Origin of the sequence: Selenomonas sp. FC4001 (assembly GCF_000701565.1) — a bacterium.
Classification (GTDB): domain Bacteria; phylum Bacillota; class Negativicutes; order Selenomonadales; family Selenomonadaceae; genus Selenomonas_A; species Selenomonas_A ruminantium_B.
This window is the reverse complement of sequence record NZ_JNJF01000013.1, coordinates 1-57,671: the sequence shown is the minus strand read 5'-3', so window position 1 is coordinate 57,671 and position 57,671 is coordinate 1. Positions and strand designations below refer to the sequence as shown.

Sequence of the window (57,671 nt, the reverse complement as noted above, 5' to 3'; positions counted from 1 at the left end):
CAGAGAATTTCGGATTCCTTGTACAATAATCTTAAGACGATGAAGTCTTATGCTGGAACGTCTACGGAAGCGTCCGATGGCAGTACACTCGGTGATTTGATTCGCGAACTGCAAACTAAGATGTCCAACTTCAAGACGATGATGAAGTCGTATGAAAATCTATTATATAAGAAATATGATGCTATGGAGACGGCTATTCAACGGCTTAGTGTATCTATGGGCTATATCACGGGAGGCCAGTAAGGCCTTGATAGGGAGGCACATATATGGTAAACAACGCAGCAGAAGCCTATAAAAGACAACAGATTATGACAGCTACCCCGGAGGCATTGACATTGATGCTCTATAATGGGTGCCTGAAATTCATGAATGAGGGCAAAGAGGCAGTAGAGGCAAAACAATATGAGAATGCCAATAATCTGTTGCAGCGTGCCCAGCAAATTATTTCTGAATTTCGCATTACCCTCAATATGGACTATGAGATATCTCATCAGCTGTTGCCGCTTTATAATTATTGCTATGACCGTTTGGTCGAGGGTAATATGAAAAGCGATACGGCGATGATTCAGGAGGCCATTGACATCATCAAAGAATTGCGGGATGCCTGGGCACAGGCGATGAAGAAGGCTCGTCAAGATGGTGGCACTAAGAATGTCCAAGGTGATAGCTATGTCGGATAAAGCTATGACTCAGGCCAAGGCTAATTTTGAAATGTATTATACACTGACGCAGGAGCTCTTGAAGTTTATCAATAAGGAAAATATTGATGAATTTCTCGAGCTGGAGCGTCAGCGCAGCGATTTGGTTGCTCGAATGAAGGCTTTGCCGGAAACGGAGGATTACCGCAAGACTGCTGAATGTCAGGAATTAGTCGGGAAAATAAAGCCGCTGGATATGCAGGTAGTCTACAAGGCTAAGGCATGGCTTAATAAATCGCGTCAGCAGAATGCCACAGTGCATGCCTATGATATACAAGGGATGAACAGTCTGGGAAATATTTTTAACAAAAAATATTAAATTTCTATCAAAAAACACTTAAGTAATCGGAAAAAGTATCGATATATTAAGTGTAAGGCAGAGGTAATAAGCAAATCAATACAAGGATGCTTATGGTCAGCTAGCAGCCATTGGCAAAAGTAGCGATTTGCTCATTATAAAGCTAACGACAGTCAGGGATGGCTGTTACTAAATATTATTTTTTCTACATTCAAGGAGGAAAAACATCATGGCAATGGTAGTAAAGAACAACATGTCGGCAATTTCTACGCTGAACACTCTGAACAAGAACTCTAGCGCACTGTCCAAGAGTCTGCAGAAAGTATCTTCTGGTATGAAGATTAACAGTGCTGCTGATGACGCTTCTGGTTATGCGATTTCCGAACGTATGCGCGTTCAGATCCGTGGCCTCGATCAGGCTAACAGCAATACCCAGAACGGCAGCAGCATGATGAAAGTTGCTGAAGGTGCTGTAAGCTCCACCGTTGATATCCTGAAGACTCTGAAAGAGAAAGTTATCAATGCAGCTAACGATACCAACACCGATAGCGACCGTCTGACTATCCAGAAAGAACTCGACCAGAGCATCGACCAGATTAACGACAATGCGAATGTAACGTTCAATGGTAAGTACCTCGTTGATGGTTCCCACAATAAGTCCGTTAAACAGACTTTTACGCACATGACGAATGAAAGTCTTGGTGCTACTACTACGGAAACTACTAAACTCACGGAGTTAACAAATCGTAATGGTGAGAGTCTGAATATCCATGACACGGATAAGGTTACGGTTTCCTACGTTATGCAGGGGAAAACCTATACAACTACTATGAGTTGTAAGGATCTGGAGTTGAAAACTCTTGTTGAAGATGGCACGGATAATAAGTTAGCGATTGCAAATACGGACTCTAACATTGGCCTAGACGCATCTTCAACGCAGCAGTTCACTCCTGATGGAGGAAGTGCAATAACGTTGAAGGCAGCAGCAAGTGGTGTGGCAGGTCAGGTTAGTGGCTTTACCATCAGCATCACGGACGCTAATGGCAACATCAACAAGTCGGCTAATGCAGTTCTCGATAATTTCTCCGAGACTATTCGTGCACAGAATGCATCTGCAGATAACAGCATTGTTCTGCAGGTTGGTACGAAGGCTAATCAGGCGATTAAAGTTGGTTTGACGGATATGCGTTCGGAAGCATTGGGCCTTTCTGGTGCAGATGGTACCACGTTGAATATTTCTACGCAGGCAAAGGCTAATGCAGCGATTAACGTGCTTGACAATGCTGTACAGAAAGCTCTCGACCAGCAGACGACTATTGGTTCTGTTCAGTCTCGTCTCGAGTACACCAGCTCCAACTTGACGACTGCATCCGAGAACGTTCAGAGTGCAGAATCCACTATCCGCGATGCCGATATGGCCAAGGAAATGACGAACTACACGAAGAACAACGTTCTTCTGCAGGCCGCTCAGTCCATGCTGGCACAGGCAAACCAGAGCAGCAGCTCTGTTCTCAGCTTGCTCCAGTAATTGGAATCTCGGTAGCGGATTTGACTACCAAGTTATGGAAAACCCTCTCCTTTGGGAGAGGGTTTTTTTATACTTTGACGAATATAATATATATAAATGTTTTTCAGAGGAATGACCTTGTTAGGAGACGCCTATGAAAATTTCTGTGTGCTATATAACAAAAAATGAAGAAAAAAATTTGCCCTCATCCTTGGAGGGCATCAAAGCAATTGCTGATGAGATTATTATAGTCGATACGGGGTCAACGGACAAAACTTTAGCCATAGCTAGAGCATATGGGGCAAAAGCATATTCCTATGCGTGGCAGGATGATTTTTCTGGACCGCGGAATTATGCCATAGAGCAAGCTGCAGGGGATTGGATTATCTTTTTGGATGCAGATGAGATTTTGAAGCATAGTAACAGACAGCGATTGATGGATTGGTTAAGAGATAATGGTAAACAGCTGGTTCTTATGATGTGGATGAAGCATATAGACATGGATACCGGGCAAATTCTGATGGAAAATATGGCACCTAGGATAATGCGAAATCATAAGGAACTTCGTTATGTGGGGAAAATTCACGAACAGTTGTTTTTTCAAGGTAAAACCGTTAGTAAGGTGGGGTATTGTCCAATTAGTGCAGGATGGTTGCTTCATACAGGTTATACACAGAGTAGAATGAAGAAAAAAGCTGAACGAAATTTACGTATGTTGCTTCCGGAACTAGAGCTGGATAAGCCATCACAGGATGTTTATATGTATTTGGCTGAGGCTTATGATGGTTTGGAGGATTGGGAACATGCGGTATATTATGCTAGGAAAGATATAGAACAAGGTCGTCGTTCGATTATCTATGCCAGTCGCTCATGGATGTTATTGCTTCGTTTATATGCGAAGTATCCTGAGTATATACAGGAACGTTTGCAGGTGGTCTTGTCAGCCGTAAAAAATTTTCCAGAACTGCCCGTATTTCATGCAGAACTGGCAGAATGTTATGTATCATATGCGAATTTTGCTGGTGCATACCGTTCCTTTGAGCGAGCTTTACACCTGTGTGAAAACTATCGGCATGGTCTCGAGCCACAGCTTTTGACGCTAGAACAGATGAAACAGATAGAACAGAGGATGCGGGCAGTGAAAAAACAAATTCATTATCCTGAACAATGGGATTTAGCACGACAGCAAGAGATTCTGGAACTGCATAAGCAAAATAGAATAGCTATAAGTAAAGTTTTACCGGAGTTGATTGAGCTTATAATACGTTTGCAGCAAGAAAGACCTACTGCGAAACGCGATGAAACATTGATTCGTTTGATATCGTATTTACCCGTTGATTATGAGGCTTTTTGGCAATATCAGTTGGGATTGTTAGATGTGATGCCGATTAATATGACAGACACATATTTGACTATGTTGGTGTATGTTTTGCGATATGGTGATGCAGAACAATGGCATTACTACACGGAACAGTCTCTACGAATGACAGCAGATTGTTTTTATAAGACAATAAACTTGCTACTAGAACAAGAACGGTGGCAAATAGCCTGGTCGCTATTGGAACAGATACCTGCAGATTCCGATTGGATACAGGCAGAGTATTGGTATGCTGCTGGTGTATGTTTGTTTTATCGGCATGAAAACCTACTGGCATTGGAGTGCTTTTCACGAGCTAAGAATGCAGGCATGCAGAATAATGAAATGGACTCCTATATAAAATGGGCTGGGGATGAGACATAAATGGTGAGAATATCTGCTTGTGTAATTACGAAAAATGAAGAAGAAAATCTTCCCCGTTGGCTTGAATGTGTACGGCATATTGCAGACGAGTTTATTGTTGTGGATACTGGGTCGACAGACAATACAGTTTCCCTCGCAAAACGTGGCGGTGCTAAGGTATATCATTATACATGGCATAATGATTTTGCTAGTGCTAAAAATTATGCGATTAAGCAAGCCGTAGGGGATTGGATTATTTTTATGGATGCAGATGAATATTTTCGGGAAGGGGATTATACGGCTGTTCGTAATCTTATCAGAAAGTATCATAAAGATCCATGGGCGATGGGGGTGTTCTGTCAGTTAGTTAACATTGATACAGATCATAATAACCGGGTAATTAGCATCATTTACCAACTCCGTATTTTTCGTCGAAAGCCATTTATTTGCTTTGAAGGTAAAATACATGAGTATTTGCGAAATTTTGGAGATTCGCGGAACAAACTGTTATACGACGATAAGATAGTAATAGTTCATACAGGATATTCGTATCATATTATAAAGAAAAAATTAAAACGAAATCTGGAGATTTTGCTAAAAGAAAAAAAAGAAAAGGCGGATGATGCAGAATTACAGAGTTATTTGGCAGATTGTTATTATGGACTGGAAGAATACGATAAAGCTTTGGAGTATGCGATGTGGGCGATGGAGGGCGGAATAAAGCGTCTAGGCATGGAGGGGAAACTTGAACTAATAGCAATACAGTCAATGATTAAATTAAATCGGAGCCATGATGAGCAAATTAATTTCTTAAAGTCATGCCAAGAGCGCAATCCTAACGAGGGAGCTTATTATTTATTGCAAGGGATTTTGCATGCACGCTGGCATGAATATTTAGCCGCAGAAAAGCATCTTAGCAAAGGTTTTCAATTATTGGCAGCCAAAGAAAAAGAAAACAGTATAGAAAAGGCCAATCAGTTTTTGCAAGTGAATGCTCAGGCGTGCATGCAATATGGGATAATCTGTAGAAGGCGAAATCGTGTGGATGAAGCATTGGATTATTTTGTAAAGGGGCTAGGATATGATCGTTATGAGCCAGGCCTTTTGGTTCAACTGTTGAGTACAATGCGAACACTATCTAAGACAGATGTTATGCAACTCTTACAGCGATATTATAATTTACCTTTTGATGATGAATTTATTCAGAATGCAGCACGTCAGGCAGGTTTAACAGAATGGACGAAGAGAGAGGATATTTACGAAGATGTGTATAAGGTGGAAGCTAAACTGAAGGAACTATATGGTTTGCGCAGTTGGCTGTTATCAAGGATGAATATGTCAGATGATTTGTATCGTAAACAGCTGCCAACACAATGGCTACAAGCATATGAAAGGATAAAAAACGGAAAGACGATATCAAAAAGAACAGATTATTCACAAGAAAAAGAAAATATAATATATGCATATCTAATGGATTTAGCGTAAAGAAAGCAGGGAGAATAATGGGGAAAAGAAGTAGACAAATTAAAAAGAAACAGGGCACACAGCAAAATGCTCAGTTGAAAAGTAATTTGCAAGAGTTATTTGCTAAGCGACAGTATAGTGAAGTAATTAATGAATTAGCTGAACTGATTAGTAAAAAATGCTACGATGCTGACGCTATGTATGCCGGTGCGTATAGTTACTATATGTTAGGTGATAATGAGCGGGCTGTTGTATGGGCAGAGAATACGTTGAAGTTTGCACCGACGCATTTGCCAGTGCGTATCTTATTAGCGCGCCTATGCTTTCATACAGACAAACTTGATAGTGGTTTTGCGTTGCTGGAATATGTTTTACAGCATGGTAAGGAGAACTTGTCTGATGATGAAACAGAAATGATTAGACAATTAGTATTAGAAAATTCCTTTGGCAATGAAGCGGAGATTGCGCGGGATTATCCAGTTTTGTCGCAGTATCTGCCGTCAAAATTCGTACCCAAGCAACAGGAACTGGCTGAATCCGAGCAGGACAGTTTAGCAGAAATATGTGCAAGCCATGCATCTGTAAAAGAAAAGATTGGCTTGTTGAATCGTTTTGCTGGCGGATTTTATGTAAGCAATGAGTTGCTCCAGGCGGAACGTTATCTGGAGAAGGCTTTGGCTTATGATGAACAGGACGAAATGACTATTCGCAATATGGTTGTGCTGCAAAAAGCTCTGGGGAACCTAGAGAAAGCGCAGGCCATTGCAGCAAAGCTACCGATAACAGATTTTGTATTATTGAGCCATTTAAAAATGGGATGACGTGTCATGGTAATTCCTGATTGTTATATTGTGGACAATGAGGTAGATGATTTTCCCGTAGCACATAACTTTGCCTTACGGCATATTCCTGGCGAGTGGATTATTTTTCTTAATGCTGATATAGTATTTTAACATTCTGCGGAATATAGTGACAAAGAAACCAGAGATAGATGCAATTTATGTAGAGCAGTATAAATGTATTTCACTTGATAATTATGCAACATAGTATATAGATACATTAAAAAAGAAAATGGGAAACTGTAATGTGATAGTGGGGACATGATTATGAAAAAAATACAAGTTGTTTTACTGGTATTAAATCAGCGGCAATTGGAATCTATATTATCGACAATTAGACTGGAACGCGTTGAATTATGCGCAGTGTTGGTAGATTATCCACAAATGCTTCCGCTGGAAAAACTAAACATAAGCAGGGAATTATTTTGTCCATTTTCGGATTTTCTAGGTATTAAAACCCGCTATTCGCAAGCATATTGGCTTTTGGCAGGTTTTAAGCATCGGTTGAGAGAGCTTGGACAGATGGCGAAATGGCTTGAGCGAAGTGGCATAAAGCGAGATAGAATCGTTAATTATAGTGTGTTGTATGGTTTTTCGCGTTTATGGATGGAAAATTTACGTCTGACAGAACAGAAATCATTTGACTATTTTGCCACAGGTATTTCATATACAGAGGTCGGTTTGGACACATTATGTCTGCCAGGATGTGAAGGGATAAATTTATCGCTTAGTTCGCAAGATTTACAAACTGGTTATCAGACAGCTCAATATGTGTTTGCGCATCAGCCAGAAGGTAGCATAAAATTTGTTTTGATTGGCTTAGCACCATATTCGTTGCATTATTATCGGAAATATACCTTTTCAAGTAAAAATGTTGATTTAATGTATCAGCTTACATTGGGGACTCCGACAGGTGAATCGAATAAGGCACGGCTGGTACATTATTTATTGCCTGACTGGATGCGTAATATATATTTTAATATCACAGGAAGTCAGGCTGATGCTAATTATAACCAAACTAAATCAGGGATTAACCAGAATTTTACGATAGAAGATTTCTTGAATATTGAGACGGATTATCCAGAACATGATAAAAAAGATAATGGGAATATGGTTGCAAGTAATGTCGAATTTTTAAAGGCTTATATTGCACTTTGTCATAAACATCATGCTGTACCTGTTTTGTTAATGTGGCCATTTGCTAGGATTTTACAGGAGCAATATCCAACGCATGTTTTAGAAACTTTATATACAAATCTGAAAAAGATACGTCAGGAGTATGCCTTTGAATTTGTTGATTTGTTTGACATGAAGCTTGACTATAGCTGCTTTTATAATGTTGCACATTTGAATCGTAAAGGCGCTCGCTTGGCTTCAAACGAATTAGCTGATCAATTGCGTAATCGTAATGTATTACCTAGAGCTGATCAAATAGAGCCAGCTAAGGTAACTTATGCATATCTGTTTGAAAAAATACAATCATTATCCAAAGAAGACTATCAACAATATAAAAAGGATATGTTACAAAAGACGATTAAGTTATTACAGAAAAAAAGAAAAATTCGAGTGGCTTTTTTCTTGTATGATTATTCTATGTGGTGTGGGGACGATTTATATCAATATCTTGTACATGATAAGTGTTTTGAGCCAGTGATATATCTTTGCTTACGTGCAGATGTACCATGTAATAAAAAAATCAAGGAAGATTTTGAAAATGGAATAAAGGTATTTCGAGAAAAAGGTATGCAGGTTGTTCCTGTGACACATAATACGGCAAATATAGATCACAATGATCTTATCTTTTACATGACACCATATACGAATGTGTTTCCGACATTAATGCAACCACAAAATATTTCGATGAATACGCTGTTAGCGTATATTCCGTATGGCTTCTATGTATGGGAAGGAAATGGGTATAAATCGTATAACTTACCTTTATTTTCTCTGTGTTGGAAAATTTTCTTTAGTACGAATTATGTAAAATCATTATTTGAACAATACGCCAGTGGTGGAATTACATATGGTTGCGTAACAGGAAATCCACGTACAGATTATTTCTATAATAAAAATAATCACAACGGTTTTGTGTGGAAAAAAACTAATTCCAATGCTGTAAAAATAATCTATGCTCCACATTGGGGAATTTCAGCAGGTGCAAAATTCTCTACCTTTCATTGGAACTATGCATTTATGCTGGAATATGCTAGACAGCATCCAGAAACTTCTTGGGTAGTAAAGCCACATCCTAATCTTTCAATATCAGCAGTTAGTAATGGTGTGTTTGCATCCAATGATGATTACAACGCATATTTAGCAAAATGGGATGCTTTACCAAATGCTCAGGTGTTTACGGGGGGATATTATCAGGAGATTTTTTCTAGCTCTGATGCAATGATTCTCGATAGCAGTTCCTTTTTGGTCGAGTATCAGTATACACATAAACCGATACTATTTTTACGACGGGAAGAGCAGAAGTTTAATGGATTTGGTGAAGCACTACTAGAAAGACTATATCAGGTAAATGGTCACGATTTTAACGGTATTGCTAAGTTTATCGAAGAAGTTTTATTTAGTGAAAAAGATGATGAAAAGGTACACCGACTTGAGTTCTTTTATAAAAACCTCGATTATCTGTCTGATAATGGCTGTTTAGCAAGTGAGAAAATTTATCATGAATTAGAAGACTTAAAGGAATGAAAAAATGAAACCACAATTTTTGTTTGACTTGGATGGAACTATAACTAAGATTGAGACGTTACCATTGATAGCTGAATATTTTTCGGTATCTGAAGAAATCTCAGGACTAACAAAAAAGACAATAGAAGGGAAAATCCCATTTATTGAATCGTTTATAAAAAGAGTGTTTATTCTGAGAAATTTACCAATATCACAAGTTAGAAACTTGTTGTATAATGTTGAATTGTATAGTGAAGTGGTTGATTTTATAAAGAAAAATAGTAATTGCTGTTCTATAGTGACAGGAAATATATTTGATTGGGTTGAGCCGTTAGCTGGTAGAGTCGGATGTAAATTATACGCATCTGAAGCTAATGTTGATTCTGATAAGATAATAAAATTGGAAAAAATAATTAAAAAGGAAGATATAGTAGAATATTACCAAAAACAAGGATGTCGTGTGGTGTTTGTGGGAGATGGAAATAATGACGCTGAGGCTATGCGTATGGCCGATATAGCAATAGCTTCTGGGTTGACTCATCAACCTGCTATGTCAGCAATAGCAGCAGCAGACTATCTGGTTTATGAAGAAAAAACATTATGTAGACAACTTAGACAAATACTCGAAATTGAATCAAAGATTAGCGAGGAATAAATAATATGATAACTGATAAATCGGTAGTAATAAGCTGTGCGGGGATTGGTTCAAGGTTAGGGATCGGTTCAACAAAGGCATTGATTGATATTGGCGGTAAGACGTTGATTCAATGGCAATTGGAACAGTTTGCTGAAGTTGAAGATGTGCGAGTGGTGGTGGGGTTTCAAGCAAATGAAGTAATAGAAGTGGTAAGAAAAATTAGACCAGATACAGTTTTTGTATTTAATCATAATTATTTTGAGACGAAAACCGGTATGAGTTATTATTTAGGTGGTAAAGATGCAAAAGAATATGTTATGGAGTATGATGGAGACCTGTTGGTTCATCCGGATGATATAAAAAAGTTATTACATACACATGGAGAATGGATAGCGTATGCAGATAATCATTCGGAGGATGCTGTATATTTAAATCTAAATTCTGCTGGAGAAGTTGCGTCTTTTTCTCGGGAATGTGGTGGCTTTGAATGGACAGGACCATGTGTTTTGAGACGTGAAAATATCAAAAATATCACAGGGAACGTTTATGAACAATTAGAACCTTTTTTGCCAATGAAAGGGATTAAAATTAGAGCTAGAGATATTGATACTTATGAGGATTATAGACAGGTTATGAGATTTGTTAAAGAATTTTAAGGAGCAAATTAATGGATAGAATTAAAGGCGATGCTATAGACATAGATGATCAAAATGTAAAAGAGTTTTTTTCTAATAGGGTAAAAAAAGAATTACCGTATAGATATAATTATACCAATTATCAAGATGCAAATCCAGAATTGGTTTTAATGAGAGATAAATGTGAAAAAGAAAAAATCATTCCATTATTACAATTGAATGGAAAAGAGAATGTTCTAGATATAGGGTGTGGGGTCGGCAGATGGGGGGATTATTTTTCAGGAAAAGAAGGATATAGTTATATAGGTGCAGATTATTGTAAAGAAATTCTGGATATCGCTGAAAAGCATTTCCAAGGAAATGAAAATGTCTCATTTATACACACATCTTTTCAAGATTTAGCTTATATGCTGTCAGCTGCTAAGGTTAATATGTATTTCGACCTAGTCTTAATAAATGGCGTGCTGATGTATATAAATGATGATGATATAACTACATGCTTGCAGGGGATAAAAGAATTAGTTAAGCCAAGTGGAAGGGTGTATGTAAAGGAAACAGTTGGGAAAGAATCACGATTGACTCTTTTAAATATATACTCAGAGGAATTATTAAGTAATTATAGTGCTATCTATCGAAGTAAAGAAGAATATAATGAATTGTGGAATGTATGTTGGCCATGCTGGAATATCTATGATCAAGGAGCGTTATGGGGAGAAGGAATACAGAAACGAAGTGAAACGGAAACTTATTATTGGTTGTTTCAAAAATAGTAAGGGGTGATACAATGAAATTGGGAATATTGGGAGGGTTTGGCGGTTATGCCACCATTGATTTTTTTCGAAGGTTGTTAGAGAGATTCTCTTTAGATACAGAACGTTCTTATCCACATGTAATAATGGATAATAATTTTTCGATGCCAAGTCGTACGAAGGCATTGTTGACCGGAGAAGGCTGGGATGAAATAGTCGACGCAATAGCTCATTCCATAAGAATGATGTTGTCAGAAAATGTTGATGCTATTGTTTTAGTGTGTGGAACAGCACATGCATTCTTGCCAGATGTATATAGAAAAGTTCCTAAAGCAAAAGAAAAAGTTGTTAGTATTATCGATGCTTTGGGAGAAAAATTAAAAAATGATAAAATTAATCAGGTGCTGGTTATCGCAGCTGAGGGGGCATTGCACAGAAAAATTTATACAAAAAAATTAAAAAAAATGGGGATTGAAGCTGTAGAGCCAGCTGAATCTGAATGGAAGGAAATAAGAAAATATATTGAGGCTGTTAAGAAGAATAATTATAGTGATGAGATGGCAGAGGAATATTTGAGATTTATTCGAAGATATGGAGAAAAAAATATAGTGTTAGGATGCACTGAATTTCCAGCATTAGTGAATGAATATAAAAAAAGAGATCCTTTCTATGGAGATGAATTTATTTTTTATGATCCGTTAGAAACTGTGCTGGCCAATTTGGAGGAAATAAGCAATATGAAGAAGCAATCATGATGTATGATTTCGTATCGATGTATTTGAGGGATGATTATAATGAATTTAAGCGAAAGATATTCTAATAAATTGGCTGTGGTGAAAAATACGCGGTTTAATTCTTTTGATAATGTTTTAGTGCAATTGGAAGTCACAAATGCTTGTAATCATAGATGCGTTTTCTGCCCTAATAAGCATCACAATAGAACTGCAAAAATGATTGATTACAAGTTGGCTGAAAAAGTTATTACAGAATGTGCGGATTTCTTAGGTAGTAATAAAAATATATGTTTTCATATGAATGGAGAACCACTACTTTACAATAGGATTGTTGAACTTATAGATCTAAGCAAACGAAAGGGGTATGATTACATATTCTTGACAACCAATGGTTCTTTAGCTACGCCAAACTTGCTTTCGAAAATATTCGAAGCTGGTTTGGATAGCATAAAATTTTCCATCAATGCAGGGACGGAAAAAACCTATAAAAAAGTACATGGAGCAGATGATTTTGAAAAAGCTTTCGCAGCATTAAAATTTGCGGCTGAATGGAAAAAAAAATGGAACAAAAAATTGAAAATTTTTGTCTCATGTGTCGGAATCAAGGATAATTATGACGAACTGGAATTGTTAAAAGAAAGCGTGTCAAGATATTGCGATGAAGTTGTTTTTTACTACCCTTGTACATACGCTGGACAAGAGTCAGTAGAAAATATCTACTGTGATTTATCAGATTTAGACATCAATACGTTTACTATAAAGCATACGGTACCTTGTTCGGTGCTTTGGAATTCTATAAATGTTACTGCAGAAGGCTATTTAGCGATTTGCTGTTCTGAAGCAGATAATCGTTTGATTGTTGAGAACCTTAATGAAATGAGTGTTAAAGAAGCTTGGTTGGGTAAAAAGATGCAAAAACTTAGAGAAAAACATATCTTGGCACAAGTTGATGATACTCCGTGTTCATCGTGCGTATATGGTAAGCCATATAATATTAATAAGATAAATATGGAAATATTTGAACTTAGTCTTAGCTGTATAAATGGCAAAAAGAATAAACGATAAATCGTCCAGCCTATGAATTCATCCATAAGGACCTGTTGAAAAGTAGTATATGCATTACGCTTGAAATTAAAGTGTGTTGTGATGGCTATAAGGTTCTGTATATATACATGCAGGGTGATTGAAGAAATTTCTGAACTATAAATACATAGAAGATACTTATAGTTAGAAAAATCAGAAAGGTAAACGAATATGATTGACAGAATTCAACGAGATGTGTTGATAGTAAAAACTAATGAAATAAAAAAAATATTTATGCAGTTTAAATCCTTTCGATATATACCGGATTATCTTGCTAGCCAAAATAAAGTGGAAGAATTAATCTATCAGATTCAAAAACAATTTTCCGTTAAAAGAGCTGGAGAGTATATGGAGATTCTTCAAGGGATACAGCTTGGTTTGTCTCAAATTAATAACCTACACAATGAAAAAAATCTCGAAAATGATGTGATTGCCTCATTATGTATCGAATTAACAGACTTTTTAATAAAGAAACTACAAACAGAAAAAGAAGTGAAAAAGGAGGTCTATTTCTTACCATACAAGTTAGATATGTGGGACAGCCTGGAAAGCATTTGGCAGGTATTAAATGAAGATGAACATTTTAATGCGTATGTAATGCCGATTCCTTGGGCAGAGAGAAACATAGATACCAGTGCTAAAGAATGGCACTTTGAGTTGCAGGATTTTTCGAAATGTGTTCCGGTAGTGGATTATCGAAATGTCGATTTAGCTGCAGTCAGACCGGATGTTATTTTCATACACAACCCCTATGATGGCGAGAACATAGCAACGTCTGTGGATATGCATTTTTATTCCGATAAGTTAAAAGAATGTACAGATACATTGATTTATGTACCATATTTTGTTGTAGGAGATAGCATAAACCCGGATAAATGTCAGGCTCCGGCGATTCGTTATGCAGATTATGTAATCGTTCAAGATGAAAACATAAAAAAACAATATGAAGAGAATTATCTTTGGGGAGATCCTAAGGGAAAATTTTTGCCATTTGGTTCCCCAAAATTTGATAAAGTCTTAAGTACCAGTCGTCAGGATTATACCCTCCCTGCAGACTGGGAACAAAAAATAAAAGGCAAAAAAGTCATTCTCTATAATACATCCATAAATGATATGATGCAATTTGATGAATATTATATCGATAAATTAAAATCTGTTTTTGTCTATTTTAAGGATAGGGACAATGTGGTGTTGTGGTGGAGACCACATCCATTGTTAAAAATATCAATCAATACAGTAAGACCGGAACTTTATACGAAATTTTGTGATTTAGAAAAACAGTATAAGGAGCAAAGTTGGGGAATTTTCGATGATACTTCTGATATGAATCGCGCGATAGCATATTCAGATGCTTATTATGGTGATAGAAGTAGCTTGGTATGGCTGTATAAAATGACAAAAAAGCCAGTAATGCTCCAAAATTATAGGAAAGTAGATATCAGTTTTGATTTGTTTTTAGATTCATATTTTTTAACAACAGATGGCAAAAGTAATTCCTGGTTTACTCAGCGAATAAATGGGTGGCAAGTGTTGTGCCAAATGGATAATCATAGCGGGAAAACGAGCATAATAGATATTATACCTAACAGTTATTCGGAAAGATATGCTTACGGTGCATTAGCATTTTTTGATGGTAAAATCATTATTGTGCCAAGACAGGAAAATGTTCCAGTATTAATTTTTAACTTGCATACAAGAGAGTTTTTAGCTGATCCTACTATTTTAGTAGGGCTAAAGAAAACGGATATTTGTTTTTTCCTTGAATATGCGTTGGAAAATGAAAATAGTATATTTTTCATTTCTCCACGATTAGATATGATTTTACAATTTGAAAAAAATAAAAATAAATTTAAAGTGATTTACTTAGAAATAAGAGGATATATTGTAGAATGGGGATGTATTAAGAGTAATATTATTGCATTGGCTTGTGGTAATGACTTAGGGATAATAGATATAAATACATGGTCTATTAGATGGGATAAATTACCTGGTGATAGAAGAATATACACAATGGATTTTGTTGACCAAATGATATGGATTGTTTGTTCTAAAGGGAATCAAATATTATGCTATGATATTCATAGACGTGTGTATTCACATTTTTTATTAGAAAATATTAGTATGAAAGAAAGAATGTTTTATGGAATTATGCAGTGTAGAAATAGTATAATTTTTTTACCGGGACAAGTTAATGTTCTAGGAATATGTTCGAAAAAACAAGCTAGAAAAAGAATGTTATATCATAAAATTGGAATGTTGGATAGAGAAGATAAGCTAAGTGATGAATGGGTAACTGCAATAGATAAGAAGAATAATGTATATATTGTTTTATTATCTAATGGGAAATATTTTTTTTATAAAAACGACAATTTTATAGGAAAAATAATGAATTACGATATGAAGGAATTAAAAAAAATATTTTTAAAGATTGCCTATAAAGAGGTTGTGAGGGAAAGAGTTTTACAAGATAATATAGAAATGTTGGAGTATTGTATAAGGGCGGATATAGTAAGTGCTAAAAAAAATGAAAAAAAGTGTGCTAGTAATATGCTGCATATGCTAAAAGAGGGCACTAATTAATTTTAGTATATATAATGAGGGGTTAAAATGGGTTATTTAAAAAAAGCAAAAAGATTATTAATGCCTCCAATAATATCAAATGTAAAGTATTATTTAAAAAGAAAAGATCACTTGTATTATTATGGAAATTATTCAACATTTGAAGAGGCCGAGGCTAGTATAAATGTACAACAAGGATATGCTGCAGAGAATATCATCGATCAAGTTGACGAAGCAACTCAGAAAGTAAGAAAGGGCAAAGCCCTATACGAGCAGGATGGTGTTTGTTTTTATAAACCGAATTATAATTTTGAGCTATTAGCGTCATTGTTTTATGTTAAAGATAAATTAAAGAAAATAAATATACTAGATTTTGGAGGTTCTTTAGGAAGTAATTATTTTCGTTATCGTGATATTATTGATAGTAATGATATGGGGTGGTGTATTGTAGAACAAGAGCATTATGTGAAACGAGGTAAAAAAAAAGTACCAGAGTTGAATTTTTTTTATAATGTAGATGAAGCTTTGTCATCAGATTTGTCACCTAATGTATTGCTGTTATCAGGTGTATTGCAATATTTAAATAATCCATATAAATGGTTCGGCAATTTACTCTCAAAAAAGTTTGATTATGTTATTATAGATGAAACCGCATTTTTAAAGAAAAGAAAAGGAACTAGTCAGATAATGTTACAGCATGTTCCAGCTAGTATTTATAAAGCAACTTATCCAGTTACTGTTTTAGGAGAGATAGAATTTAAAAAGTTTATCAATGAATGCAAATATGAAATTGTTTGGGAATGGATATACCGTGGGGGGCAAATCCCTATAAAAAGAGGAATTATGTTTGAAGATACTATTGATAAAGGTTTTTTATTAAAGAAAAAAATTTAATTCTCATAAAAAGAGCCTTATATTATATAGAAATCCTGCTTTAGGAGGGATAGCGAATGAATCTCAAAGAAAAATGTCCTATCATAGAATTTTGTGATTTTGGAGATGAGCGTGGAAAACTGGTCGTGGTTGAAGGGGCTAAAGATATACCTTTTGAGATTAGGAGAATTTTTTATATGTATGACTCAAGTAATGGTATTACTCGCGGACAACATGCCAATAGAAAATCAGAATTTGTGTTAATTAATGTTGCTGGTCGCAGTAAAATACGTATTACCGATGGCAAGGAAGAAATAATCGTTAATTTAGATAAACCGATGTCAGGTGTTTATATTCCTAAAATGATTTGGAAAGAGATGTATGACTTTTCGTCAGATTCTGTAATGCTTGTGTTAGCAAGTACGCATTATGATGCTAGTGAATATATTAGAGATTTTAATCTATATTTGTCTGAAATGAACATATATAAATATGTATAATAGTTTGTATAAAGAGGGGATGTATATGTCATGTTTGGTTTCGCTTTGTATACCAACAAATGGTGTCATAGAATGGATATTTCCTGTATTAGATAGTATATATGAGCAAAATATAGATGATGGTTTATTTGAAGTTAATATTTGTGATAATGGAAATAACGAGCTATTTCAAATGAAGATGATTGAATATTGTTCCAAACATGACAATATTCATTATAAGCGTACCGATAAGTTGCTTTTTTTGAGTGAACCAGAGGCTTACAAGATGGCCTCTGGAAAATTTATAAAATTCATTAATCATCGTACAAAATTGCGCTTTGGTACTCTTCAATACTTTATTGACTATGCGGAAAAATATGAAAATGAAATTCAGCCGCCGATTATATATTTTTCAAATAATACTTTGCATATGGAAGATAGCATAGTTCGATACGAAACTTTTTCAGAGTTTGTTCATGGACTTCAGATATATGGAACCTGGTCTACAGGTATGGCGATATGGAAAAAAGATTTTGAAAATATACCATCAGATGAAAAGTATAATGAGTTGTTTCCACATACAAATATTTTATTTCGGGAGCGAAATAGAATATATATAATTGATGATAAAAAGCTGATAGATGAGATTCCTAGTAGTCATACCAAAAAAGGTGAATATGATTTATTTTATGCATTTGGAGTTGAATGGCTCTTTATATTAATGAAGCTCATGCGTGAAGATGCTATCTCAATGCAAGATTTTTTTTATTTAAAGAATGAAACATTGAAATTTTGTATAAATTTAGCAATAGATTTTCTTATATATAAATATCCGTGTTCGTACGATGTATCATCTTTTGAGACAAGCATGCAGGTTTTTTACAATTTAGATGATGTAAAAGACAAAATATTTATGGAAGTTACAAGACGTGTAAAGGACAAGTACGATAAAAAGAGCGTTGATTAATACCTTTGGAGTATATAGATGACAAATGTAAAAATAATAAAAGAAGATGACAACTTTATTTTCGAAGATTCTGTAAATAAAGATTGGAAATACTATAAGTATAAAATATTAGATACATTAAAAGCAATGATAATAAAATATGAATTGGAAAATAAAAAAATTAAATATGAGAAAAAAAAATATCATGTATCGCTGTGTAGTATTTTTAAAGATGAAGGAAAATATTTAAAAGAGTGGGTGGAATTTCATCGATTAATTGGAATTGATCATTTTTATATGTATGATAATAATTCGACTGATAATAGTGTTGAAGTATTAAAACCTTATATTAATATGGGAATTATATCGCTAAAAAAATGGAAAAAAAATCATGCACAGTTAGAAGCTTATAAAAATGGAAGTGAAATAGCGAAAAATGAAACGGAATGGTTGGGGTTTATTGATATTGATGAATTCGTTATTCTCAATCGGCAAAATAATATTTATGATATATTAAAGAATTTTAAAAAACGTCCATCAGTATTGCTTTATTGGCATCTATTTGGAACGTCTGGCTTGATGAATAGAGACGAAAAAAGACTGGTCATAGAAGATTTTACAATAAGATTTCCTAAGTTATTTCGCATAGGTAAATGTTTTTGGAATACAGCATTTGATATAGATTTTTCTGCTATAAAGAATAAAGCATGGCATCATTCGCTACGTTGTAAATATGAAGATATGGAGAATATTCCACCTGTAAATACTTATGATGAAATAGCATTTTATAATCATCATATTATAAAAAAATCACCAATGGATGCACATATTAATCATTACTTTACAAAATCGTTTTGTGAGTATGAAGCAAAATCTCGAAGAGGTGATGTATATTTTAAGAAAAATCCTCATGATAATGATTACTTTTTTTTGCATGAGATGATGTGTAATACTGTAGATTATTCCGCCTATAGATTTTTGATGAAGTTGAAATTAGCAATGAGGAGTGATACGGAGAAATGAAAAATATTATTTTCGGTGCGGGGAGATTGGGAAAAAAACTATATTCGATTTTAGGTGGAGATGTGGATTACTTTGTTGATAATAATATAAAGCTACATAATACGGAAATTTTTTCGACCAATATATATCCTGTAAATGTTTTATTAGATGAAAAAGATGGTTACTTAGTATGGATTGCAGGTATGCATGTTGATGACATGGAGATACAATTATTAGAATTAGGGGTGAAAAAATATTGTGTATTTACCCCTAGAAAAAAAATGTTTAGCAATTGTAACTGTCTTCTTGAAGATTATACGACTAGTGAGAAAGTGACGAATACAGAGCAGTCATGGAATAAGAAAAATGATAATAAATCAATGATAAAATATATTAACAATAATGTTGATAAAATTTATAAAAAAGATTTACTTTTTCGATGGGTAGAAATAGAAACAATCAATAGATGCAATGGAACTTGTGATTTTTGCCCGGTTAGTGTTGGAAAAGATATAAGAGAACGAAAAATAATGGATTATGATTTATTCCAAAAGATAATTGATGAATTATATGATTTGCATTATGGAGGTAAGTTGGCGTTATTTTCCAACAATGAACCTTTTTTAGATACTAATATAATTGAGAAAGCAAAATATGCTCGTCATAAGTTACCGTTTGCTCATTTATATACTTTTACCAACGGAACAGTTTTGACAATGGATTTACTTTTAAATATTTTACCGTATTTAGATGAGTTATTTATAGATAATTATACGGAGAATTATATGCTCATACCTATTGTAAAGGAATTAGTAGAATATGAAAAAAAACATCCGGAAATTGCTCAAAAGGTAACTGTACATTTACGCGATCCTCATGAGATTCTTACGTCACGAGGAGGAATTGCACCAAATAGGAAAAGTATTATATCTTACCCAAAGGAAAAATGCTTACTGCCATTTAGGCAATTAATAATACGTCCTGATGGTAAAGTTTCTCTTTGTTGCAATGATGCTTTAGGAAAAGTTACTTTAGGGGATTTAAGAAATCAAAGCATATGCGAAATTTGGTATGGTGAGAAATATAAAAAAATAAGAGAATGTATATATAGGGGGAGAGAAAATATCTGTTTGTGTAAAAAATGTGATACGTTTTATGATTTTTAAATAGATTATTGATCGTTTTATATTAGAATTGGAAGTAATTGATATGTATAATGGTTTTGTAGAAAAAAGATATTTAGCTTGCTGTGAAAGAAAATTAAATAGAATAATTAATAATAGTCGTTCGCGTCATATATATCTTTATGGTGCTGGTGATTATGGTAAAAAAGCATATGATTTTTTTGTAGAAAATAAGATAAGAATAGTTGGATTCATTGATAAAAGAAAAAATGATGGTCTCGAAGACTATTTTGGTTTGCCGGTGTTTTTATTGGATGAAATTGATGTGCCTAATAGCTATATAATTATCGATATTTTAGATACAGATATCGAGCTAATAAATACATTATACACATATGGATATAAAGATGCTGATTTTTGCTATGTGTATGAAAATTTTAATAGGGAAGATATTGTTTATCGTGGGTGTAAGGTTGGACGATTTACATACGGATATGAATATTTATTAGAGTATTTTCCAATGGCCAATATAGGGAGATATTGTTCAATTAATGGTACTGCACGGGTTTGTAATAATCATTCGTTGGATTGCATTTCTACACATCCTATTTTAGATGTTTATGGAGTGTTTCTAAATACTAAATATAGTGAAATACAAAGAATGATAAGAACGTATGGTAAACATCATGATAATGCATCATTTTCTAATAGTGAGATAAGAGATAACAGAATGGTTAATATTGGTAATGATGTCTGGATTGGTGCTAATGTAGTTATCATGCCTGGCGTAACGGTGGGAGATGGTGCTGTGTTGGCAGCTGGTGCAGTAATTACTAAAGATGTGGAACCCTATGCTATAGTTGGTGGTGTACCAGCAAAAGTGATTCGCTATAGATTTAGTGAGGAAGATAGAAATATTTTATTAAAAATTAAATGGTGGAATTGGTCCGAAGAAAAAATAGAAAAGAATATGGAATTTTTTTATCAACCAAATGAGTTTTTGGATAAATTTAGATAAAGTAAGTTTTAGTATTGCATGATACTTACTTATATAGTCTAGTAGGAGTCTCAATGAGAATGCGAATAATTATTTTTGGATGTGGAAAAATTTACTCGAACTTTAAGCGAGATGTCGTTAAAGTTGCTGGTTATGAAGATGAAGTGCTTTGTTTTATAGATAATCGCGCTGATAATATAAAGATAATAGATAATAAACCGGTTTATTTACCGAAAAAAATCACTAAAATAACATTTGATTATGTGGTTACAATGAGTGTGAAACAATTAGAAATGAAAGAACAATTAATTTGTTTAGGTGTAGATGAGAAAAAAATTCTATCTTTCGAAAAATATCGCGGACAATACTTAAAAAAATATCGAAAAATATATATGAATTGTATGTCGAAAAAAGTAAAAAAAAGCATTTTGTTTATTACAAATGCGGTGAAATATGATGGCGCATCAATAGCTGCTGTTAATGCTGCACTGGAATTGTCTAAACGTGGATATAAGATTATGTTAGCAGCACCATATGTAAATCCGGAAATTAGAAATATTTTTTTTAAAGAAAAGGTAAATATATTAATTGTTCCGGAAATAAAACATTGCTCGATTCAAGACTTAGTTGATTTCGAAAATTTTGATGGAGTCATAGTAAATACTTTTTCTAATATACGATTAGCATGTGAATTAAGTAATCTTTTTCCTGTATTATGGTGGATTCATGAGGCTAGTGATAATTATTCGAAAGTATATAAATTATATACTATAAGATTTAAAGTATACAATACTGTGGAGAAGATGGAAAGAATAAGAATTGTTGCAGTATCTAATAGTGCAGCAAAAAATTTCAATAAGTACTATCCAAACAGAGTTAATGATATAATGGGTCTGGGGATTTCTGATTTTTACATTAAATGTGTAAAGAAAGAATCAAATACGCTTAATTTTGCTGTTATAGGTAGTATTTGCGAGATAAAAGGTCAAGATGTTATAATAAGGGCATTAGAGTTGTTACCGTTGAATGTGAGAAAAAAAATTAAAATAATGTTTATCGGAGAAATGGATATAACCAATTGTTATGGAAGAGAAATAGCCGAAAAAATTAAATTAAATCCTGAATTGGAATATGTAGGATTGCTAACTCGTGAGAAATTTAAAGATATAATGAGGAAAATCGATGTTGTGGTTTGTTCATCACGTGAAGAGACTCTTTCGATAGCTGTAATTGAAGGACTTATGAATAAAAAAATCTGTATTACAACAGATAAGACTGGGATAGCAGATTATATCTCTAATGGAGAAAGTGGATTTATTGTTCCTAGTGATAGTCCAGAAAAATTAGCTGGTGTAATAAATGATATAGCAAAAAGGTACAAGCAGTTGAGTTATATGAGAGAAAAAGGTAGAATGGTTTATGAAGCGAATTTTACATTAAAAATACTGGGGGATATATTAGAAAAAGAAATTGCTATAACATTAAAAAATGGTTAGCGAACTATTTTAGATTAGTTTGCATAGGAGAAATAACAATGGAAGAAAAAAATAAATCTAAAATCATTATTTATGGAGCTGGGAGAAAAGGGAGAAATATATATAATTTTTTATGTAGATTAGGTTATGCATATTTAGTATATGCATTTTGTGATAGAAATGCAGTTCAATTGGGGAAAATCGATAATATTCCTGTGATAGATATAGATGAAGCTAAGAAAACAAGTCTTTCCTTTTTGATTGGCGTAGGCGGGGATTATGTTGACGAAGTACGAGAATTACTTGCACAAGAAAAAGTATATCATAATCTTGAGGAGTATTGTGTTAAATGTCTTGATATGAGTAGAGTAGAATATAATAGGGAATATTGTGCATTTTTCCATATTGGACATATGGATTCTTATTATAAGGTTGCAGAAACAGATGAGGCATTAAAATTTTTTTGGGGAGATGGAATATGTAGAGATATGTTTATGAAGATGAATCATGAAAAAATCATTGAACTTGCTTGTGGAAGAGGTAGGCATGTACCACAATATATCAATTTAGCAAAAAAAGTTATATTGGTTGATATTTTGAAAAAGAATATAGAAGAATGTCGTGATAGATTCAAAAATTATAAAAACATAAGCTATTATGTAAATAATGGATATGATTTATCAGAGTTGCCAGAGAATTCATTTACAGCAATTTTTACATATGATGCAATGGTTCATTTTGAGCTTATGGATATAGCTTCGTATTTGCAGGAATGTGCTAGAGTCTTGGAAAAAGGTGGTATGGGATTGTTCCATCATTCGAATAATTGTTCTGATTATAAGGCCACATTTGCAAATGCACCGCATGGAAGAAGTTATATGAGTAAAAACTTATTTGCGTATTTAGCGCATAGAGCTGGTCTGGAAATTGTACATCAAGAAATTGTGGATTGGGGCGGGGTAGAGAATTTAGATTGTATATCCTTGGTGAGAAAATGACTGCGAATTAGTATGTTTTATTGGAGTATATAAGATGCAGACGGGAAATGTTGCTATACTTGTACCGATATATAAAAAAGAATTATCTGAATTAGAAAAAATATCATTAAAGCAATTGAAAAAGGTTTTGGTAAATTATCCCATTTTTGTAATAATCCCATATAGATTATATGATTGTTATTTGCAGCGGAACTGTTGTAGGATAGAGTGCTTTGCAGATGAATATTTCCAAAGTGTTGATTCATATAGCAATTTGCTTTTAGAACCAATGTTTTATAGTAGATTTAAAGAATATGAATATATACTAATTTATCAGCTTGATGCATTTGTGTTCTATGATAAATTAGAATATTTTTGTTCTATGGGATATGATTATATGGGCGCACCACTTTCGCGTTGGACAATAAATTGGCATGATTTAGGAGCTCGAATTGGCAATGGTGGACTATCGTTACGCAGGATAGATGCCATGCTTAGAGTTTTGAAGATGAAAAATGAGATATTAAAACATCCATTATCTAACGTATTTATGAAATATGAAGATTTATATTTTGGCTACTGCGGAAAAATTGGTTTGTTAAATGTACCGGACATAAGTACAGCCTTACAGTTTTCAATTGATTCTGATATTATGCATTGCTATAAAAAAATTCATACTATATTACCTTTTGGATGTCATGGATGGTTTAAAGGAAAGTATTCGATAGTTAAGCCACTCGTGGAGAATTACGGATATGATCTTCCTTCAAGGGAAGAGTATGCAGATCCCTACCAACCAAGAATTAATAATGTTTTTAACTATCTTTGTCAACGGTTTTTACGGAAATCTTCCTATCGAAAAGCTACATTATTAATGCGTAAGATTGTTGAAGAAAAATGCGTGATTTGGGGATATGGAGAGGATGGTAAAAGGTTAATAAACCTTTTATTAAATTTAAATATAAGAGTTGAAAAAATATTTGATAATCATATTAAAGAAACAAAAACTAATATTGGGATTCCCATACAATCAATATGTTCTTATACTGATTTATACATATATAAAGGAAGGTTTATTATCGCTAGTGGGAAATACGAAAATGAGATGAAGGATTATCTCCGCAATAATGGATTTAATGATGGTGATTGGCTTACGCTACGTAATCTAAAAAAAGCAATGATACATGGTTTTATAGAAAGTAGATGATGCTATGTCTCAAAAGTATATGTACCTATTTCCTTTTGAAAAAGTACCCAAAGGTTGTCGTATCGTTATCTACGGTGCGGGAGATGTAGGGCAGGAGTATCTTGAACAGTTGATGGCATCTGGATATTGTAAAGTATTGGCTTTTATTGATAGGTCTTACGCGAAATACGCGCCTATGATTGTTCCTGTGTATCCTGTGGAAAAAGTTTTGTCATTATCTTTTGATTTTATAGTGCTGGCTTTTAAGATGGGGACACACGTTCGTGCCGTAATCAAGCGACTGATTTCTTTTGGGGTAGCTGCAAAAAAAATTATTTATATCGAACCGCGCAAAGATGTGGAAGTGTTGACAGCAAGTAATAGGCCAGATAGAGAAATTATGTATGATTTTGCTTATTTGCATGATGGCATCTCCATAGCCTTGAGGTATGGGACGGGACTTGGAGATGCTATTGTAAAGAAAAAATTTTTTATGGAGCTAGTAGCCATGGCACCAAATTGCAGGATTGACATATACTCTCCTGGCGCAAGTGACATGATAGAAATTGTTTATCGTGACCAGCCAAACCTTAATGCCGTAATCAATGATGGTGGTGCGCTTTATGCCAAGCATAAATCACGTTATAGTCTAGCTTTTTCGATGCTCTTATTTATGCTGAATGTGGATGCATTTAATGAAGAGGAAATAGAAGACTATAATTCTGAGTTCGCAGAAAAGATGATGAATTTTCGACAGGCAGTGAATAAATATAATCTGTCCGTGATGGGCGTAACTTCGCAATACGTGCATTTCCAACGAATGAAGTTATTGGGGCTTAATTATTATAACTATTTGAATTATACAGGTGTGTTGAATATCAAAGGACATGAGGTTTCTATACCTTTAGATCCGGTCTATAAGAAACAATATGAACATCTTGCATTAATGGGAAAATATATCACCATTAATTATGGCGGGGGGGTGGAGGCTTCTAATAAAAATAATGGCATTGCGAAGGATTGGCCGTTTGAGTATGTGGAAAAATTTGTAAAACTCTTCAAGAAAAAGTATCCGAAAATAAAAATTGTGCAGCTTGGTTCAGCTGAAACCGTGCAGATAAATGAGGTCGATAAGTGTTTTCTGGGTAAAAATTTGGAACTGGTCAAATACATCTTGAAGGAAAGTTTGCTACACGTGGACAAGGAAGGTGGACTGGTGCATTTAGCAACACAGTTGGGAACTAAATGTGTGGTGTGTTTTGGCCCCACATCTGTTGATTATTTTGGCTATGATGAGAATATCAATATCCTAGTGGGCGACTGTCATGGATGTTATTGTCTTTATGATGGTTTCGATGTGTGTGCTAAAGGAATGGAGATGCCGGACTGTATGTGGAAGATAACACCGGAAATGGTGATGAAGAAAGTGGATGAATTTTTGGTAGTAAGGGGGCTGTCATGAGTGTTGATAAGGAATCTAATACGCCGTTGATTATTTTTGGCTATGCAGCTGTAGGAAAAAAAATATACGAACGAATAAAAAAAGAAGACAGTCATAAGAGGGTTTTTTTTTGTGATAATTCCAAGGATAAGCAAGGCATTCATGGTGGAGTGATGGTTTTATCCTTAGAAGATGTTGTGACTGGTTATAATGATGCTGCTTTCATAGTGGCTTCGCTGCGACATAGCAAACAAATGTATCAGCAACTAATCGATGTTGGAATTCCCACAGAAAATATTTCTTTAGATTTGCCAGATGATATTATAGGAGAGGAGCTGGCCAGAGAACAGAAGCAGAGAATGACAGCGTTGGATTCTATCCATGTTGAGGTAAATATAAATAAGGATTGTAATCTAAACTGTACGGGATGCGATCATTTTGCTCCTATAGCTGAGGCTGATACATTGGAGTTGGATATTTTTAAGAAAGATATGATTCGCCTGGCGGATGTGATGGCAGGTCATATTCATAGAATAATCCTCCTAGGTGGTGAACCGTTGTTAAATAAGGATTTGCTTGAATATGTGAGAATTGCCCGTATATGTATGCCAGATACAGAGGTTTTCATTGCTACGAATGGAATTCTCTTGGGGAAGATGGACGAAATATTTTGGTCTGTTTTAAAAGAGAATAAAACTGGTTTGCTGGTTACGAAATATCCGGTAAAGCTCGATTATGATGCATTGCGGAAGAAAGTTGAAGAAAAGGGCATTGTTTGGAAATATTTGGGGTCGTCGGAAAGTGGCAGGTCTTTATGGCATTTTCCATTGGATTTGACTGGTAAACAGAATGCTGTGGATAGTTTTCTGCATTGCGCTAACGCCAATTCTTGTCATACATTGGAGCGTGGCAGGCTATATACTTGTAGTATTGCACCGAATATCAAAGCGTTCAATCGCTTTTTTGAGAAAAATGTCCCTTTAGCAGATGATGATGGCATAGATATTTATAAAGCTAAAAGTGCTGATGAAATATTAAAATTTTTAGCTAAGCCAATACATTTCTGCCGCTACTGTAATGTGAAGAAGAGAACGTATGATCATCCTTGGCGTGTGAGTAAGAAAAAAATTGAGGAATGGACGCTTTAGGGAAGGGGGGATAACATAGTGAAACGTAAAGTCGTTTTTTGGGGGAAAGGAAGTCGGGCGGAAGAAGCTTTCGAACTTTTGACAGATTTTGAATTGTTGGCTGTAGTAGATAGTAATGAAGAATTTTATGGATCTATTTGGCATGGTGTTCCGGTTATTTCCTTTTCTACATATTTGAGTATGTGTGATAAACCGATTGTGATTGTAACACCAGATAAACCGGAAATGATTGTTGATGAATTATACGAAGCTGGAATTGAAAGATATATATTATTGAATGATTTATTGTTTCCAAGTAAAAATAAATTTGAATTGAGAAGCTTTAATGATTCTAAATGGAAACAGGAATGTATGGAAATACTTGGGCATATTTATTATAAAAATTGGCAGTTGGAAAGGCAACTTCTATATAGAGCATTTTTGACTATGTTCTTTTCAGGAAGTAAAATGTCAGTTAATAATGAAATCCTTTACAAAATAAAGAATGCCAAAATGCCTGTTATTAATACAAATCATGGTAAAGAAATAATTGAAAGTATAGTGAGAAAGCAAGTAACAATTGTGCGATATGCACAATTGCCAAAAGAAAATGATCTGCTTATATTCCTAAGACCGCGTATTGATTATTTGACTGAGAGAGCGGCTATGGAAGCAAAGGAACGGGGAATAGATATTGTTTTTGCAGAGGAAGGATTTATCAATAGTATAGAACCTTTTATGGGGACCGGTGGGAGAGAGTTTACATTTAGGCATTCTATTATTTTTGATGAAGGTAGCCTTTATATGAATGCGCATGTGCCTTCGCGCATTGAAAATATTCTAAATTCAAATTGGTCATTAAATGAAAAAGAATTTATTCGTGCCAGAACTTTGATGGAGATTATTACAAGGGAAAAAATCAGCAAATATAACTGTCAGCCTATGGGATTAAAGATTTCTGCTGCTCGTGCAATTAAGGTTTTGGTAGTTGATCAAGTTTATGGTGATAAATCTATTGAATTTGGTATGGCAAATGATGAAAATACGTTCAAAGATATTATTAAAGCCGCTGTAGAGGAAAATCCTGATGCAGAGATATACATAAAGGCACATCCTGTAATCAGTAAAGGACATTTTGCAGATGTGCAAGAAATGGATAATATTCATATTTTGACTGAAGCAATCAATCCTATAGATTTGCTGCAACAAATGGATAAGGTCTATGTGGTGAGTAGTCAAATGGGATTTGAGGCGGTAATGTGCGGCTGTGAGGTACATTGCTTTGGGATGCCCTTTTATGCAGGCTGGGGATTGACGCATGATCGCTTAGTTTGTGAACGTAGAAGAAAAAAGCGTACAGTAGAGGAAGTTTTCTATGCAGCCTATGTTTTGGCTACGGTTTATGTGAGCTTCAAGAGCAAAGAGATTTGTGAACTTGAACAAGTAATAGAGGAATTATTAGAAGCGCGTAGAACATATTTTGATAGGGAGTAGTGATAGCTGTGCGTTTGCGAAATATGCCGTTGCCTGCGTTTGTTGAATATATTAGGGATAAAGATGTCATATGCTTTGGTGCAGGCAAACTACTACATAAGGTTTGTAAATTAGTTCGCCTGGAACCATATGTTAAGGTTGTAGTAGATAATGACCCTAATAAGCAGGGCAAAACGTTGACATGTGAAGGACAATCATTTTGTGTTTTACCATGGAATGTGATGTCAGAACTGTCTTTTTCGCTAGAGAAGACAGTTGTTTTGATTTCGGCAGGTATTTCAGGCGCTGGACGCGAGTTATATGAGTCGCTCTTAAATCAGGGGGTTCCAGATGAGTTAGAATGTTTTTTCCTAAGCTTTATCTTTGCAGAGCCGGAGTCAAATGAAATTATTGGTCATCCTTTGGATTTTAGATTGACTCAAAAGCCAATTATTCCCAAGTACATTCATTATTGTTGGTTCGGCAAGGCTGAAATACCGGAGGAGCAGCAGCGATTTATAGCAGGTTGGAAGGATAAGTGTCCAGATTTTGAGATTATACGCTGGGATGAAAGCAACTATGATGTGAAGAAGAATCCCTATATGAGAAAAGCATATGAGGAGGGGCGATGGGGATTTGTTCCAGATTATGCAAGAAAGGATATCATTTACCAATATGGAGGGATTTATTTAGATACAGACGTAGAAGTGATTCGAAATTTAGAAGAACTATTATATCAAAAAGGATTTGCTGGAGTTCAAATGGATAAACGTATTAATCTTGGCTTGGGGTTCGGTGGAATGCCGGGGCTGGATATTATGGTTGAAATGTGTGATATATACAAAAAGACGGAGTTTGATTTTTCAGATGGAATGAAGATGAAAGTGGGGCCTGATTATGAAACAGAAGTTATGAAGGAGCATGGTTATAAGGACGGAAATGAGTTACAGAATGTTGCAAATCTAACGATTTATCCAGTGGAAGTTATGAGTGGAACATTGGCATTCTCCGGAAAACCATTGATAACAGATAATACTTTTTGTGTACATCATTATTCAGGTTCTTGTACCATTGGTAAACGTAAGGAAAATAACTTAAAAATGGCGAATTTTTATAGAGAAGTTATGAAATCGGAAATGGATATGAGAGAAATGTTATGAAAGTTATTGCGATGTATCTCCCACAATTTCATGAAGTTGTGGAAAATAGTGAATGGTGGGGGAATGGTTTTACAGATTGGGTTAGTGCTAAGGAAGCACGTCCTTTATTTGAAGGACACTATCAGCCGCGTGTACCGTTAAATCATTATTATTATGATTTAACCGATAAGGAAACGCTGAAATGGCAAGCAGATTTGATGCGTAAATATAGTGTTGATGGTTTGTGTATATATCACTATTGGTTTAAAGATGGACGAAAAATTCTTGAACAGCCAGTGGAAAATCTTCTTCAGTGGAAAGATATTGATATGCCATTTTGTTTTTGCTGGGCAAATGAAACATGGGCACGTTCGTGGAGTAATATAAAAAAGAAAAATGTATGGACGAATAAAAATGAGGTGAGGAATTGTTCCGATGAAAATGGTATATTATTAGAACAAGCATACGGCGATGAAGATGCTTGGAGAGAGCATCTTGAGTATTTAATCCCTTTTTTTAAGGATTCACGATACATTAAAGTTGAAAATAAGCCGCTACTTGTTATTTATAAGTCTGATGATATTGAATGTATAAATGAAATGTTGAAGTATTGGAAAAAAGAAATAGTTAAATATGGTATAGATGGAATTTATGTAGTTGGTGCAAATTGTAACGCATTGGCTGGAGAATCAATAGATGCTGAGACAAACTTTGAACCATCTAGTGGAATACAAATAGCAAAAAGAAAACAGGAGTATGATGGGATTGCTTATTATGAATATAAGGATATTTGGGAGAATATACTACAAGAAGGACCGAGAGCAAAGAAAACATTCTTTGGAGGATTTGTTGGGTATGATGATACACCAAGGCATGGAAATAAAGGTTTTTTAGTTAAAGGTTCGACTCCAGAATTGTTTGGTGAATATTTAGTTGAATTGATGGCGAAAAATGCTGCATACAACAATGATATTGTTTTTTTGAATGCTTGGAATGAATGGGGAGAAGGGATGTACCTTGAACCGGATGAGCGCTATGGGACAAAGTTCTTAGAGGCGATAACGTATGCTAAATCCAAGTATGTAGAGTACATTCCTAAGTATAAGGGAAAATATGAAAATAAATACGTAACAACTCTACGAAGAAAAGGGGAAAAGTTTGAAAAATATTTTAAAATAATGGATAGCTGGATGACATTGTGGGAGAAAAATGGTACTATTTCAGATAATTTAATCAAAATGGACATCCACTCCATTTTGATTTATGGATATGGACCTTTGGGACGACATTTATTATGTGATTTGCGTGGAACAGAGATAAAAGTACTGGGAATTGTAGATAAAAGGAAGAATGTGTTATCAGCTGATGCTGCAATCTATATTCCGACGGAAGAACTGCCAAAATGTGATGCGATTGTTGTGACAGCATCTTATTTTATGAGAGAAATAAAAAAACAATTAGGAAACAGTCATAGATTGCTTAGTATTGAAGATGTAATCAATTATTGATGGCTAATGTTTGTCCGTTATATATTCGGGGGAGTATATATGCGTAAGGTTATAACCTATGGATCGTTTGATCTTTTTCATGAGGGGCATTATCGCTTGTTGAAACGAGCAAAGGCATTAGGGGATTATCTTATTGTTGGGGTTACCACAGATCATTATGATGAAGAACGAGGTAAACTTAATGTGGTCAATTCCCTAATGGAACGGATTGATAATGTAAAGAAAACGGGGTTTGCGGATAAGATCATTATCGAAGATCACGTTGGACAAAAGGTTGAAGACATTCAAAAATATCAAGTAGATGTATTTACTGTCGGTTCGGATTGGACGGGGAAATTTGATTATCTGTCTGAGTATTGCGAAGTTGTCTATTTGGAACGGACAAAGGGAATTTCCAGCACAATGCGGCGCAATCAGAACTATGAGCTGGTAAAATTGGGTGTGATTGGTACTGGCCGCATCGCTGGTCGGTTTGTAAAAGAATCGGTTTTTGTCAGTGGTATAAATGTGGAAGGGGTATATAATCCTCATGAGAATAGTGCCGCACGATTTCAACAGGAATATGAGCTAGGTTTTCATGTTAGTGCATTGGAGGATTTATGGCCACGGGTTAATGCGGTGTATATTGCATCACCACATCAAACGCACTATACTTATGCTAGGGAGGCACTGGAGCATGAGTGTAATGTGCTTTGTGAAAAACCGATGGCCTTGAAAAAGCAGGAAGCAGCAGAATTATATGACTTGGCAGAGAAAAAAGGCTGTATTTTGATGGAGGCCATCAAAACCGCATACGCACCAGGGTTTGTTCGTCTGTTGAGTATGGCGAAAAGTGGCGTTATCGGCAGGATTTATGATGTTGAGTCTTGCTTTACAAGACTTACTTCCTCGAATTTACGTGAGTTGACGGATAAAGAGTATGGTGGAAGCTTTACCGAATTTGGTAGTTATACACTTTTGCCGATTATCAAGATTTTGGGAGCGAATTGTGATGAAGTTCGTTTTGAATCATTTTTAGCGGATAATGGTTTGGATATTTACACGAAAGCTTATTTTCGCTACCCGAATGCGCTGGCCACTGCGAAAACAGGTTTGAGGGTAAAGTCTGAAGGTGAGTTGATTATCTCTGGAACGCAAGGGTATATCAAAGTCAAGGCTCCTTGGTGGAAGACGACCAGCTTTGAAGTTTGCCGGGAAGATATTAATGAGAATGAGCAGGTATATACAAAGTTTGCTGGTGATGGGCTTCGCTATGAGATTCGGGATTTTGTGGCGGCAATTAATCATTATCATGAAGATGGTGCGTTTAAGCTTACGAGGGACGAGTCGATAGCCCTGGCTGATTTTATGGAGCGATTCCTCAAGAGTCGAGAGGAGAAATTGTAAAGGCATGGTAAATCTTACTGCAGAACAGTTGCGAGCGGTGCAATTAATCGAATTGGAGATGCTTGAAGAGGTAGACCGAATCTGTAAAAAATGTGGTATTCGGTATAATATTATTGCGGGCACATTATTAGGAGCAGTACGCCATGGTGGTTTTATCCCTTGGGATGATGATGCGGATGTGGCTCTGCTTCGCCCAGAATATGAAAAATTTTATCGGGCATGTCAAAAAGAACTAGATACTTCACGGTTTATTTTTCAGGATTATCGTAATACCCCCGGGTATCGTTGGGGGTATGGGAAACTGCGTCGTAAGGGAACGTTGTTTCTGCGTGAACATCAGGAGCATATGCCGTACCATCAGGGGATATTTATCGACATTTTTCCGTTAGATAATGTACCAGATGGGCGTTGGGAAAGAATATGGCACAATTTTCATTGTTTTTGTATTCGCAAAGTGTTATGGTCAGAGGTTGGACGTGTGGCGGATAAGAGTTGGCTGATGCGCAAGTGGTATGCATTTTTATCAGGTATTCCACGAGAACGGATTTTTAAGCATTATGAAAATTTTTTAGAAGCTGGGAATACAAAGAATACGAAATGGGTACGGATTCTTACATTTCCGACACCAAATCGCGAATATGGTTATTTGCGGAAATGGTATGAAAAGAGTAAGATTATTGAATTTGAAAAAAAAGAGTTTGATGGAATTTATAATTATGATGAGTATCTGAATTTTAAATTTGGAAATTACATGGAACTTCCTCCACAAGAGCAACGTAAAGTTCATCCTGTTACTGATTTAAAAATTCTATGAGTATTCTTATAAAGATATAAGTAGTTATTATAGAAGACTAGGCAGGTGTATTTCATGAAAATAGATCTGAATATATTAGGAAGACAGTTTGATATGTATCAATCTGAATATGAGGAGGCTGCTTTACGGGTATTGCGTTCTGGATGGTATATACTAGGCCCGGAGGTTGAAGCTTTTGAAAAAGAATATGCGGCATACATTGGTAGTAATTTTTGCATCGGAGTTGCATCGGGGTTAGATGCGTTGACCCTATCCTTACGGGCGTTAGGGATTGGAGCTGGAGACGAGGTTATTGTCCCGTCTAATACATATATAGCGACTGTGCTGGCTATTACTGAAAATGGTGCAACGCCTGTATTTGTGGAACCAGATGAGTTTTATTGCATCGATGCAAATAAGGTGGAAGATGCAATCACAAAGCGGACCAAGGCAATTATGGTGGTTCATCTTTATGGTCAGGCAGCTGCTATGGATAGAATAAAAGAAATTTCGCTGAAGTATGCTCTGCATATAGTGGAAGATTGTGCCCAATCGCATGGTGCTTGTTTCGAAAACAAAATGACAGGGACTTTTGGTATTGCAGGGTGTTTTAGTTTTTATCCTACAAAGAATTTAGGCGCATTTGGTGATGCAGGTGCGGTGGTAACAAATAATGAAGAATTTGCTAATAAGATAAGAATGTTACGTAATTACGGCAGCAGAGTCAAATATCATAATGAAATAGAGGGTATAAATTCACGTTTGGATGAACTGCAAGCTGCCTTGTTAAGAGTAAAGCTGAGGCATTTAACTGATTTGATATGTGAACGGGTAAAAATTGCAAAGAAATATTTGACGGAAATATCTAATGAAAAAATAAAATTACCTGCGACAAGAATGGGGACAAATCATGTTTATCACCAATTTGTAATTCGGACAAAGGAAAGGGATAAATTCAAATCATATTTGCATGATAAAGGAATAGACACGATAATTCACTATCCTATTCCACCGCACTTGGCTGATTGTTTTAAAAAAGTTGGATGGAATACTACTTCTTTTCCTACAGCAGAATGCTATGCAAATGAAGTTTTAAGTTTACCAATGTTTAATGGTATGAAATGTAAGGAAATTAATTATGTAGTTGAATGTTGTAACCAGTATAGATAATAATCTTCAAGCATTGTTCTGCTGTGTCAATTGTCTACAAAGGATTGAATTTCGTCCCAATGCGAAAAATGATAAATATTATCAGCAGTTAAATATAGATTAGAGAAAAGACAAGTGACAATATCCATATCATCAAATAAGTCAAAAATCCAATCATTGGTATATTTTTTATCTTTTAAATTTGATACTAGGGAGTCTTTTTTTGATTCAAGTAGTATAAGTGCTTCTTCATTACATAAATAGAAGATTAATTCTTCTAACACACTATGTGCGATAATGGTTTTACCTGTTTTGGCAAATTTTCTCATTTGTTCTAATTTGCATTGCATCTGATAGAGAAATTCATAATCATAATGCATTAGAAATTGTGGTGGAAGCATATCGGAAAGATAGGAACAATTCAATTGACCTATGTGAGAGCCTTTTGGCAGTTTTGTGAGCTCTTGCATATCATCTGTAATCTGATTATATAGGATATCGCTACCAGCGGCAAAAGAAAATGCGGCTATTTTGCTGAAAGTTTTTTCCAAGTACTTAGACCAGGCTTCATGTTAGCGGTAGTCCGTGATGGAGATGGTATTTTCGACATTAAGTTTAGAAGATAGATTGATGCTATTTTTGATGGGCTATTGCAACGAGGTGTGCTTTTTACTATGATATACATGAGAACATGGAATGGAGGGCAAATGATTGTTAGAACAGCTTTGTTTTGAGATAGAGGATATGAACTTAAAGGTGGAGCTTTCTGTACGGGAGCGGCAGCTTTTTTACCGTGTGGGTGATGGTGAGTTTGCGGTTTTGGACGGTGGGCGGCGTTGGCTGCGGCGGTTGGAGAAGCTGCATCTTGGTGCCTGGCGGGCGAGTTATCAGCCGCCGGTGCCGCCGGAACGGCATAGTTTGTGGCGGCTCTCGTTTAAGGATAGCAAGTTGGGTATGCGGCGGATTGTGGGGGATAATGCGCATCCGGGCAGCTGGGCGGCGTTTATTGACCTGATGAATGAGATTCCCGGGGTGGAGATTAACCGCGTGCGGCAGCTAGAGCAGGTGGCGCTCATCTTGCATGATACGATGGACAATCCGCGGGGGAACATCTATCTGCCAAAGTCAAAAAAAATCAGCCTTGTGGAAAAGCTGATTATTAATCGTGGCAAGCATATTTTGGTTTTCACGCGGCATAAGCAGGGCTTGGGTACGGAACGCCATGCCTTTGATTCGGTGCGCAATGTGCCGCTGCTCTTGGAGCGGATTGCGGAGCATGCGGCGGAGTGGCAGGTGCAGCAGGACGGTGTGACGGATGATTTCCTGCCGCGGGTGGAATGGAAGCTCAGCTGGCGTGATGGTTCGGAGGACACGGGCTGTTATGTTTTGCGGGGCGATGCGATGCCGGAGCCTTGGAAGAATTTTATGGAGGAAATCGGTAAGTTTACGGGGAACGTACGCGGGAGAATTTTTTAACAGGCAGGATTTTGCGGGATAATTGTCGAAAGGGAGGTTAAGATGTAAGGCGCGCAAGATGGGAGGAGATATCATGTCGGAGCCGATTCAGACGGGACATCGGGTTTTTCAGGGCAATCGTAAGATGAACATGGAAATGCTGGAGATGAAGCCTTTCTATGTGGCAACGCCGGGGTCGAATCTTACGCAGGAGGAAATGGAGGCAGAGGCAATGGCTGGTGTGAAAAAGCCTGCTTCGCCGCCACCGCCAGCAGAGGAGTCTGCCCCAGCGGAAGGCTCGCCCGAGGATATTGCGGCACGGATTGCCGGTGACCGCACGAAGAATCAGGCAGATATTTTAGAATTGGCCAAGAGCCAGATTGACGGTTGACTCCAGGGCCCACGTAGGAGGAATTTCATTGTATACGCTGAAAGATGATGTGTTTAAGGGCATGCGTCCCCAGATTCATGAGGAAGCTTTTGTGGCTCCTCAAGTTTTTTTGTCCGGTGATGTGCGGGTGGGAAAGTATTCCAGCCTGTGGCCGGGGGTGGTAGCCCGGGGGGATGTGAATTATATCTCGGTCGGAGAGTGCTCCAATGTGCAGGATTTGGTGTGCCTCCATGTGGCAGATGATGCGCCCTGCATCATTGGTGATTATGTGACGGTGGGTCACGGGGCGGTGCTCCATGGCTGCGAAATTGAGGACCATGTGCTGATTGGCATGAGTGCCACGGTGCTGACGGGGGCAAAGATTGGCCGAGGCTCCATCATCGCTGCGGGTGCCTTGGTGAAGGAAAATGATGTGATTCCGCCAAATTCCCTGGTGGTTGGTGTGCCGGGGAAAATCGTGCGCACGCAGGATAGGATAGAGACGATTCATGCGCAGGCGATTAAGTATAAATGCGAATGGGCGATTGAGTACGGCGTGAAGCCGGATATTGGCGGAGAATTGTATCACGGGGAGAAGATTATTTGATGGGAATGGCGATGAGTTCTTCATCGCCATTTTTTATTTGTGCACGGCCGGCGGTTAGGTTGGTGATATCTTCGTGGATTTTTTCGATATCGGCAGGGGGAATCAGGAGGTGCAGGGTTACGCCTTCGGCGTAGTCGGCTTCCAGGCTTCTGATTTCGTTTTGCCGCATATAGTGTTCGATGGTAGCGAGGTGTTCGTAGCTTACGGCTACATCGAGTTGGGCAAAGGGGGTCATTTCCAAGGTGGTGGCGGCTTCAATGCCCAGGGCTGCGGCGTGGGAGTAAGCACGAATCAGGCCGCCTGCGCCTAATTTAATACCGCCAAAGTAACGGGTGACGACCACGACGATGTTGGTCAGCCCGTTTTTTTTGATGGCTTCGAGGATGGGATTGCCTGCGGTGCCGCCGGGTTCGCCGTCATCGTTGGATTTTTGTTTGTCGGCTTTTTCGCCGAGGACGTAGGCGGAGCAGTTGTGACGGGCGTCGAAGTAGCGTTTCTTGATGGCGGTGATGAATTCGCGGGCATCTTCTTCATTGTCCACATGGCGCAGGTGGGTGATGAATTTTGACTTTTGGATTTCGTAGAGGGTTTCTACGCTGTCGTCTGTCTCTTCAATGGTGCGGTAGCTATGCATATTGCCTCCTAATTTTGCGATAAAATTTCTTCTTATAGTATACCGATTGTATACATGGAAAAAAAGGGCGTAATGATAAAAATTTTTATGGTAATTCGCTGGGGTTTGTAGTATTCTTAGTTTATTACATGAAGCGCCGCGGATGGCAGCAGCTATACAAATCACAGAAAGCAGCGGTGCTGGGAAGGTTGTGTTATTAAGGTCATGAACGAAGAAAAAATGAACAGAGGTCTGAAGAACAGGCACTTGCAGCTGATTTCCTTAGGGGGAGTCATTGGCAGCGGTTATTTCCTGGGGACGGGATATGTGCTGGAGCAGGCAGGCCCGGCGTCGGTACTCGCGTATCTTTTGGGGGGCATTATCGTCCTGTGCGTCATGCTATGCCTTGCGGAACTGGCGGTGGAAAAGCCTATCTCCGGTTCGTTTGTCACCTATGCCAAGGAGCATATTTCGCCCACCTGGGCCTGTGGTGTAGGCTGGGCTTACTGGCTTACCTGGGTCGCGTATGTTCCCTCGGAAATGATTGCCGCGGGCATTATCATGAATTTCTTTTTGCCGGCGGTGAGTCAGCTCTGGTGGGCAGTCCTTTTCAGTCTGCTGGTAACCTGTATTAACCTCTTTCATGTGGATAAATTCGGGGAAAGTGAGTCCTGGCTGGCGTTGATAAAAATCGTGGCGCTGGTGGCGTTCAGTATTGTGGCGGGGCTCATTTGCTTCGGCGTGATTGGCGACCAGGGCTATATCGGCACGAGCGTGCTGTTGGGCAGCGGTGGTTTTGCGCCGAATGGCTATTGGTCGATTGTGCTCACGATGGTGATTATTCTCGTAAACTTCCAGGGCACGGAAATTATCGGCCTGGCGGCGGGCGAGTGCAGGGAACCAGCCAAGAGCATCCCCATTGCGGTGCGCAATGTAACGTGGCGGATTATCGCGCTCTACATCATTCCGATTACGCTGCTCGTTTCCATCCTGCCGTGGGATAAGGCTTCCTTGGAGGAAAGCGTCTTTGCGGCGGCGGTTAACCATTATGGGTTGACGGGCTTTGGCGCATTCTTTGCTTTCGTCATTTTGACGGCGGCCATTTCCTGCTCCAATTCGGGGCTTTATGGTGCGGCGCGTGCCATGCACGCTTTGGCGAAAATGGATATGGCGCCCAAGGCGTTTGGCAATCTCAATAAAAACGGTATGCCCTCGCATGCCATTTGGATTTCCATCTGTGCTTGCTGGGCGGTTATCATGCTTTACGCATTCAATCCCGATTCGGTGATTTACACCTACTTGCTCGCGGTGTCGGGCTTCACGGGTGCGATTGCCTGGATTTCCATCTGCTGGAGTCAGTATCGCAGCCGCAAGGCCATGATTGCCGCTGGTACGGAGGACAGCCTCAAGTACAAAACGCCGTTCTTCCCGTATGTGACGCTCTTTGGCATCTGGTCACAGGTTGTCTGCCTCATCATCATGGTGTTTATGCCGGATTTGCAGGCAGCCTTCTTCACCGGTGTGCCTTTGCTGATTGCGCCGATGATTTGGTATAAGCTTAGGGCTAGACGGCGGGCGGCGCTGGCTAGATAAATTGTAAGTTGAAAAAGTCCGTTGACGAATTTGACGTCAACGGACTTTTGGCATTTAAGAGGGGCATTTTGCAGCCCTCTTTTTATTTGCTTTTTTCTTCGGGAATATCAAGATACTGCCGAATCGCGGTGATTTCTTTGGCGGTGTAGAGGCCCACTGGGGATTCTCGTATCATGATGGTCTGCAGCATTTTGCTCTGCTGGGCCTGGTCGTCGGTTTTGAGGTTGGCCGGGTCAGCGGCGGCTCTTGTCAAGGCGATGGCCCGGTACTGGGCTTCGGCGTAGGCATTGGTCTTGTTGACTACTTCGGTCAGGAGGTCATAGCAGCCATCGTTGAGTGCCACGGGAGGCGCATGCAGGGCAATTCTGTCCCGGAGCTTTTGGCTGTCCTGGTCAAGCTGTTTCAGACGAACGAAGGTGGTCTGGATGCTGATGTTGTCCTCTTTGAAATTTTCGATGATGTGGTGATACCACTGCCAGTTGCGGTCGAGTTCCTCCAAATCCTTTTGGTAGTCACTGTACCAGGCGGCAAATATCTGCTGCTGCTGCATGAGTTCGTAGCGCTCCTGCTCGCTGATGGGCGCAGCTGCCGGTTCCGGCGCGGGCCAGAATTTATAGGCAATGCCCCCGGCCAAAAGCAGGGTCAGGCAGAAGCAGGCGAAGATTTTTTTATTGTTCAGATAGCGGTACAGGAGCAGCAAGAGCACCAGCCCTGCAGCCGCCAAAATATAGACAAGCATGGTTAGCCTCCTTGGACGATGATACCTCCTATTTTAACACAGATTGCTGAGGGGATACATTTTATTTTTGACAGTTTAGCGGACAAACTCGCCGCTTTTGCCGCCACTTTTCTTATCCAAATGAATATCGCTGATTTCCATGCGCTTGTCAATGGCCTTGCACATATCGTAGATGGTTAAGAGGGCAACGCTTACGGCATGGAGCGCCTCCATTTCCACGCCGGTCAGCCCTGTGACCTTAACCGTGGCTATGGCCTTGACGGCACATTCTGCTTCGAGCAGCTCAAAATCAATGCTGCACTTAGAAAGCGGCAGGGGATGGCACAGGGGAATGACGGAACTGGTGTTCTTGGCCGCCATAATCCCCGCAATCCGGGCTACGCCCAGCACATCACCCTTGGCGGCAGTGCCCTGCCGGATGGCTTCAAACACCGACTGGCTGACCTTGATAAGCCCCGAAGCCACTGCTGTGCGGTGGGTTTCCGTCTTGCCACTCACATCTACCATAATGGCCTGCCCCTGTTCGTCAAAATGGGTTAGTCCGCTATCGTTCATGGAAATCGCTCCTTTGCATTTTCTCCTTTATATTGTAACAATAAATTAGCGAAAAAAAAACTCTCCTTAGCCTAAATTATAAGTAGAATATATCCTTGGGAGGTATGAGGATGAGAAAAATTTATGGTTATGTGCGGGTCAGTACTCGTGAGCAGTGCTTTGACCGTCAACTCACTGCGCTGAAGGAGAAAGGAGTGCAAGGACAGAATATTTACATGGACAAGATTTCTGGCAAAGATTTTTTGCGGCCGAAGTACCAGAAACTGCTTTGTCATTTGGATGGGGATTCCTTGGTGTACATTAAGTCCATTGACAGGCTGGGGCGCAATTATCAGGAGATTATCGAGGAGTGGCGGTATATTACGAAAAAAATCGGCGCTGACATCGTGGTGCTGGATATGCCTCTGCTAGATACCCGGCGGGAGAAAAATCTTTTGGGAACCTTTGTCAGCGACTTGGTGCTGCAGGTGCTCTCTTTCGTGGCGGAAAACGAACGCCTTAATATCCGTCAGCGTCAGGCCGAGGGAATTGTGGAGGCGAAAAAGCGGGGTGTGCGCTTTGGTAGACCGAAAAGGAAGCTGACGAAAGAATTTTTCCGGCAGCGGCAAAGATGGCAGACAAGGAGGTGTAGCGCCAAGGTGGCAGCCAGGAACTGCGGCATGCCGCTGTCCACATTCTATTGCAAGTGCAAGCTGCTGAAAAATAAGCGAGAACATCCCGAAACGTAAAACTGCATAAAAAAAGCCCACTTGCTGCACGGTCTGCAACAGGGCGGGGCATAAGATAAGTTCAATCTAGAAAGGTATAGTTTTTTAGAAGATAAATTTAGGCTTAAGAAATACATTTTTTCGCCGATAAACATAATAGATTCAATAAAAAAAGTTCAATCTAAAAAAGTATACTTTTTTAGATATAGCAGAAGATGGAGTATAGACATGAAAACAATCACTAAAGTACCAAGCATAGCCGAGCAAGGAATGGCACCAATCGGCAAAAGACAGGGACAGTCGGGAGCAAAGGACACAGCATTTGCCCGCAACCTGCGGGCGGCAGAGGAAGTCAAATTTTCGGCCCACGCGGAAAAGCGCATGAAGCTTAGAGGTGTGGAACTGACGGAAGATGACAAGTCAAAACTTCGAGCAACCGTTGACCGCATGGCGGAAAAAGGAGCCAAAGACGCCCTCATCCTCATGAAAGAGACAGCACTGGTGGTCAGCGTCAAGAACCGCACCGTCATCACCGCCGTAGACGAAGCCTCTGCCAAGGAAAACATTTTCACCAACATCGACAGTGCCGCCATATTGTAAGGCTGAATGGGAAAGGAAGAGTGATTTATTATGATGCGTTCACTTTTTTCAGGCGTTTCGGGATTAAAGGGACATCAGACCAGAATGGATGTCATTGGTAATAATATTGCGAATGTGAATGCGACGGGCTTTAAGTCCAGTCGTGTGACTTTTGCGGATACGTTGAGTCAGACGCAAACCGGCGCGTCGGCACCGGGAGATACCATTGGTGGCACAAACCCAAAACAAATTGGCTTGGGGACTGGCGTGGCCAGCATTGACTTGCTCTTTACGGACGGTTCGGTGCAAGCGACTGGTAAAAACACAGACTTGTGCCTGTCGGGGAATGGGTTGTTTGTGGTGAAGTCGGGAAATGAAACCTATTATACTCGTGATGGCGCTTTTGAATTTGATGCAGAAGGCAACTATGTCCTGCCGGGAAATGGGATGAAAGTGCAAGGGTGGACGGCTAAAGATGGGGTGTTGACTACCAACGCAGCTGCTGGGGATATTCAGATAAAAGCAGGTAAGTCCATGGCATCAGCTGCTACTACGACAGCGACCTATGCCAATAATCTGAATGCTGCAGAAAAAACCATTGCAGGAATAAAATTAAACGATTCAAAAGGAAATACAATAACGATTGATCCCGCCAATACAGATTCATGGTCGGTGGGTGGTACATATACAACGACCATCAGCAATTTGGATGTAATATTTTCGAATGGCATCAGCATAACTTCCGCTAAAGGTCAATATGGGATGAATGCTAATTATGCTATAGGCGCAACTACAGCCACTTTATCGGATGGTAGTTCACTGTCTATACCAAAAACATCTACGAATAAGTACAATGTTGGTGGAACCCTTCCGGCTGTACAGTCCTTAAATTCAGGTATAGCAACATTAAAAGATGGTGCTGAATGGACTACAAGCCAGACATTTACGCTTACTTTGGCTAATGGGGATACTGTTAGCGTGCCGTCAACATCCACTGGTTCATATGCACAAGGTTCAGCATTGTCTGATACTGTGGATAAAATAAGTGGTGCAATTGTTACATTGAATACTGGTAGTGTGTTGAACAATAATAGCGGTACAACTTACACGGTAACACTTGGAAATGGTGAGAAAATTAGTTTACCGCCTACGCAAACTGGAACATATACAAAAAACGCAGCGTTTAGTGATACAGTGGCTAGCATGCAGGGGAATAAGGTGACTTTGGTTACTGGTGGTGTGCTTACCCATACTACTACTACTAATTATACAGTTACGTTGGCTAATAATGATACTATTGATCTTCCATATACCCAGACTGGATCTTATATCAAAGGGGCATCTATTAGTGATACCGTAGCTAGTGTGCAGGGGAAAAAGGTGATATTGGCTACTGGTGGAGAGCTTACCAATAACAGTGGTACCAGCTATACGTCTTCGGTTTCTGGAACCATTGGTAGTACATCTGTATCTGGTGGTACATTGAACATCAGCAGCTCGTCGTCTACAACATATGTTCCATCGGGAACAATAAGCCACGTGCTTACAGCAGCTGATATAGTTGCCGGTACGATAACTTTGACGGATGGAGGATCCACTATTACTGGTATAGATTTGTCTTCTTTTACAGCTGGCGACACTGTCAGCCTGACTTTGGGGGCAATAACTGGGTTGCCAGCGGCAACTGTATCCAGTATTACTGGTTTGCCGTCGACAACCGTATCTAGTATTACTGACTTGCCGTCATCGAGTGTGTTGACTATTTCGCCTGCATCCACGCCAACTATTTCTAGCTTGGCAGGAACCGTAACTTCTGGTGATGGTACGGAAGATAACTGGTCAACTACTTCAAGTACGGTCACGCTAACGCCCAATAAAGGACTGACTACATCTACGATTAAATTGACGGATGGAGATGGCAATACCCTCAAAATTAATAATTCTGACGCAACACCTTATAAAGCTGGTGATACCTATACCAGTAAAATTGATGCTTTAAGCATTGAGCTTAGCGACGGAACAACTTCTGTAAAAACCAGCGGTTCATATACTATGGGATATAGTCTGCCACTTACGACATCCTTGAATATTTATGATACTTTGGGCAATGCACATTCTGTTATTGTTTATTTCACTAAAACTAAAACGGACAGTATTAATGGTAATCAGTGGACGGCACAGATTAATTTGGATGGGTCGGGTTCTACAACCGTTACTGAACCTGATGGAAGTACAACCACTATATCTATGGCGGATACTACATTACAGTTTACTACTACGGGAAAATATAGTGAAGGGTCAGGTAACTTGAATCTGACGCTTACAAATGGTTCTACAGGTTCACAAACTATTAATGTGGATTTGAGCCAGCTTACACAATATGCAGGAAATAGCACTATAAATGGAACAACTGATGGTAATGCTGCTGGAACCTTAAAGAGTGTGTCGGTGGATTCTTCAGGGGTTATTACCGGTACCTATACGAATGGTGTAAAGCAGGCTGAAGCACAGGTTGCTATTGCACAGTTTACCAATGCTTCTGGTCTATTGAAAACTGGCAGCAGTTTGTATCAGGAATCCAACAACTCCGGTACGCCCAATGTAAAGACGGCTACGGATTTGGGGGTAACCATCACCCCGTCCGCTCTAGAAATGTCCAATGTCGACATTGCCAACGAATTTTCCGATATGATTATCACCCAGCGTGGTTTCCAGTCCAATTCCAAAGTCATCACCGTAGGTGATGAGATGTTAGAGACACTGATTAATATGAAGAGGTAATACAACAATCCCCCTGCAACTTCGCGGTTGCAGGGGGATTCAATTCTTTATTCGGTTATGATATACTAAATGGGTTGCCCAAACCTCTTTGGAATCCCGCAACGGGAGGGAGGGCTGTACTTTGGACATTCGCACCTTCGTGGTTGCCGTTATGGGTAGTGTACTTGCCAATTACATTACCAAATGCCTAGATTGGTTAATCACGTTAATCCTTGGGTGATTAGGCTCGGTCTGGCATAGCCGCAAAGTATGCAAGAACCCCACGATAAAAGTTTAGCCGCTCTATCGTGGGGTTCCTTTTTGTACTTTGAACATTCGCGAATAGATTTAATGCTTCTTGCCTAAGCATTTTCTACACTTAAAGTATAGCATAGCCCTCAGAACACTTCAAGATGTTAGTAGATTTTTGTCAGCAAATCAGCTGAAATATGCCTTGTCTTTTCGGATATAGGGTGTTATAATAAAAGCACGAAACGAACAAGCAATATTCGAAAGCCCCCAGCATTGCCGTGCTGGGGGCTTTCTCTACTCATTGATTATTTCCTTGCTAATCGTCAGAGGCTATGCTATACTTTAACCATAGGCAAACGCTATGAAGAGTCGTTTTGTCCATTAGGCAACAAACGAAAAGCACGTTGGAGAAGTTTAGCAGCTTCCAACGTGCTTTTCTTGTGTACTTACAGCTACACCAGACTGGAGTAACGTTGCTATTATACCACAACGTGACTTCCAGTCCAACTCTAAGACAATCACCACAAGTGACGAGATGTTAGAACCGCCGAGTTTTTTCGTCTCGTCACTTTTATTTTGAAGGAATATAAATTTCCCTTGGCGAATATTACAGTTAAGTTAAACGATTAATTGTATTATTCGCTTGGGAGGCGGACACTTTGGATAGAAAACTACGGGTACTGATTACGGATGATTCGAAGCTCTTGCGCAAGAAGCTGCGGCAGGAGCTGGAGACTTTGGATTGTGAGGTTCTGGAAGCCCAGAACGGTAAAGAGGCGGTTATGCTCAATCTGCAGGAGCAGATTGACTGTGTGTTCCTGGACATTGTCATGCCGGAAGTGGGCGGCATTGAGGCGCTGCAGGTTATCAAGGAAGTCAATCCCGACCTGCCGGTGGTGATGCTGTCTTCGGCAGGCACGCCGCAGAAGCTTATGACCACGCTGAAGATGGGCGCCATGGATTTTATTCAGAAACCATATACGAGTGAGCAGATTAAGAAGGCCGTGGAAACGGTGCGAAGGAAGGTCGCTGCGAATGGCCAGTAATTTTAGCATAGTCCAATGCCTTTTTAACCGGGACAAGTATGAACTGGAGGAAATGCGGCGGATTTTAGTGGAGGCTGAGCAGGATGAATCCTCGGCCGCCAAACTGCTGTCTGAGGATGATATGGATATCAATCCGGTGCGGACGGCGGTGCTACGGTCTATGGGCAAAATTCATCCCGCGCAGATGGATTACTATGTAGATTATATGGAAATGTTCATGGCAGCTATGAAAACAATGCTGCACACGGAAGCGGTGGTGGAGCGGGTGCCTTGCACAGAAGATGAGGAGCAGCCTTGCTATGCCACTTCCCAGCGGCTCAGCGGCGATATCAATTTTGCCGCGGGGCTGATTGCCAGCGAGCCGGTTTATCTGAAACTGGCGGAACGCTACAGTGAGGAAGAAATTCCAGAGATGGACGAACTGGCTAAGGACAGCCTTGAGGAATTTATCAATGTGCTCAATGGGATGTTCAGTGTGTCCCTGGGCGAACGGAAGATTGAGACGGATTTGGAACTGCCCCGCTTCGGGAAAAATGTGAGTCCCCATGGCAGTCATCAGCTGCGCCTGCGGGTGCATAGTTCGGTGGGGTCTTTCCAAGTGGTTATGGCGACAGACGAGTTCATTTAGACGGCGGATTATCCCGCCGTTAATTTTTTTCAACTTTTTTTTCAAAAAAGTGTTGACAGGCATGGTGGATATGTATATAATAATTCTTGTCGTTGAACGAAAGCGGCAAAAACGGCATCCCGAAAGGGAGAACAATTAAATAGCTTTTTAAGTAGAGCATTGTGGAGAGTTGTCCGAGTGGTTGAAGGAGCACGCCTGGAAAGCGTGTATACGGTGAACGCTGTATCGAGAGTTCGAATCTCTCACTCTCCGCCATTTTTATATTCTTTTTCAGGTCGGGTTGCAGTGCTTGGGTCTTGCGCAATGAAGTCCTGTGAACCTCGTCAGGTCCGGAAGGAAGCAGCGATAAGCGGGGTGCTTCATGTGCCGCGAGGTCGCCTGAGGACTGCGGCTCGACGTGAAAAAGAATGCATTGCAGGGACTGCCGCAAGGCGGTCTTTTTTTGTATGTAATTTCGAGTGGGAGAGAATTATGGCCTATATTGCACTTTACCGTAAATGGCGTCCCGGTACCTTCGGGGACTTGGTGGGACAGGAACATATCAGCAGAACCCTTTCCAATGCGATAAATACCGGGCGGATTGGTCATGCTTATCTCTTTTCCGGGCCACGGGGCACCGGCAAGACCAGTACGGCCAAGATTCTGGCCAAGGCGCTCAACTGCGAGCACGGTCCGACGCCGGAGCCTTGCGGTCAGTGTCCGGCCTGCAAAAAAATCAATGATGGTTCCTCGATGGATGTGTTTGAAATCGATGCGGCTTCCAACCGTGGTATTGATGAAATCCGTGACCTGCGGGAAACGGTGAAGTTTGCGCCGGTGGATGGGCGGTACAAGGTCTACATCATCGACGAAGTGCATATGCTGACCACGGAGGCCTTTAATGCGCTGTTGAAAACCTTGGAGGAGCCGCCTGCGCATGTGGTGTTCATTCTGGCCACCACGGAAGCGCATAAGGTGCCGCCTACCATTCAGTCCCGCTGTCAGCGGTATGATTTCAAGCGGATTACGGTGGAGGAGATTCGCGGGCGGCTGGAAAAAGTTGTGTCCGAAATGGGACTTCAGGCGGAAGACGAAGCCTTGAGCATGATTGCCATTCAGGCTGATGGCGGTCTGCGTGATGCTCTGTCCCTGCTCGACCAATGCTCGGCACTGGCTGACGGGGAACTTACGGCGGCGCGGGTACGGCAGACGCTGGGGCTTATAGGCCATGACTGGATTTACAAGCTGACGGAAGCCATCTATGCCCATAAGAGTCAGACGGCTTTGGCTGTGCTCGCTGACCTCTTGCGGGACGGCAAGGATTTGAAACAGGTATTGACGGAGTTATCGCTGCATCTGCGCAGTCTGATGATTTATCAGGCCACGGGGACGCTGGCGCAGATGGATTTGTATGCCGAGCCGGATGAAGTCCTGCAGGAGCAGGGCAAATTCTTTAGCGGTGAGGAAATCATGGCCATGATTAAGCGGCTCCATGAGGCACTGACGGAACTCAAATGGTCGCCCCAGCCGCGGATTACGGTGGAAGTGGCGCTGATGTCTCTGTGCAATCCTGCGGTCAGCGGTGCGGTGCCGCAGGCGGGAAATACGGCAGCGGCTGATGATGGCCGTCTGGCGCAGCTGGAGGCAAAGCTCTCACAGATGGCGGCGCAGCTCGCAACCCGTCCGGCTGTGGCAACTGGCGGGGCAGCTAATGCAAGTGCTCCGGCCAGCCCGCGTCCCGTGGCTGCTTCGCGGCCTGCAGCGGCGCCAGCACCCGTCATGCCGCCGGAACCGGCTGTGCCCATTACGGCCAGTGATGCGGAAATCTGGGATAATCTCTTAAAGACCTTAAAGGAACGGAATAAGATGCCGGTCTTTGCCTGCATGAATCAGGGACAGTTTGCGGGCATGAGCGATACGCAGTTCTTTGTGAAGTTCAAGGGCGTGCTGATGGCCGATTTGGCTATGCGCAATTACCGCAGTGTGTTGGAAGGGTTCTTGCAGGAGCTAACTGGCCGTCCGTTGCGGCTCCATTGCAGCGGTGAGGATATGCCGATAATGCCGCCACCCCAGCCGGTGAAGAAGAAAATGGCTCCGCCCCCGTCGCCGGAGGAACCCACCATCCATGTGGATTTGGATTCCATGCCGCCGGAGGAACGGGCGCCGCTCGAAAAGGCCTTTGAGATTTTTGGTGACCATGTGGTAGAAATCGAGGACGATAAATAAGTTTGTTGACGGATAGGACTAATTTTGGTAGTCTAAGAGAAGTTGAAAATCACCTTTGAGAGGAGTTAATAATATGTTTGGTGGAATGGGCAACATGGGCAATATGGCCGGCATGATGAAGAAAGTCCAGAAGATGCAGAACGACATGAAGAAGATGCAGGACGAGCTGAAGCGCAAGACTGTAGATGTAACCTCTGGCGGCGGTGCCGTGAAAATCACCATGAACGGTGAAAAGCAGGTGGTAAATCTCGTGATTGACCCGGCTGCTGTTGACCCCGAAGATGTAGAAATGCTGCAGGACCTTATCTCTGCTGCATTCAATGAAGCCACGAAGAAAGTGGATGACATGATGGCTTCGGAAATGGGTAAACTCACCAGCGGTCTTGGCCTCCCGCCGGGACTTTTCTAAGGAGCAGACGTGCAGTATATTGCTCCGCTGGCAAAGTTAATAGAGCATTTTCGCGCACTGCCGGGCATTGGTAACAAAACGGCAGTGCGCCTTGCTTATCATGTGCTGGATATGGACGCAGAGCAGGCGAAGAAGCTGGCAACAGCCATTATCGAGGCCAAAGAGAAAATCGGCTATTGCAATACCTGTTTCAATCTCAGCGACCAGAATCCCTGTGCCATTTGTGCAGCGGAAGAACGCGACCACTCCGTTATCTGTGTAGTAGAACAGCCGCAGGATGTAGCGGCTATGGAACGCATGCGGGATTACCGCGGTGTTTACCATGTGCTCCATGGTGCCCTGTCTCCCTTGGATGGGGTCGGGCCTGACCAGATACGCATCAAGGAATTATTGGGACGCTTGACCGGCGACGAGGTCAAGGAAGTGATTATGGCCACCAATCCTAACGTGGAGGGGGAGGCCACGGCTATGTACTTAGCCAAACTGTTGAAGCCTATGGGGGTAAAGGTTACCCGTATCGCCCATGGCCTGCCAATCGGCGGCGATTTGGAGTATGCGGATGAAGTGACCCTGTCCAAGGCGATGGAAAACCGGAGGGAAATCTAAATGGAAATTATTGCAGCTTTTGCGGTGGGGCTTATCGCTCTGTGCCTGATTGGCAAGATTATCGCCCTGCCGATGAAGATATTGTGGAAGATGATTACCAACAGCATTGTCGGTGCAGTGCTCCTGTGGGTAGTCAATCTCTTTGGGGCCGGGGTGGATATTACCTTTCTCAAGGCGCTGATTGCCGGTGTGTTAGGTGTGCCCGGCGTTATTATCGTATTGCTGATGAACTGAGAAACGGGAGGTGCAAGGTTTGGCTAAAATCCGTGATGTAGCGCAGGAGGCCGGCGTTTCTGTAGGGACGGTTTCCATGGTGCTCAATCATCCTGATTATGGTTCACCGGCAATCCGTCAGAAAGTCCAGGCGGCTGTGGAAAAATTGCAGTATGTCCCCAGTGAAATGGCCCGCAACCTCTCACTCAAGCGCACGATGACGGTCGGTGTTATTGTGCCGACCGTGGCGCATCCCTTCTTTGCAGAATTGGTGGAAGGGCTGGAGGAATCCCTGTATCATTTGGGCTATAAGACCATGCTTTGCTGCACGCAGCAAAAAGAGAATGCGGAACATGTTTTTATCGAGATGCTGCAGCGGCAGAACATGGACGGCATTATCATGGGGGCACATTCGCTGGACACTTCGCTCTATCAGGGGCTGAAGCAGCCGATTATCGCCTTTGACCGTTATCTGAGCCCGGATATTCCCATCGTGCATACCGACCATATGCTGGGAGGCAGACTCGCGGCCGAGGCTTTTTTGCAGCATGACTGCCATCATATCGTGGAAATTTCCGGTTCGCAGATGGTAAAGACGCCGGCCGGAGAATACCATCAGGCCTTCAATGAGGTCATGCATGCCCATGGCGTGCAGACGGATATCGTATCCCTGCCGTGGAATAGTTTTGGCTTTGAAGAACCACTGCTGCTGGCAGAAAAAATCTTCGACGATTTTTCGGATGTAGACGGTATCTTAGGCTCGGATGTATCGGTGATGGCCTGTCTGCAGGTTGCGGTACGGCGCGGAATAAAGGTGCCGGAACAGTTGAAGCTCGTGGCCTATGATGGTACCGTTCTTACGCAGAACGGTATCCGTAAGCTGACGGCTGTACGCCAGCCCATTGGTGAATTGGCCAAGGTGGCGGCGCAAAAAATCGTGAGCATCATCAATGGCAAACAGGATGATTTGTCCTGGGTGCTGCCGCCGACTTTGATTTCCGGAGAGACGTGTTAGGGAAGTGCTTGCCCGGCCTTAACATGGCTCTGTAGACAAAATTATCAGAATACAATTATAAAAAAATAAATTACGAACCCATTGACAATCGACGCAAATAAGTCTAAAATAATTTTTGAACCGGTTCAATGAACCGGTTCAAAAAGAGGAGAACTCAATGAGACAAGGGAGCGCATGTGTATGAAAGAACCTATAACAATTACGAATCAGCGATACCGGCTGGGGTATCATGTAATGACCCCGGGCGGCTGGATGAATGACCCGAACGGTTTTTCGTTCTTCAAGGGATGGTATCATATATTTTATCAGTATTATCCTTATGCAGCTGAGTGGGGGCCGATGCACTGGGGACATGCCCGCAGCCGCGACTTGGTTCACTGGGAGACTTTGCCGGTGGCACTTGCTCCGGATGAAAATGAAAACGGCTGTTTCTCCGGCAGTGCGGTGGTTTATGACGATAAGCTCTGGTTGATTTACACGGGCCATCATACGCCGAATGCTGTTGACCCCGAAGATTTCTATCAGGACCAGCGCGTGGCCTGGAGTGAGGACGGCATTCATTTTACCAAGTACGGTGCCAATCCGGTGCTTAAAACGCCAGCCGGGAATACGAAGCATTTCCGTGACCCCAAGGTTTGGCAGGAAGGCGATACCTTCTACATGGTGCTGGGCAGCCAGGGCGAGGATGGCCTGGGCCGGGCGCTTATCTACAGCTCCAAAGATTTATTGCACTGGGAACCGGCAACGGAACTTTGCAAAGCGGTTTCCAAGGAAACGGAAGGTTATATGTGGGAATGCCCCGATTTCTTCCATCTCGACGGCAAGGATATCCTGCTGATGTCCCCGCAGGGGCTGGAAGCTGACGGTGACCGCTTCCGCAATTTGAATCAGACGGGCTATCTCTTGGGCAATGTCAAGGATAAGAAACTGCAGCATGATGGTTTTGTGGAAATCGACAACGGCCATGACTTCTATGCGACACAAACGATGTTGACGCCGGACGGTCGACGCGTTATGATTGCCTGGATGAATGCCTGGGATTCGCCCATGCCGGAAATTGAAGATGGCTGGGCCGGAGCCTTGACGCTGCCGCGTGAACTGACAGTAAAAGATGGCCGCATTCTGCAGAAACCAATACGAGAGCTTACTGGCCTGCGGCAGGAAGTGCTGCTTGATGGCGCGTTGGAAGTGGAACGTGATTATAAGCTGGGCCGGACGGCAGAACTGGAACTTACCTTTACGGAAAAGGCTGAAGGCGTACTGCTCCTGCTGACCGACGGGGAAAAGAATTTGCAGCTGAGTCTCGAAGCCGGGGGACGCTTCGTAGTCAGCCGCAACACAAAAGATGGCGAGCGGGCGGCAGTCCTGCGTTCTACGCAGCCACTGAAGTTGCAGCTTTTCCTCGATAAAAGTTCGGTTGAACTGTTTGTCGGTGATGGAGAACTTACGTTTACGGAACGCGTTTACTGGCAAAATGATGTGCAATGCCGTTTGCTGACGCAGGCAGATAATCAGGCAAAAGCATGGCGGCTGGAGAGCGAAAGTAATCAGTATTGATTGAGGGAAACCTGAAGGGGACGATAATCATGCAAAACATTTTTACGAAAGCTTTACGGAATCCGTTTTATCGGACGGGTTCGCTGGAAATTCTCTTATTCTTTGCCGGCTGGGGGATTTGGTGGTCTTTCTTCCAGATTTGGCTGACGACGAAACAGGGCTTTTCGGGAGCTCAGGTCGGCACAATTTACACGTTTGGTTCGGCTGTGGCGTTGGTACTGATGTTTGTTTATGGTTCATTGCAGGATAAGCTCGGATTGAAAAAACATCTGCTCATTGCTATGGTGGGCTGTCAGGTACTGCTGGCACCATTCTTTACCTGGGTGTATGTGCCCATGCTGGAAAGCAATTTCTATGTTGGCGCCATGGTGGGGGCTGTGTATCTGGCTGTGGCATATCTGGCTGCCTGCCCGGTGTTTGAAGCGGTGACAGAAAGACTCAGCCGCCGCTATAGTTTCGAGTATGGACAGGCCCGTGCCTGGGGGTCTTTTGGTTATGCAATGTCGGCACTTGCCGCAGGTTTCCTCTTTACGATTAATCCGTATCTGGTATTCTGGACCGGTTCGGCGGTATCGGCAGTCCTCTTGGCGGTGCTGCTGCTTCTGAAACCGGAAAATAAGGAAGCAAATGTCGCTGCCTATGAGAACAGCGAGGAACGCAATAAGGCAGTTAAATCTCCTTCGCTTAAGGAAATCATTCAGGTATTTGGTATCTTTGATGTTTGGAAAATCATTATCTTCGTTATCTTGAGCTGGACGTTCTATACCGTATTTGACCAGCAGATGTTCCCGGAATTTTTCACGCGGTTCTTTGCTACCCCGGAAGAGGGACAGCAGGCTTATGGTATCTTGAACTCTGTGCAGGTATTCTTGGAGTTCCTGATGATGGGACTGGTGCCGGTGCTGATGAAGAAAATCGGCGTGCGCAGTGCACTGCTCTTGAGCTGCCTTATCATGATCTGTCGTATCGGCGGCTGCGGTTTGGCTTCGACTCCGCTCGGAATTGGCCTGATCAAACTTTTGCATGCTCCGGAAACGGCACTCTTCGTGCTGGCTATCTTCCGCTATTTCACCTTGCACTTTGATACGCGTGTATCGGCGACCCTCTATATGGTTGGTTTCCAGATTGCAGCGTCTGTCGGCGGCATCATCTTCTCCGTACCGCTGGGCACCCTGCGTGACAGCATCGGCTATCAGAGCACGTTCCTGACGATTGCCGGGATTGTCTTGGTGGCAACCTTGTACGCCTGCTGCATCCTGAAAAAGGATGACCGGGATGTAGAAGGCCAGCCGTTGGAAGCGTAAAAATTTGATGGTGCAGGAAGCGTCACTGAAATGTGGAAAGTCAGCGGCGCTTCCTTTTTTGGAGGGTGAAAGCATAATGAAGAAGAAACTGATGGTGGGCGGCCTGCTGCCGGCACTGGTATTGTGAGCACATGCGGTCTGGCAGGAGCACAGCCTGCCGCTATGGATACGCTGACGGCAATGGAACAGAATCCGGACGCAGGAAGTCAAATGCGGGCTTCAACGGAACCGGTAACACAGGAGTCCCTACAGGAAATGCGCAGACAGCTGGAGGAACAGCTGCAGCAGGCCCAGGAACTCCAGAACAGATTGAATGCGCAGCTTGGCAGCTTGGAAAAGCGCATGAAAAAGGTGGAGAAAAAGACCAACGAGCCGAATATTGAGATTCATGGGTATGGACGGCTTAGATGGGATCAGCATAAATTTGAGGGAGTAAAGGGCGTAGAGAAGAAATCCGTTTGGATTAACTTATTCACCAAATATCGGATAAATGAAAAGTGGTCACTGTTCAGTGAACATGAATTTGAAAATAATCTCACGGATAACATAGGGGCTTATGATAGTAATGGCAAGAGTTATTCTCGCCCTGTCTTGCAGCTATATGCTGGCGGACGTGTAGGAGATGTCAATGTCAAAATAGGGCGTTATTACCTGCAATCTCCCTATAAGTTTACCTATGATGAAAAAGTTGATGGTTTTCAGCTAAATTATGGTATACCCACGAAATGGGGGAGAAAGGCTGAGATTAAGTTTAACTTCGGGAACACAACCAGTCGTATTCTTTATGGAGATCCGGAACACAATTTGGTAGTTAATGGTGGTCCTCCTCTTTATTGGCAGGATGTTAGCAGCAATTATAGGGTTATATCCTTAATGGGGGAAGTTCCCATAGCTAAGAACACCAATATTGCTGCACATTATGGGAAAATTACTAATAGGGACGATAATGTAAGTCGTAAAACGTTCTCCATAGGCTTCGATACAAAGTTGAACCGTGATTTGAAACTCACGGCAGCTATCGCTAAATCTAATGCAGGAAACTTAAATAAGTCACACTTTATTCAGTTGCAGTATAAAGAAGCCCGTCCAGATATCCCTGGTTCTTATGATATATATGTCAAAAAATATTTGCAGCGGGGGCATACCGGGCTGACAAATTGGTTTAATGATGATATTATTGGCCCGGCTGGAGATTATGCCGCTAAACTTGAAAATGAGAATCCTGGCTATAAACCCTGGGATGGTCACCGGCAAGCAGAGTTCAATGGTATTCGCATAGGTGCGGATTTCGTACCCATTCGCAATACGAAGTTAATGATTCATTATACATTTGGCAAGCTGGGGATGTTTAGTGATAAAACCGGGTGGAATCTTACCGGCACACGAGAAAACTACGGTTTCCTCCGTACCCAGCTGGAAATGTATTTCTAAGCGGCTTACTATATGATGAAAGAAGGCAGACATAAAATGAAAAAACAAATTTTGGCCGCCTTGTTGGCCGCTTCGAGTCTTTGCATGTGCAGTTCACAGGCAGGTGCATATCCGGCGCTTTTTCCTAATTCTGGCTATAGCTGGGTGGGGGATACCATGCCTTTTTATGATGGTGAGCAGTTCCGTATCTTCTATTTGGAAGATTTGCGTGACGGGGATACAGGTTTCCATCCTTGGAGCCTGTGGACGACCAAGGATTTTACCGATTATCACCATGACAGCAAAGTTATTCCCTACGATACCGATAATGAATTTGCCAAGGACTCTGCGTTGGGCACCGGCTCGGTTGTGCAGGATAAAGACGGTCTTTACCATGCGTTTTATACCGGCTTTAACTGGCGCAGCATGCCCAAGGAAAATATCATGCATGCCGTCAGCCGTGACCTTGTGAGCTGGCAGAAACTGCCGGAGGATTCTTTCCAAGGCAGCAAGCCTTACATTTATGACGATACATTCCGTGACCCTAACGTATTCTACAATGCAGACTATGAGGAATACTGGATGCTCATTACGACACGCAGTCAGAAGCCCTGTGGCGTAATTGCTCTGTATACTTCCAAAGACCTCAAGCATTGGGAGGACAAGGGTGTATTATTTGAAAACGATATGGGCAGCGATGCCAATATGGAATGTCCGACGCTCGTGAAATACGGCGATTACTGGTATCTGACATTCTCCGACCAGTGGCCGAATCGTGTCGTACATTATCGTATGGCCAAGGATTCCAAGGGGCCGTTTGAGAAACCGGCACGAGATTATTTTGACGCCAGCGGTTTCTATGCCGGCAAGTTGGCGCAGAACAAAAAAGACCTCTATCTGGTGGGCTGGACGCCGACCAAGTGGGATGGTCTGGATAAGCGACCGACGGATTGGGCGGGCAATATGGTGACGCACCAGCTCAAGCAGCGGGCAGATGGTACACTCTATCCGGTGCCTGTGGAAAAGGCAGCCGCCAAATTAAAACAGGAAGTGGCTTTGTCACCCTTTATGCAGAAAGGTGATGTGTCCGTCGCTGGTAGTGATTACCATTTCGGTGGCAAGGATTTGTCCAGCGTTGTCATGTCGAAGATGAGTGGCATCCGAAAAATCACAGGACGGTTCACGCCCACAAGCCAGCAGGGCAAATTCGGTCTGATGTTCAATGTCGGCCCTAATCAGACTGGCGCACTGAATCTGGTCTTTGACCCAGCAGCCCAGCAGGTGGCATTTTACAACACCGATACGGCTAAAGTAAGCAAGGCGAAGCCGGAACTTTCCGTACCCGTCAGCTTCCAGCCAGGACAAAACTATGACTTCACCCTGCTGATTGATGGCACGGTGGCTGTTCTCTACATCAATGACCAGATGGCATTGAGCACGCGTATGTATGGTCTGCCTGAACATCAATGGGGAATTTTCTCCATGGGCAGTGAAGTGTCACTTACGGGATTGCAAAGCAGAACTTTTTGATTGATGAGGTGAACGAATAGATAACACTTGTATATTCTTCCCCCTTTGTAAGACGCCGCGGGGACTGGTAATATTTTCCTTCGCCATAGGCAGGCTGGCCAAAAGCTACGGAAAACAGCACCAGTCCCCGCGGCTTTGTGCATCTTACATCATTGCTTTACATCGGGGTACGATAAAATACTACTAGCCAGAGGAGGGAAGGGGAGGCAGTTGCTTTCAGTCGCGTTAGGCAAGCCTGCATAAGCAGACGAAAGTAATTGCCTCCCCTTCCCTCCGTCTTGTATCTCGAACTTTTTGCCAACTTTTTCAGGTTTTTTTCAAAAAAGGTGTTGACAGGAGCTTCTGACTCGTGTAATATAATACAAGTCGCTGACAGACACGGCAACAAAACAGCTTCGCAAGCCTTGATTGGCAAGCCACTGTGAAGTGCCGAAGAGCTTCAAAAAAGAATTAAAAAAGTTCTTGACAAGCTATACTGAATGCGATAAGATAAACAAGTCGCTTGAAACGGCGACACAGATTGTTCTTTGAAAACTAAACAATGCAAATAATCATGCAACATGATTAAAGCCAGATGTTTGAGAAGTGAAAACTTCTTATTAAAACATTGATTGGTATGAACAACATAGCAATCGGCAATTTCTTTAATAGATAATTGAGAGCTTGATTAAGTTCTTCATAAATTTTATGGAGAGTTTGATCCTGGCTCAGGACGAACGCTGGCGGCGTGCTTAACACATGCAAGTCGAACGAGACGATTTTAAGCTTGCTTAGATGAGTCGAGTGGCAAACGGGTGAGTAACGCGTAGACAACCTGCCGCAAAGATGGGGACAACAGTCC

At 40.6% G+C, this 57,671-nt stretch carries 54 protein-coding genes, 1 tRNA gene and 1 rRNA gene (1 of these 56 running past the window's edge); 52 read left to right on the top strand and 4 right to left on the bottom strand.

Features of this window, described 5'->3' with window-relative positions; translation table 11 throughout:
- The 31 genes from fliD to T320_RS06575 form a co-directional block, all read left to right on the top strand.
- Window positions 1-243: the final stretch of a flagellar filament capping protein FliD gene (gene fliD / locus T320_RS06725; protein WP_037354245.1), read on the top strand. The gene continues 1,836 nt to the left of window position 1, outside the view; only the last 243 of its 2,079 coding nucleotides appear in the window; its start codon lies beyond the left edge, outside the window; the stop codon is at window positions 241-243.
- 23 nt (window positions 244-266) lie between these two features.
- Complete coding sequence (gene fliS, locus T320_RS06720) at window positions 267-680, top strand: flagellar export chaperone FliS (RefSeq protein ID WP_037354243.1); 414 nt, start codon at window positions 267-269, stop codon at window positions 678-680.
- Entirely contained in the window at window positions 652-1,017 is a 366-nt protein-coding gene (locus T320_RS06715; RefSeq protein WP_231465857.1) for a flagellar protein FliT, read from the top strand. The genes fliS and T320_RS06715 overlap by 29 nt, the downstream gene beginning before the upstream one ends.
- A 208-nt stretch (window positions 1,018-1,225) precedes the next feature.
- Window positions 1,226-2,524, top strand: coding sequence for a flagellin N-terminal helical domain-containing protein (locus T320_RS06710; protein ID WP_037354242.1), 1,299 nt, complete (start codon window positions 1,226-1,228; stop codon window positions 2,522-2,524).
- 133 nt (window positions 2,525-2,657) lie between these two features.
- Complete coding sequence (locus T320_RS06705; protein WP_037354238.1) at window positions 2,658-4,244, top strand: tetratricopeptide repeat-containing glycosyltransferase family 2 protein; 1,587 nt, start codon at window positions 2,658-2,660, stop codon at window positions 4,242-4,244.
- Window positions 4,245-5,708 (top strand): glycosyltransferase family 2 protein, encoded by a 1,464-nt coding sequence (locus tag T320_RS13980; RefSeq protein ID WP_051608647.1) that lies wholly within the window; start codon window positions 4,245-4,247, stop codon window positions 5,706-5,708.
- 17 nt (window positions 5,709-5,725) lie between these two features.
- Window positions 5,726-6,508 (top strand): tetratricopeptide repeat protein, encoded by a 783-nt coding sequence (locus T320_RS06695; protein ID WP_037354236.1) that lies wholly within the window; start codon window positions 5,726-5,728, stop codon window positions 6,506-6,508.
- 285 nt (window positions 6,509-6,793) lie between these two features.
- Window positions 6,794-9,226 (top strand): CDP-glycerol glycerophosphotransferase family protein, encoded by a 2,433-nt coding sequence (locus T320_RS06690; RefSeq protein ID WP_037354234.1) that lies wholly within the window; start codon window positions 6,794-6,796, stop codon window positions 9,224-9,226.
- A gap of 4 nt (window positions 9,227-9,230) precedes the next feature.
- A complete protein-coding gene (locus T320_RS06685; protein ID WP_037354232.1) occupies window positions 9,231-9,860 on the top strand; it encodes an HAD-IB family phosphatase in 630 nt (209 codons plus the stop codon).
- A gap of 5 nt (window positions 9,861-9,865) precedes the next feature.
- On the top strand, window positions 9,866-10,498 hold the full coding sequence (locus T320_RS06680; RefSeq protein ID WP_037354229.1) for an NTP transferase domain-containing protein: 633 nt from the start codon (window positions 9,866-9,868) through the stop codon (window positions 10,496-10,498).
- Window positions 10,499-10,509: 11 nt separating this feature from the next.
- Window positions 10,510-11,247 (top strand): class I SAM-dependent methyltransferase, encoded by a 738-nt coding sequence (locus tag T320_RS06675; RefSeq protein WP_037354226.1) that lies wholly within the window; start codon window positions 10,510-10,512, stop codon window positions 11,245-11,247.
- A gap of 14 nt (window positions 11,248-11,261) precedes the next feature.
- Window positions 11,262-11,981 (top strand): aspartate/glutamate racemase family protein, encoded by a 720-nt coding sequence (locus T320_RS06670; RefSeq protein WP_037354223.1) that lies wholly within the window; start codon window positions 11,262-11,264, stop codon window positions 11,979-11,981.
- A 39-nt stretch (window positions 11,982-12,020) separates the two neighbouring features.
- Window positions 12,021-13,025 carry a radical SAM/SPASM domain-containing protein gene (locus T320_RS13975; RefSeq protein WP_051608646.1) on the top strand — a complete coding sequence of 335 codons (1,005 nt, stop codon included), beginning with the start codon at window positions 12,021-12,023 and terminating at the stop codon, window positions 13,023-13,025.
- Window positions 13,026-13,214: 189 nt separating this feature from the next.
- A complete protein-coding gene (locus tag T320_RS13970; RefSeq protein ID WP_051608645.1) occupies window positions 13,215-15,623 on the top strand; it encodes a CDP-glycerol glycerophosphotransferase family protein in 2,409 nt (802 codons plus the stop codon).
- Between the two features lie 27 nt (window positions 15,624-15,650).
- On the top strand, window positions 15,651-16,496 hold the full coding sequence (locus T320_RS06655; protein ID WP_051608644.1) for a methyltransferase, TIGR04325 family: 846 nt from the start codon (window positions 15,651-15,653) through the stop codon (window positions 16,494-16,496).
- A 56-nt stretch (window positions 16,497-16,552) separates the two neighbouring features.
- Window positions 16,553-16,975: a sugar 3,4-ketoisomerase gene (locus tag T320_RS06650; RefSeq protein WP_037354220.1), complete on the top strand. Its 423-nt coding sequence runs from the start codon at window positions 16,553-16,555 to the stop codon at window positions 16,973-16,975.
- Between the two features lie 25 nt (window positions 16,976-17,000).
- Window positions 17,001-17,921, top strand: coding sequence for a hypothetical protein (locus tag T320_RS06645; RefSeq protein ID WP_037354218.1), 921 nt, complete (start codon window positions 17,001-17,003; stop codon window positions 17,919-17,921).
- Between the two features lie 18 nt (window positions 17,922-17,939).
- A complete protein-coding gene (locus T320_RS06640) occupies window positions 17,940-18,923 on the top strand; it encodes a glycosyltransferase family 92 protein (RefSeq protein WP_037354216.1) in 984 nt (327 codons plus the stop codon).
- Window positions 18,920-20,068 carry a radical SAM/SPASM domain-containing protein gene (locus T320_RS06635; protein WP_037354213.1) on the top strand — a complete coding sequence of 383 codons (1,149 nt, stop codon included), beginning with the start codon at window positions 18,920-18,922 and terminating at the stop codon, window positions 20,066-20,068. The genes T320_RS06640 and T320_RS06635 overlap by 4 nt, the downstream gene beginning before the upstream one ends.
- 43 nt (window positions 20,069-20,111) lie before the next feature.
- Window positions 20,112-21,044 carry a CatB-related O-acetyltransferase gene (locus T320_RS14955; protein WP_231465856.1) on the top strand — a complete coding sequence of 311 codons (933 nt, stop codon included), beginning with the start codon at window positions 20,112-20,114 and terminating at the stop codon, window positions 21,042-21,044.
- Between the two features lie 59 nt (window positions 21,045-21,103).
- Window positions 21,104-22,519, top strand: coding sequence for a glycosyltransferase family 4 protein (locus tag T320_RS06625; protein WP_037354210.1), 1,416 nt, complete (start codon window positions 21,104-21,106; stop codon window positions 22,517-22,519).
- 38 nt (window positions 22,520-22,557) lie between these two features.
- Entirely contained in the window at window positions 22,558-23,496 is a 939-nt protein-coding gene (locus T320_RS13960; protein ID WP_051608643.1) for a class I SAM-dependent methyltransferase, read from the top strand.
- 34 nt (window positions 23,497-23,530) lie between these two features.
- Window positions 23,531-24,682: a DUF5672 family protein gene (locus tag T320_RS13955; protein WP_051608642.1), complete on the top strand. Its 1,152-nt coding sequence runs from the start codon at window positions 23,531-23,533 to the stop codon at window positions 24,680-24,682.
- A gap of 4 nt (window positions 24,683-24,686) precedes the next feature.
- Complete coding sequence (locus tag T320_RS06610) at window positions 24,687-26,123, top strand: hypothetical protein (protein WP_037354207.1); 1,437 nt, start codon at window positions 24,687-24,689, stop codon at window positions 26,121-26,123.
- Window positions 26,120-27,250 (top strand): radical SAM protein, encoded by a 1,131-nt coding sequence (locus T320_RS06605; protein ID WP_051608641.1) that lies wholly within the window; start codon window positions 26,120-26,122, stop codon window positions 27,248-27,250. The genes T320_RS06610 and T320_RS06605 overlap by 4 nt, the downstream gene beginning before the upstream one ends.
- An 18-nt stretch (window positions 27,251-27,268) precedes the next feature.
- A complete protein-coding gene (locus tag T320_RS13950) occupies window positions 27,269-28,723 on the top strand; it encodes a capsular polysaccharide export protein, LipB/KpsS family (protein WP_051608640.1) in 1,455 nt (484 codons plus the stop codon).
- 8 nt (window positions 28,724-28,731) lie between these two features.
- Window positions 28,732-29,862 (top strand): glycosyltransferase family 32 protein, encoded by a 1,131-nt coding sequence (locus tag T320_RS14365; RefSeq protein WP_156032760.1) that lies wholly within the window; start codon window positions 28,732-28,734, stop codon window positions 29,860-29,862.
- Entirely contained in the window at window positions 29,859-31,349 is a 1,491-nt protein-coding gene (locus T320_RS06590; RefSeq protein ID WP_051608638.1) for a glycoside hydrolase family 99-like domain-containing protein, read from the top strand. Before T320_RS14365 ends, T320_RS06590 begins: the two co-directional genes overlap by 4 nt.
- Window positions 31,350-31,388: 39 nt before the next feature.
- A complete protein-coding gene (locus T320_RS06585) occupies window positions 31,389-32,735 on the top strand; it encodes a Gfo/Idh/MocA family oxidoreductase (RefSeq protein WP_037354205.1) in 1,347 nt (448 codons plus the stop codon).
- A 4-nt stretch (window positions 32,736-32,739) separates the two neighbouring features.
- A complete protein-coding gene (locus T320_RS06580; protein ID WP_051608637.1) occupies window positions 32,740-33,549 on the top strand; it encodes a LicD family protein in 810 nt (269 codons plus the stop codon).
- 54 nt (window positions 33,550-33,603) lie between these two features.
- On the top strand, window positions 33,604-34,698 hold the full coding sequence (locus T320_RS06575; RefSeq protein ID WP_037354201.1) for a DegT/DnrJ/EryC1/StrS family aminotransferase: 1,095 nt from the start codon (window positions 33,604-33,606) through the stop codon (window positions 34,696-34,698).
- A gap of 26 nt (window positions 34,699-34,724) precedes the next feature.
- On the opposite strand, the gene T320_RS06570 is transcribed toward T320_RS06575, so the two are convergent.
- A complete protein-coding gene (locus T320_RS06570; RefSeq protein ID WP_051608636.1) occupies window positions 34,725-35,228 on the bottom strand; it encodes a hypothetical protein in 504 nt (167 codons plus the stop codon).
- Between the two features lie 160 nt (window positions 35,229-35,388).
- Here T320_RS06570 and T320_RS06565 point away from each other — a divergent pair, with 160 nt between their 5' ends.
- From T320_RS06565 to T320_RS06555, 3 genes are all read left to right on the top strand, one after another.
- The gene (locus T320_RS06565; RefSeq protein WP_037354198.1) at window positions 35,389-36,153 is read left to right on the top strand and encodes a hypothetical protein; all 765 of its coding nucleotides are present in this window, start codon (window positions 35,389-35,391) and stop codon (window positions 36,151-36,153) included.
- Between the two features lie 73 nt (window positions 36,154-36,226).
- Entirely contained in the window at window positions 36,227-36,523 is a 297-nt protein-coding gene (locus T320_RS06560; RefSeq protein WP_026759253.1) for a hypothetical protein, read from the top strand.
- A gap of 61 nt (window positions 36,524-36,584) precedes the next feature.
- Window positions 36,585-37,109, top strand: coding sequence for a gamma carbonic anhydrase family protein (locus T320_RS06555; RefSeq protein WP_143035211.1), 525 nt, complete (start codon window positions 36,585-36,587; stop codon window positions 37,107-37,109).
- Here T320_RS06555 and T320_RS06550 read toward each other — a convergent pair.
- Window positions 37,102-37,743: a YigZ family protein gene (locus tag T320_RS06550; protein ID WP_037354196.1), complete on the bottom strand. Its 642-nt coding sequence runs from the start codon at window positions 37,741-37,743 to the stop codon at window positions 37,102-37,104. The two genes, T320_RS06555 and T320_RS06550, sit on opposite strands and share 8 nt — an antisense overlap.
- Window positions 37,744-37,947: 204 nt before the next feature.
- Between T320_RS06550 and T320_RS06545 the strand changes: the two genes are divergently transcribed.
- Complete coding sequence (locus T320_RS06545; RefSeq protein WP_037354194.1) at window positions 37,948-39,315, top strand: amino acid permease; 1,368 nt, start codon at window positions 37,948-37,950, stop codon at window positions 39,313-39,315.
- An 82-nt stretch (window positions 39,316-39,397) separates the two neighbouring features.
- Here the strand turns inward: T320_RS06545 and T320_RS06540 are convergent, their stop codons facing one another.
- Both T320_RS06540 and moaC read right to left on the bottom strand, forming a co-directional pair.
- Window positions 39,398-40,054, bottom strand: coding sequence for a hypothetical protein (locus T320_RS06540; RefSeq protein ID WP_037354191.1), 657 nt, complete (start codon window positions 40,052-40,054; stop codon window positions 39,398-39,400).
- A 75-nt stretch (window positions 40,055-40,129) separates the two neighbouring features.
- Window positions 40,130-40,609 carry a cyclic pyranopterin monophosphate synthase MoaC gene (gene moaC / locus T320_RS06535; protein ID WP_037354189.1) on the bottom strand — a complete coding sequence of 160 codons (480 nt, stop codon included), beginning with the start codon at window positions 40,607-40,609 and terminating at the stop codon, window positions 40,130-40,132.
- Window positions 40,610-40,719: 110 nt separating this feature from the next.
- Between moaC and T320_RS06530 the strand changes: the two genes are divergently transcribed.
- From T320_RS06530 to T320_RS06450, 17 genes are all read left to right on the top strand, one after another.
- On the top strand, window positions 40,720-41,337 hold the full coding sequence (locus tag T320_RS06530) for a recombinase family protein (protein WP_037354187.1): 618 nt from the start codon (window positions 40,720-40,722) through the stop codon (window positions 41,335-41,337).
- A gap of 207 nt (window positions 41,338-41,544) precedes the next feature.
- Window positions 41,545-41,916, top strand: coding sequence for a TIGR02530 family flagellar biosynthesis protein (locus T320_RS06525; protein WP_037354184.1), 372 nt, complete (start codon window positions 41,545-41,547; stop codon window positions 41,914-41,916).
- Window positions 41,917-41,946: 30 nt separating this feature from the next.
- Window positions 41,947-44,676, top strand: coding sequence for a flagellar hook-basal body complex protein (locus tag T320_RS14950; RefSeq protein ID WP_051608635.1), 2,730 nt, complete (start codon window positions 41,947-41,949; stop codon window positions 44,674-44,676).
- Between the two features lie 890 nt (window positions 44,677-45,566).
- Entirely contained in the window at window positions 45,567-45,953 is a 387-nt protein-coding gene (locus T320_RS06510) for a response regulator (RefSeq protein WP_026759243.1), read from the top strand.
- Window positions 45,943-46,581: a hypothetical protein gene (locus tag T320_RS06505; RefSeq protein WP_051608634.1), complete on the top strand. Its 639-nt coding sequence runs from the start codon at window positions 45,943-45,945 to the stop codon at window positions 46,579-46,581. The genes T320_RS06510 and T320_RS06505 overlap by 11 nt, the downstream gene beginning before the upstream one ends.
- Window positions 46,582-46,744: 163 nt before the next feature.
- A tRNA-Ser gene (locus tag T320_RS06500) sits at window positions 46,745-46,836 on the top strand.
- Window positions 46,837-47,052: 216 nt separating this feature from the next.
- A complete protein-coding gene (dnaX, locus tag T320_RS06495; protein WP_037354183.1) occupies window positions 47,053-48,786 on the top strand; it encodes a DNA polymerase III subunit gamma/tau in 1,734 nt (577 codons plus the stop codon).
- A 73-nt stretch (window positions 48,787-48,859) separates the two neighbouring features.
- On the top strand, window positions 48,860-49,195 hold the full coding sequence (locus T320_RS06490; RefSeq protein WP_026759241.1) for a YbaB/EbfC family nucleoid-associated protein: 336 nt from the start codon (window positions 48,860-48,862) through the stop codon (window positions 49,193-49,195).
- A gap of 9 nt (window positions 49,196-49,204) precedes the next feature.
- Window positions 49,205-49,801, top strand: coding sequence for a recombination mediator RecR (recR, locus tag T320_RS06485; RefSeq protein ID WP_037354179.1), 597 nt, complete (start codon window positions 49,205-49,207; stop codon window positions 49,799-49,801).
- Window positions 49,802-50,035: a pro-sigmaK processing inhibitor BofA family protein gene (locus tag T320_RS06480; RefSeq protein ID WP_026759239.1), complete on the top strand. Its 234-nt coding sequence runs from the start codon at window positions 49,802-49,804 to the stop codon at window positions 50,033-50,035.
- A gap of 19 nt (window positions 50,036-50,054) precedes the next feature.
- Window positions 50,055-51,029 (top strand): LacI family DNA-binding transcriptional regulator, encoded by a 975-nt coding sequence (locus T320_RS06475; RefSeq protein ID WP_037354177.1) that lies wholly within the window; start codon window positions 50,055-50,057, stop codon window positions 51,027-51,029.
- Window positions 51,030-51,209: 180 nt separating this feature from the next.
- A complete protein-coding gene (locus T320_RS06470; RefSeq protein WP_037354174.1) occupies window positions 51,210-52,586 on the top strand; it encodes a glycoside hydrolase family 32 protein in 1,377 nt (458 codons plus the stop codon).
- 29 nt (window positions 52,587-52,615) lie between these two features.
- Window positions 52,616-53,890, top strand: a complete 1,275-nt coding sequence (locus T320_RS06465) for an oligosaccharide MFS transporter (RefSeq protein WP_037354170.1) — start codon at window positions 52,616-52,618, stop codon at window positions 53,888-53,890.
- 4 nt (window positions 53,891-53,894) lie between these two features.
- Complete coding sequence (locus T320_RS15065; RefSeq protein WP_255327084.1) at window positions 53,895-54,017, top strand: hypothetical protein; 123 nt, start codon at window positions 53,895-53,897, stop codon at window positions 54,015-54,017.
- A gap of 35 nt (window positions 54,018-54,052) precedes the next feature.
- Window positions 54,053-55,321 carry a hypothetical protein gene (locus tag T320_RS06460; protein WP_037354168.1) on the top strand — a complete coding sequence of 423 codons (1,269 nt, stop codon included), beginning with the start codon at window positions 54,053-54,055 and terminating at the stop codon, window positions 55,319-55,321.
- A 36-nt stretch (window positions 55,322-55,357) separates the two neighbouring features.
- The gene (locus T320_RS06455) at window positions 55,358-56,830 is read left to right on the top strand and encodes a glycoside hydrolase family 32 protein (protein ID WP_037354165.1); all 1,473 of its coding nucleotides are present in this window, start codon (window positions 55,358-55,360) and stop codon (window positions 56,828-56,830) included.
- Between the two features lie 684 nt (window positions 56,831-57,514).
- A 16S ribosomal RNA gene (locus T320_RS06450) occupies window positions 57,515-57,671 on the top strand; the annotation flags it as partial.

Excerpts from the sequence above, each read along its gene's own strand:
- T320_RS06460 (WP_037354168.1), top strand. The coding sequence starts at position 54,053 with ATGGATACGCTGACGGCAATGGAACAGAATCCGGACGCAGGAAGTCAA.
- T320_RS06705 (WP_037354238.1), top strand. The coding sequence starts at position 2,658 with ATGAAAATTTCTGTGTGCTATATAACAAAAAATGAAGAAAAAAATTTG.
- T320_RS06490 (WP_026759241.1), top strand. The coding sequence starts at position 48,860 with ATGTTTGGTGGAATGGGCAACATGGGCAATATGGCCGGCATGATGAAG.
- T320_RS06470 (WP_037354174.1), top strand. The coding sequence starts at position 51,210 with ATGAAAGAACCTATAACAATTACGAATCAGCGATACCGGCTGGGGTAT.
- T320_RS06585 (WP_037354205.1), top strand. The coding sequence starts at position 31,389 with ATGCGTAAGGTTATAACCTATGGATCGTTTGATCTTTTTCATGAGGGG.
- T320_RS06540 (WP_037354191.1), bottom strand. The coding sequence starts at position 40,054 with ATGCTTGTCTATATTTTGGCGGCTGCAGGGCTGGTGCTCTTGCTGCTC.
- T320_RS13955 (WP_051608642.1), top strand. The coding sequence starts at position 23,531 with ATGCAGACGGGAAATGTTGCTATACTTGTACCGATATATAAAAAAGAA.
- T320_RS06680 (WP_037354229.1), top strand. The coding sequence starts at position 9,866 with ATGATAACTGATAAATCGGTAGTAATAAGCTGTGCGGGGATTGGTTCA.
- fliS (WP_037354243.1), top strand. The coding sequence starts at position 267 with ATGGTAAACAACGCAGCAGAAGCCTATAAAAGACAACAGATTATGACA.
- T320_RS06640 (WP_037354216.1), top strand. The coding sequence starts at position 17,940 with ATGACAAATGTAAAAATAATAAAAGAAGATGACAACTTTATTTTCGAA.
- T320_RS06670 (WP_037354223.1), top strand. The coding sequence starts at position 11,262 with ATGAAATTGGGAATATTGGGAGGGTTTGGCGGTTATGCCACCATTGAT.
- T320_RS13980 (WP_051608647.1), top strand. The coding sequence starts at position 4,245 with ATGGTGAGAATATCTGCTTGTGTAATTACGAAAAATGAAGAAGAAAAT.
- T320_RS06710 (WP_037354242.1), top strand. The coding sequence starts at position 1,226 with ATGGCAATGGTAGTAAAGAACAACATGTCGGCAATTTCTACGCTGAAC.
- T320_RS06690 (WP_037354234.1), top strand. The coding sequence starts at position 6,794 with ATGAAAAAAATACAAGTTGTTTTACTGGTATTAAATCAGCGGCAATTG.
- T320_RS06605 (WP_051608641.1), top strand. The coding sequence starts at position 26,120 with ATGAGTGTTGATAAGGAATCTAATACGCCGTTGATTATTTTTGGCTAT.
- T320_RS06550 (WP_037354196.1), bottom strand. The coding sequence starts at position 37,743 with ATGCATAGCTACCGCACCATTGAAGAGACAGACGACAGCGTAGAAACC.
- T320_RS06575 (WP_037354201.1), top strand. The coding sequence starts at position 33,604 with ATGAAAATAGATCTGAATATATTAGGAAGACAGTTTGATATGTATCAA.
- T320_RS06465 (WP_037354170.1), top strand. The coding sequence starts at position 52,616 with ATGCAAAACATTTTTACGAAAGCTTTACGGAATCCGTTTTATCGGACG.
- T320_RS06645 (WP_037354218.1), top strand. The coding sequence starts at position 17,001 with ATGTCATGTTTGGTTTCGCTTTGTATACCAACAAATGGTGTCATAGAA.
- T320_RS13975 (WP_051608646.1), top strand. The coding sequence starts at position 12,021 with ATGAATTTAAGCGAAAGATATTCTAATAAATTGGCTGTGGTGAAAAAT.
- dnaX (WP_037354183.1), top strand. The coding sequence starts at position 47,053 with ATGGCCTATATTGCACTTTACCGTAAATGGCGTCCCGGTACCTTCGGG.
- T320_RS06555 (WP_143035211.1), top strand. The coding sequence starts at position 36,585 with ATGCGTCCCCAGATTCATGAGGAAGCTTTTGTGGCTCCTCAAGTTTTT.
- T320_RS06610 (WP_037354207.1), top strand. The coding sequence starts at position 24,687 with ATGTCTCAAAAGTATATGTACCTATTTCCTTTTGAAAAAGTACCCAAA.
- T320_RS06715 (WP_231465857.1), top strand. The coding sequence starts at position 652 with ATGTCCAAGGTGATAGCTATGTCGGATAAAGCTATGACTCAGGCCAAG.
- T320_RS06695 (WP_037354236.1), top strand. The coding sequence starts at position 5,726 with ATGGGGAAAAGAAGTAGACAAATTAAAAAGAAACAGGGCACACAGCAA.
- T320_RS06590 (WP_051608638.1), top strand. The coding sequence starts at position 29,859 with ATGAAAGTTATTGCGATGTATCTCCCACAATTTCATGAAGTTGTGGAA.
- T320_RS14955 (WP_231465856.1), top strand. The coding sequence starts at position 20,112 with ATGTATAATGGTTTTGTAGAAAAAAGATATTTAGCTTGCTGTGAAAGA.
- T320_RS06545 (WP_037354194.1), top strand. The coding sequence starts at position 37,948 with ATGAACGAAGAAAAAATGAACAGAGGTCTGAAGAACAGGCACTTGCAG.
- T320_RS06675 (WP_037354226.1), top strand. The coding sequence starts at position 10,510 with ATGGATAGAATTAAAGGCGATGCTATAGACATAGATGATCAAAATGTA.
- T320_RS13970 (WP_051608645.1), top strand. The coding sequence starts at position 13,215 with ATGATTGACAGAATTCAACGAGATGTGTTGATAGTAAAAACTAATGAA.
- T320_RS06505 (WP_051608634.1), top strand. The coding sequence starts at position 45,943 with ATGGCCAGTAATTTTAGCATAGTCCAATGCCTTTTTAACCGGGACAAG.
- T320_RS06685 (WP_037354232.1), top strand. The coding sequence starts at position 9,231 with ATGAAACCACAATTTTTGTTTGACTTGGATGGAACTATAACTAAGATT.
- T320_RS06580 (WP_051608637.1), top strand. The coding sequence starts at position 32,740 with ATGGTAAATCTTACTGCAGAACAGTTGCGAGCGGTGCAATTAATCGAA.
- moaC (WP_037354189.1), bottom strand. The coding sequence starts at position 40,609 with ATGAACGATAGCGGACTAACCCATTTTGACGAACAGGGGCAGGCCATT.
- T320_RS06530 (WP_037354187.1), top strand. The coding sequence starts at position 40,720 with ATGAGAAAAATTTATGGTTATGTGCGGGTCAGTACTCGTGAGCAGTGC.
- T320_RS06525 (WP_037354184.1), top strand. The coding sequence starts at position 41,545 with ATGAAAACAATCACTAAAGTACCAAGCATAGCCGAGCAAGGAATGGCA.
- T320_RS06480 (WP_026759239.1), top strand. The coding sequence starts at position 49,802 with ATGGAAATTATTGCAGCTTTTGCGGTGGGGCTTATCGCTCTGTGCCTG.
- T320_RS06635 (WP_037354213.1), top strand. The coding sequence starts at position 18,920 with ATGAAAAATATTATTTTCGGTGCGGGGAGATTGGGAAAAAAACTATAT.
- T320_RS06650 (WP_037354220.1), top strand. The coding sequence starts at position 16,553 with ATGAATCTCAAAGAAAAATGTCCTATCATAGAATTTTGTGATTTTGGA.
- T320_RS13960 (WP_051608643.1), top strand. The coding sequence starts at position 22,558 with ATGGAAGAAAAAAATAAATCTAAAATCATTATTTATGGAGCTGGGAGA.
- T320_RS06655 (WP_051608644.1), top strand. The coding sequence starts at position 15,651 with ATGGGTTATTTAAAAAAAGCAAAAAGATTATTAATGCCTCCAATAATA.
- T320_RS06560 (WP_026759253.1), top strand. The coding sequence starts at position 36,227 with ATGTCGGAGCCGATTCAGACGGGACATCGGGTTTTTCAGGGCAATCGT.
- T320_RS06625 (WP_037354210.1), top strand. The coding sequence starts at position 21,104 with ATGCGAATAATTATTTTTGGATGTGGAAAAATTTACTCGAACTTTAAG.
- T320_RS14950 (WP_051608635.1), top strand. The coding sequence starts at position 41,947 with ATGATGCGTTCACTTTTTTCAGGCGTTTCGGGATTAAAGGGACATCAG.
- T320_RS06455 (WP_037354165.1), top strand. The coding sequence starts at position 55,358 with ATGAAAAAACAAATTTTGGCCGCCTTGTTGGCCGCTTCGAGTCTTTGC.